Here is a 57671-nt window from a genome sequence, read left to right on the forward strand (position 1 = left end):
CAGCGGCACGGCAATTTCGCTGGCACCTTTTACCGCCGCATCGCGCAGCGAGTAGCCCTCTTCACGATAGCTGTAGATGTTTTCGCCGACCATAATCGCGTCGTCGACCACGATCCCCAGTGCAATGATGAAGGCAAACATCGACATCATGTTTAGTGAGACGCCGATCCAGGGAAGAAACAGCATGGCCCCCAAAAATGCTGTTGGAATGCCCAGGGTTACCCAAAAGGCCAGCCGCGCTTCAAGAAACAGCGCCATCAGCACCAGTACGAGCGCCAGGCCCATCCAGGCGTTTTTCAACAGCAGGCTCAGACGGTCTTCGTATATTTCAGAACTGTCGCGCGAGACATCCAGGCTAACCCTGGGCGGAAGCGCTGCCCGCAAGCGCTCCAACTCGCCGTAAACCGCTTCTGAAATGCTGGTCGGCGTTTGGTGACCAATCTGATAGATATCGACCGACAGGCCCGGCTCGCCGTTATAGAACTCTTCCCGGTCGGTTTCTGCAAAGCCGTTGCTGATGGCGGCAATATCCCCCAGCAGAATAGGTGATCCTTGAGCGGTGGTGAGAATCGGCAGGTCGGCAAATTCAGCCGCGCTATTGCGCCGCCCTTGGTAGCGAACCAGCCATTCGCCTTCGGCGGTGGTTAGCTGTCCGCTTGCCAAGTCCAGGGCTTCTTCGCCGATACGCGCGGCAAGCTGCTGGTGATCAAGCCCAAAGCGTTCAATGGCTTCTTCATCCAGATGAATCTGAATTTCCCGTTCACGGTTTCCGGAAAGCTCCGCTCGCGAAATGCCCTCTACGGCCTGAAGTTCAGCCCGGATATCTTCAGCGGCATCGTGAAGCGCAGCGAGCCCTACCGACCCATAAACCTGAAGGCTTACCACGCTGCGTGAGCGCCCGGCCAGCGTGAAGCGTGGCGGGTCGGCGGCGTTGGGCAGCGTAGTGATCGCATTAACCGACTGCTGAATATCCTGATAAACGCGCATCACATCAACGCCGTCAATCAGCGTCGCGCTGACCATACCGCTGCCTTCGCCAGCGGTTGATGTCAGCTCATCAATACCTTCTACATTCGACACCGCCGCCTCAACGGGCAGCAGCAGGCTTTGCTCTACGTCCTCTGGGGTAGCGCCGGGATAGCTGATGCTGACCTGAACGATTTCAATTTCAAACTCAGGGAAGACTTCCTTTTTAATCGCGAGCGAGGCCATAAGGCCACCCACGATAAACAGCAGCATCAGAAGGTTAGGCGCAACGCCATGGTCGATCATCCAGGCAAGCGGGCCGCGGCGCATCAGATATTCTCCCTATCGCTTGCCGGGGTATCGCCGCGCTGGCGAATGCGTACCTGCTGGCCTTCACGGGGTTGGGCAAGCCCTGAGGTGACAACCTGCTGCCCGACCTGCAGGCCGCTACGCACCAGGGCTTGCTCTTCTCCACGGTAAGCAAGCGTTACGATGCTGCTATGCAAGTGATTTTCTTCATCCACCCACCAGACTCGCTCGCCTGGGCGTAACGCAGCCGAGGGCAGTGCAATCAATTCTTCATGGGACTGGGTCTGAAACGACACGCGCATGATATCGCCCAGGCGCAGTGCCGGGCCATCGGTATCCAGCGCTAGCGGGTCATCGACGGCGATCAACAGCTGTGCCTGCAGGCCGCTTTCTTCAAGATTTGGCAAAATGGAGATCAGCGTTCCCTGACGGGTGGCATCAATGGGCCAGCCTCGGCTTGAAAGGCTGACCGCGCTGCCAGGCTCCAGCCACTCAAGCGCATCGCCGGGCAACGAGGCGCGTACCCAGAACTGTTCGACGCCGACAAGATTAAGGATCTCGGTTCCCTGGCTCAGCAGGCTGCCCGCGCCCACCAGGCGCTCCTGTACCATGGCCCGCCAAGGCGCGATAAGCGTGGCCCGCTCCAGATTGAGCGCTGCCTGGTCACGCACTACGTGCGCCTGGGTCAGCTGGGCCTGGGCCTGGCGCAGCTGAGGTTCACGCAGCACCAATGAGCGTCGCTCGGCTGACAGCTGACGGCCAAACGATTCATATTCACTGCGTGCCCGCTGCTGCTCAGCATTTTCCAGCGCAAGCTGGGCTTGGGCGTTGCTTAGCTGGGCTTCGGCATCTTCAAGTGTCAGGCGTAAATCAGCCTGATCGATATACGCAACCGGCGCGCCTTCCTCGACGACCTGACCGGGCAGCACGTTTTCAGCAAAGCGCTCCAGCTGGCCTGCCACGCGGCTTGCCAGCATAGCGGTCTGCTCGGCTTCAACGCGGCCAAAACCGCTGAGGGCAGGCGACTGGGTACTTTGGGTAAGCGTGATGACATCGACCACCGGTGGCGTTGGTTCAGGCGGTGGACGTCGCTCAATACGCGGTGGCTGGCTAATAATCCACCAGGCGCTGGCCAAGCCAACCGCAAAAACCAGCAGGGCTGCCACGGCGCCAAAACGAATACGACCCTGTTGGGATGAGGAACAAGAGCTAAGCGATTTTATCAACACGGGGTATCCGTCGTAAGAGCGAAAATTCCAGACAAACAAGCGTATCATGCTAGCATCACGCATTGGTTCGCAGCGATTGGGTAAGCATTATGAAAATAGCGTGCAACCCTTCGCAAGCCGGTAGTATCTGCGGCTTTTTAATGGCGTGATCTATCCACATTGGAATAATTGCCGACCCACGAGTCTTTTTTACGCGTATGAAAAACACCGCCACCCGCGATAAGTTAATTGATACCGGTGCCGAGTTGATTGCCCAGCAAGGGTATAACGCAACGGGCATCAATGCCGTTCTTAAAGCGTGCGACGTGCCTAAAGGGTCGTTTTACCATTACTTCTCCAGTAAAGAAGATTTTGGGTTGGCGGTCATTGAGCGCTTTGCCAATGATTACGATGAGAGTTTAGTGGCCCTGCTTGAAGATTCGATGACGCCACCGCTAGAGCGCTTGCAGCGTTACTTTGCCGCTGGCCGGACGTACATGCGCGAGTGCGACCATGCGACCGGTTGCCTGATTGGTAATTTAGGCCAGGAACTGGCCGGTCAAAGCGACCGTTTTCGTGAAGCGCTCAACAGCGCCTTCCAACGCTGGGAAGAGCGTTTTGCGCGCTGTTTACAGGATGCACAGGCCCAGGGCTTACTTCCCACAGCGCTTGACCCGCATCGGCTGGCAAGCTTTATTCTCTGCGGTTGGGAAGGGGCTATTTTACGCGCCAAAACACTTAAATCAGAAGCGCCCATGGAAGTCTTTGAGGCACTATTATTCGAACAGGTGCTCACTCCGCCTGCGGGCTGACCAGTTATCCTTGAACTGGCGTAAACTGCTTCATGTGCTTATTTATTCCGTGCAGGAGTCCGCCATGTTTACCCGCTATGAAAAACACACCCGTCAGGTCAACGGTGTCGAGATCGCCTTTCGCATGGGCGGAAACGGCCCCGCACTCCTGCTGCTTCACGGCCACCCGCAAACCCATGTGATTTGGCATAAGGTGGCTGAGTCGCTTGCCCAGCACTTCACCGTCATTGCTGCCGACCTGCGCGGCTACGGCGATAGCGGCAAACCCGACGATGACGCCGAGCATCTCAATTATTCCAAGCGCACCATGGCGGCCGATATGGCCGAACTGATGAGTGGTCTGGGGTTCGAGCGCTTCAAGGTGCTGGCTCATGATCGCGGCGCGCGGGTCGCCCACCGCTTGGGCGTTGACTATGCCCAGCGCGTTGAGCGCATGGTGTTTCTGGATATTGCGCCGACGCTTGCCATGTATCGCGGCACCAATGAGGCGTTTGCACGCAGCTACTGGCACTGGTTCTTCCTGATTCGTCCTCAGCCGCTGCCGGAAATGCTGATCAACAGCGACCCCGCCCAATATCTGAAAAGCGTGATGGGCGCGCGCAGTGCCGGGATGACACCGTTTACCCCAGAAGCCCTGGCGGAATACGAACGCTGCCTGGCACTGCCCGGCACCGCGACCGGCATCTGCGGCGACTATCGCGCCAGCGCCACGATCGATTTAGTCCACGATCAGGCGGATATCGACGCAGGTGTAAAGCTAACCTGCCCGTTAAAAGTGATGTGGGGCGCTGAAGGCGCGATTGAAGCCAACTTTGATGCACTCAGCGAATGGCGCAAGGTGGCGACCCAGGTGGAAGGCAAAGCGCTGCCCTGCGGCCACTATATTGCCGAAGAGATCCCTGAGGTACTGCTAGACGAAGCTCTTGCGTTTCTGCTCAGCGCTGAATAAGCACTTAACAAGACTTACCAAGACGAAGCGGGTCAAAAACTGGATAATGGGCGGCAATTCGCCAAGGGCCCTGTTTATAAAGACTCAGTTTTAACAGCCCAGGCACACTCATTGCTCCGGATGCCCGCTCATGGAAATCAAAGTCAACTATCTCGATAACCTCCGCCTGGAGGCTAAATTCGACGACTTCACCGTTATTTCAGACCAGCCGATTCGCTACAAGGGCGACGGCTCGGCGCCTGGTCCGTTCGACTATTTCCTGGCGTCATCCGCCATGTGTGCGGCCTATTTTGTGAAGGTGTACTGCAACGCGCGGGACATTCCCACCGAGAATATCCGCCTTTCCCAGAACAACATCGTCGACCCGGAAGACCGCTATAAGCAGATCTTCAAGATCCAGGTGGAGCTACCCGAAGATATCTCCGAGAAGGATCGCCAGGGCATCCTGCGCTCGATTGATCGCTGCACGGTCAAGAAGGTGGTGCAGACCGGCCCTGAGTTTCAGATCGAGGTCGTCGAGAATATCGATGAGGATTCTCAGGCGCTGTTGATGGGCGCGCCGGAAGGCAGCGAGCGTACCTATATTGAGGGCAAGGATTTACCCCTTGAAGATACCATTGCCAACATGAGTGCGCTGCTGGCTGATCTCGGCATGAAGATCGAGATCGCTTCCTGGCGCAATATCGTGCCTCACGTGTGGTCGCTGCATATTCGCGATGCGGCATCCCCCATGTGCTTTACCAACGGTAAAGGCGCGACCAAGGAGAGCGCGCTGTGCTCGGCGCTCGGCGAGTTTATCGAGCGCTTGAGCTGCAACTTCTTCTATAACGATCAGTTCTTCGGTGAAGAGATCGCGGGTAGCGACTTCGTGCATTACCCCAATGAGAAGTGGTTCAAGCCTGGGCCAAACGATGAACTGCCCGCCGAGATTCTCGATGAGCACTGCCTGGCGATCTACAACCCGGAAGGCGAGCTTTGTGGCTCGAACCTGATCGATACCAACTCCGGGCGGGAAGACCGCGGGATCGTCTCGCTGCCCTTCGTGCGTCAATCTGATGGCGAGACGGTTTACTTCCCCTCCAACCTGATCGAGAACCTGTTCCTGAGCAACGGCATGAGTGCCGGTAACACGCTGGTGGAAGCCCAGGTGCAGTGCCTGTCGGAAATCTTCGAGCGGGCGGTGAAGCGTGAGATTCTCGAGCAGGAGCTGACCCTGCCGGACGTGCCGCAGGATGTGCTTGCGAAATACCCCAGCATTGTAGAAGGCATCAAGGCGCTTGAGGCCCAGGGCTTCCCGGTGCTGGTGAAAGATGCCTCCATGGGCGGGCAGTTCCCGGTAATGTGCGTCACATTGATGAACCCGCGCACCGGCGGCGTGTTTGCTTCTTTTGGCGCTCACCCGAGTTTCGAGGTGGCGCTGGAGCGTAGCTTGACCGAACTTTTACAGGGCCGCAGTTTCGAAGGCTTGAACGACCTGCCGCTACCCACCTTCAACTCGCAGACGGTGTCCGAGCCCAACAACTTCGTCGAGCACTTCATCGACTCAGTCGGCGTGGTCTCCTGGCGTTTCTTCAGCGCCAAGGCCGATTTCGAGTTCAGCGAGTGGGACTTCTCCGGCACCAACGAAGAAGAGGCTGAAACGCTGTTCGGCATCTTCGAGGAGCTGGGGGCCGAGGTGTATATGTCGGTTCACGAAGACCTCGGCGCGCCGGTGTGCCGCATTCTGGTGCCGGGCTACTCCGAAGTGTACCCGATCGAGGATCTGATCTGGGACAACACCAATAAAGCACTCGATTACCGCGAGGATATCCTCAACCTGCACAGACTGGAGGATGACCAGCTGCTCAATCTGGTCGAGCGTCTCGAAGAGAGCCAGATGGACGATCATGCCGATATCATCACGTTGATCGGCATCGAGTTTGACGAGAACACCGTCTGGGGTCAGCTCACCATTCTCGAGCTGAAACTGTTGATCTACCAGGCGCTTGGCCGTCATGAAGAAGCATTGGACTGCGTACAGATGTTCTTGCAGTACAACGACAACACCGTCGAACGTGGGCTGTTCTATCAAGCGGTAAACGCAGTGCTGGAAATCGCGCTCGACGATGAGCTTGAAATCGACGACTACCTGCCCAACTTCCAGCGCATGTTTGGCGAAGAGACCATGGCGGCGGTGGTGGGCTCGGTAAGCGGTGAAGTGCGTTTCCATGGTCTAACACCCACTAACATGCAGTTAGAGGGTTTAGAACGCCATCAGCGCTTGATTGAAAGCTACAAGAAGCTTCACGCCGCGCGGGCGGCTCGAGCAAAGTAAGTTCGGCGCTTGATCGCGCCTGGTTTTCACTTATTTAATGGGAATGCCATGACTTCGATGACCTATCGCTCGCCCTTGATCGCGGCGGCGCTCACGCTTGTTTCAAGCGCAAGCCTTGCCCAGAGTTCTGAGCAGAGCCAGGCGGAGGTGCGCAAGCTCTACAGCGGACGCATGATGCCTGACGAGCAAGTGGAGCTTTCGCGCCATATTGATCGCCTCTTTCCTACCCGCACGGTCAAGGCGGCGAGTTCTCCGCATGAATTCGGCCAGCGCGATGCCTCGCTCGAGAGCTTCTCGCTCACCCATGAAGGCGTGACCTACGATATTTACGACTTCATGGCGCTCAACCGGGTGAGCGGCCTAATGGCGGTGCACGACAACGACGTGGTGTTCGAGCAGTATGCACTCGGCAACACGGCCAGTACGCCTTGGATGTCGATGTCGATTGCCAAGTCGATCTCCTCGACGCTGATCGGGGCCGCGCTGAACGACGGCCATATCGAAAGCCTGGATGATGCGGTCAGCAAGTACGTGCCCGAACTCGAGGGCAGCGTTTACGACGACGTCACCGTCGAGCAGATTCTGTTGATGGCCTCTGGCGTTGCCTGGGATGAAACCTACGCTGATCCGGACTCCCAGCGCCGCCAGATGCTCGAAGTGCAGCTTGAGCAGCGCCCCGGCGCTTTGCTTGAGTTTATGGGCGGGCTTGAGCGCGCCGGTAAGCCTGGCGAGGTGTGGAATTACAGCACCGGCGAGACCCAGCTGCTCTCGGCAATCATCAACGGTGCGGTAGGCAAGAGCGCCTCTGAGTATCTGTCCGAGAAGATCTGGTCAGGTTACGGCATGGAAACCGATGCCAAGTGGTGGCTGGATAGCGAGGACGGCCAGGAGATCGGCGGCAGTGGACTATTAATCACGCTCAAAGACTATGCTCGCTTTGGGCAGTTCGTGCTGGATGAGTATAACCAGCCCAACGTGCTGCCCGAAGGCTGGGTGGCGGAGTCGGCAAGGCCCCATGAGATCGGCGGCGAAGAGGTCGAGTACGGCTACTCCTGGTGGCCGGAAGGCGAGGGCGCCTTCTCGGCGGTAGGCATCTTTGGCCAGTGGGTGTTCATCGACCCGGACAACGACATGGTGATCGCCATGACTAGCGCCCAGCCCAAGGCTGAAGCCTTCGAAATCGTCCCGATCACCCAGTTCTTCCACGCGTTGAGCGATCATTTGGCGGGCGAAAGTCAGTAAGCGCCTAGCCGAAGAACCAGTAACACACGCCGATTGCCGTGAGGATACCCGCGGCATCGGCGATCAATGCACATCCCAAACCGTGACGAATACGGCTGATGCCCACCGCGCCAAAATAGACCGCCAGCACGTAAAAGGTGGTCTCGGTGCTGCCCTGCAGCGTGGCCGCCAATAGCCCCGGGAAGCTGTCCACGCCGAAGTTGTTCATGGTCTCGATCATCATCGCCCGCGCGCCGCCGCCGGAAAGCGGCTTGATAAACGCGGTAGGCAGTGCATCCACAAAGCGTGTGTCCCACCCAAAACCTTCTACCAGCCAGCGCACACCGGCAAGCCCTGCATCCAGAACGCCGCTGGCGCGCAGTACGCCCACGGCTACCAGCATGGCGATCAGGTAAGGCAAGAGCGTCAGGGTAAAGCTCACCCCTTCCTTGGCCCCTTCGATAAAGGCGTCGTAGACCTTGACGCCCCGCAAGGCGCCCACCACCAAAAACATGATGACAATGCTGAACAGCGTCAGGTTACCCACCAGCGTCGAGGCTGCGGCCAGCGCCTCGGCGGAAAGCCCGGCCAGGGTGGTAATTAGCAGACCCAGGCCAAGGGCCGCCACTGCAAAGTAGGCAAGCACCGTGGGGTGCCAGAGCTTTAAACGCTGAACCAGGGCCACCGCCAACAGCCCCACAAAGCTGGAGGCGCTGGTAGCTAGCAGAATAGGCAAGAACACGAGCGTTGGGTCGGCGGCTCCCTGCTGGGCGCGGTACATGAAAATGGTGACGGGCAAGAGGGTCAGCGATGAGGTATTGAGAACCAGAAACAGGATCTGGGCGTTGCTGGCCGTATCGCGGCTGGGATTAAGCGATTGCAGCGAATGCATCGCCTTGATACCAATGGGCGTCGCGGCGTTATCCAGCCCCAGAATATTGGCCGCAAAGTTCATGCTGATCAGGCCCATCGCCGGGTGGCCCCGGGGCACTTCCGGCATCAACCGGCAAAAAAGCGGGTCCAGCACCCGGCCTAGCAGGCGAATCATGCCCGCCTTTTCGGCAATGGATAAAAACCCCAGCCAAAGCGTCATGGCACCCAGCAACACCAGGATGATATCCACGCTCACCTTGGCCATATCGAAAAGCGACTGCACCAGGCGCGCGAAAACTTCGCCATCCCCACCCACCAGCCACTGCCAGAGCGCGCCGGCAAACGCGGCCATAAAAAAGCTTAACCAGATTCCATTGAGCATGGCGGGTGATGATCCTGAACAGATAAATAAAACGTGGCGGCTATCCTACCTAATTTGTGCCGGTGCCACAGTAGCGGCTTACCAACGGTTAATGCGATGCTAATGGGATTATTGAGCGTTAGGATTACGACAGGGGAACAGTGACCATGTTTATTAAAGAGCAGCAGCTGGAAGGCGAACATATAGTTCTTGAACATTTGCACTCAGGGCACATCGAGCCACTACAGCAGGCAGTTGCCGAGGGGGAAGCGTGGAAAATCTGGTACGCCAGTGTGCCTCAACCGGATGAAATAGGCGCCTATGTTGAACGCGCGATAGAAGATGCGAAAACGGGCAATATTGCCTACGCCGTGCGCCATAAAATAAGTGGTGATATTGTCGGCACCACGCGATTTTATCAGGTCGATGCCCCTAACCGACGCGCGATGCTCGGCTATACGTGGTATTCGCAGTCGGTTCGGCGTACGGCCGTGAATACCGAGTGCAAGTTTCTGATGCTGCAGAATCTATTTGAAGCCTCAGAGGCGGTGGCGGTCGAGCTGCGTACACATTTCTTTAATCAGGCATCGCGCCAGGCGATTGAACGTCTAGGGGCCAAACAGGATGGCATTCTGCGTAGCCATCAGATCATGCGTGACGGTTCGCTACGCGACACCGTGGTGTATTCGATTATTGCCTCGGAATGGCCTGCCGTGCGCATGCATCTAAACAGCAAGCTAGAAAGCTATCGCACACCCTGATTTCAGCCGTAATTTATCCGCGTCTTGAAGAAAAAAGCCCCTGACGCGATAAAGCGTCAGGGGCTTTGGGGCCTTAATTTACAAAGGCTGAGCCTAAAGCGCTCCAGCGGGGCGCAGCAACAGTACCGCCAGCGGCGGCAGGGTTAGCTCAAGGCTGGCGCTTTGGCCGTGCAGCGGGGCATCTTTTGCGGTGATGCGCCCCAGATTACCCATATTGGAGCCGCCATAGCATTCGGCATCGCTGTTCAGGCACTCTTCCCAACTGCCCGCCATCGGCACGCCCAAGCGGTAACCCTCGCGGGGAATCGGCGTCATGTTGGCAACCACCAGCAGCGGCTCGCCTGTGGTACTCCAGCGCAGCCAGGCAAATACGCTGTTGGTTTCGTCATTGCCCACCACCCAGGTAAACCCTTGAGGCTCGCTATCGCATTCGTGCAGCGCGGGTAGCTCCTTGTAGCAGCGGTTGAGATCACCCAGCAGCCGTTGAATACCGGCATGGCGAGGCTCGGCAAGCAGTGACCAGTCCAGCTCCCGGTCATGGTTCCACTCACGCCACTGACCAAACTCGCAGCCCATAAACAAAAGCTTCTTGCCAGGCTGCGACCACATGATGGAAAGGTAGGCGCGCAGGTTGGCAAACTGCTGCCACTCGTCGCCGGGCATCTTGCCGATCAAGGAACCCTTGCCGTGTACCACCTCGTCGTGGGAAATCGGCAAGACGTAATGCTCGGAAAAGGCATAGACCATGGGGAAGGTCATTTCGTGATGCGAGTAGGCGCGATAGACCGGATCTTTAGAGATGTACTCCAGCGTGTCGTGCATCCAGCCCATGTTCCACTTGTAAGCAAAACCCAACCCGCCTTTCTCGGTCGGCTGGGTGACGCCGGGCCAGGCGGTGGATTCCTCGGCGATGACCTCATTGAGATGGCGCAGAAAATCGATGGTCTCGAGATTCTCCTGGCCGCCGTGGCGGTTAGGGATCCACTCGCCTTCGTTGCGCGAGTAGTTGCGATACAGCATCGAGGCCACGGCATCCACACGCAGGGCATCGATATGGAAATGTTTCAGCCAGTGCAGTGCTGAGGCCAGCATGAAACCGTGCACTTCGCGTCGGCCCAGATTGTAGATATAGGTGTTCCAGTCCTGATGAAACCCCTCGAAAGGATGCTCGTACTCATACAGGGCGGTGCCGTCAAAGCGGGCAAGGCCATGCGGGTCGGTAGGGAAATGCGCAGGCACCCAGTCGAGTATTACGCCGAGCCCGGCGCGGTGGCATTCATCAACGAAATAAGCGAAGTCGGCAGGCGTGCCGAAACGCGCGCTGGGGGCAAACTGGCTGAGCGGCTGGTAGCCCCAGGAGCCGCCGAAAGGGTGCTCCATGATGGGTAAAAGCTCAACGTGGGTGAACCCCATATCGAGCACATAAGGGATCAGGTGCGTGGCCATATCGCGCCAGCTGTAGAGCTCGCCATTGTCGCCGCCATGCTTGCGCCACGAGGCCGCATGCACTTCGTAGATACTGATGGGGCGTGATACGGCGTGCGCCTTTCCGCGGCTGGCGATCCACTCATCGTCATGCCAGACAAAGGGCGTGGTATCGGCCACCACCGAGGCGGTGCTGGGTGGTGCTTCGGTCGCCAGGGCGATAGGGTCGGCGCGCAGGCCGAGCGTACCCTGGGGCTCGAGAATCTCGTATTTATACGATTCTCCTGGCCCAAGCCGTGGCACGAACAGCTCCCATACCCCGGCTGGGTGGCGCAGGCGCATGACATGGCGTCGCCCGTCCCAGCTGTTGAAGTTACCGACCACCGATACCCGCCGCGCATTGGGTGCCCAAACGGCGAAGCGCACACCCTGCACGCCTTCCACCGTCATGGGCTGCGCGCCCAGGCAGTGCCCCAGGTTGCGGTGATTACCTTCGCCGAGCAGGTAAAGATCCATTTCCCCCAGCAGTAAGCCAAAGCTGTAAGGGTCCTCGGTTATCTGCTCGCCCTGCGGCCAACGAATACGCAGCCGGTAAGGGGCGCTGTGAGACAACCGGGCGGCGAATAGCCCGGGAATCTGCATACTCGTCAGGCAGCTGCGTAAGGTATCGTCTTCACGGTCGAGAACATCCACCCCCACGGCGCCGGGCATAAAGACCCGCAGAAACGGGCCTTTGGCATCGCTATGCAGGCCGAGCAGCGAGAAGGGGTCACGATGAGTACCCTGTATCAATGCATTGGCGTCGTCATCGGTCAGCCACAAGGTACGATCTACCGTGAGGCTTGACGTGGGTCTGGTGTGCATCACCTCATTCATGTGGCTCTCCCGGGCTTAGTTGTTCGACAAGTGCTGCCAGACCGCGCAGCGGTACACCCAGCCAAGCGGGGCGGTTGGCGGCTTCATAGGCAATTTCGTAGGCGGTCTTTTCGAGCACGAACAGATCGACCGCCGCCGCAGCGCCGTTAGCCTGTTTCCATTCGTGAGGAAGATCCAGGGTGGCCTGCCAGTAGGCATTCAGAAATACCTGGCGCCCTCTAAGCAGGTACTGCTCTACCACATCGTGGCTAGCGCGCGTGTGGGTATCCGCGCTTTCGCTGCCACCGGACTGAGCCTCTTCAATCTTGGCATAGGCGTAGTCGAAGGAGCGCAGCATGCCGGCCACATCACGCAGCGGGCTATCCTTGGCGCGCCGCTCTTCAAGGGGGCGGGCAGGCTCGCCTTCAAAGTCGATGATATAGGCATCGTCATGGGCAACCAGTACCTGGCCAAGATGCAGATCGCCGTGGATACGTGTGATGAGGCTACCCTCGGCAAGGTCCGCCATATATTCAATGGAGGTCAGAAGGGTATCGCGCTGCGCCAGAACGCTTGCGGCAATCTGCTGTTCGGCTTCATCGGCAGCGCCAATGTGGCGTTCAAGTAGCTCAAGCGCTTCTTCAACACGCTGAGTTACACGCTGTTTCCAGTGCGCGACATGGCTGGAGTCGGCTACCTCGGTCATGAACGCCGGTTCATTGCTGGGCATTGCCAGCACCATATGCAGCTCGCCCAGCCGCTGCCCCAGCGTGGCGGCAAACGCTTCCAGCTCTTCGAATGCACCGTAATGGGATTCATCGCGAGCAAACTCGCGGCCCTGATGATCATCCGCCAGCGCTTCACGAATGGCGCGCTCAAGTGTCGCGCGGGTCCATGACCAGGCATCGCCCTGGTTATCGATAAAGCCCTGCAGAATCATCAGCGTCTGCGGTGTGCCCTGTTCATCGATCTGAGTTACTTCGCCAAGCAGCGGCGCGGTGTTGATAAAGCCCCGCTCGGTCAGGTAACGGCCGATCTCGGCTTCCGGGTGAACGCCGGACTCCAGGCGACGAAACAGCTTGAGCACCAGTTGATGATTGATCACCACTGAGCTATTGGACTGCTCGGCGCCCTGCTGGGCAATCTCCGGGTGCTCGGGCAGCGAAAGCTCGATAAGCTCCGGCGTCGGCAGGAAGTGGATAGCGCCTTTCGAGCTTGGCAGCACGATTGCCTGCCGCAGGGCGTCAAGAACGGCCAGCGTAAACGCATCCAGGGTGAACGCATCGGTAAGCAGGCCAACTTCATGGAAGCGACGTACCCGGGCCATGGCAAGCTGTTGGGCAAGAGGGCTGCTTTGCTCATCCTCACCCAGGAATGCCAGGGGTAACTGGTAACGCTCGCTGCCTTGGGCATGGGTGATTTCCAGCTCGCTGAATAGCAGGGTATGGCCGCTGTGCTCAAGGCTTGCCAGCGAGTTCAGGTGGATATCCTCGATACGTGCCTGCTTGGACGCGAACCAGCGCCGCTTGGGCAAGTAATGGGGCAGCGTTTCATGTTCAAGCAGTTGCCTTGATGAACCTGCAAAAATCTCCTCAAGGCGCTTTTTGATAATCAAGGTGACGTAATCCGGCATCGGCTCGGGTACCGGCGTATGCCACTCGGGCATGGCGGTTGCCGGGGCCAGCAGGAACCAGAAAAAACCGTAGGGTGGGAGCGTCAGCAGGTAAGGTAGGCTGCCCACCGGCGGAAAGGCACTGCCGCCGACCATTTCTACGGGCACTTGGCCTGCGAACGCCGAAAGATCCAGCTCCACCGCTTGGGCGGTGCTGGCGACGTTCGCCACGCAGAGCAGTGTTTCCGTCTCGCCATTGTCGAGGGTCATCTCGCGCAGGTAAGCCAGAATATGCCGGTTGGCTGGGTAGAGTGGCCGCATGGTGCCGCGGCTGAAGGCGCGGTGCTGACTGCGCACGACGAGCAGCCGGCGCTGGTTATTGAGCAGTGAGTGCGGATCGCGCACTTGCGCCTCGACATTGACGGTCTGATAGCCATACAGCGGGTCCATGACCGGTGGCAGAACCAAGCTCGCCGGATCGGCACGCGAGAAGCCCCCATTACGGTCGACCGACCACTGCATAGGAGTGCGTACACCGTCACGGTCGCCAAGGTAAATATTGTCGCCCATGCCGATCTCGTCGCCGTAATACAGCACCGGCGTGCCCGGCATGGAAAGCAGTAGGCTATTGAGCAGTTCAACACGCCGCCGGTCACGCTCCAATAGCGGCGCCAGGCGTCGACGAATACCCAGGTTAATGCGTGCCCGACGATCCGCCGCGTAATGGTTCCACAGATAGTCGCGTTCCTTGTCGGTGACCATTTCAAGCGTCAGCTCGTCATGGTTACGTAAAAAGATCGCCCACTGACAGGTGGCGGGAATTTCCGGCGTCTGGCGCAGAATATCGGTGATCGGGAAGCGGTCTTCCTGGGCGAGTGCCATGTACATGCGCGGCATCAGGGGGAAGTGGAATGCCATGTGGCACTCGTCGCCATCGCCGAAGTAGGGCCGGGTATCTTCAGGCCACTGGTTGGCTTCGGCAAGCAGCATGCGGTCGGGGTAGCGCTCGTCGAGCACCGCACGGATCTTCTTGAGCACCACGTGGGTTTCGGGCAGGTTTTCGTTGTTGGTGCCTTCGCGCTCGACCAGGTAGGGAATCGCATCCAGACGCAGACCATCCACGCCCATATCGAGCCAGTACTCCATGACCTTGATGATTTCATCAAGCACGACGGGGTTATCAAAGTTGAGATCCGGCTGGTGGGAGTAGAAACGGTGCCAGAAATAAGCGCCAGCCACCGGGTCCCAGGTCCAGTTGGAGGATTCGGTATCCAGGAAGATGATGCGCGTGCCGGTGTACGCCTGGTCGGTATCTGACCAAACATAAAAGTCCCTTTCTGGCGACCCTGCAGGGGCATGTCTGGCGCGTTGAAACCATTCGTGCTGGTCGGAGGTGTGGTTGATGACCAGCTCGGTAATCACGCGCAGCCCGCGCTGGTGTGCCTCCTTGATGAAGCGCTTGGCATCCTCCAGCGTGCCGTAGTCGGGGCTGACACCGGTGTATTCGGCAATATCATAGCCGTCATCGCGACGCGGTGACGGGTAGAAGGGCAATATCCAGATCGTGTTCACGCCGAGGCTTACGATATAGTCGAGCTTCTGGATCAGGCCTTCAAAATCGCCGATGCCATCGTCGTTGGCATCAAAGAACGACTTCACATGTACCTGGTAAATCACCGCGTCCTTGTACCAGAGCGGATCATCCAGAAAATTCAGGGCCTCGACAGCGTGTGTTTCACTGCTGGCATCCATCATGGGCTTGCTCTCCCTGCTTTGATCGGTGTAAACGAATCAACCGGCGCCTTCATGAACGGCTCACCGTTGAGCACACTACAAATACATTGCCTAACTTTTAATGAACTGGATGAAGGCGCCAGATGGCGAACGGCATGACGGCAGGGTCGAGCCGCACCGATTGCCATTGGCCTTGCCACGTCCAGCGTCTGCCACTCATCAGGTCCTCCACGTGCAACGCTGCCTCTTCGGGTAGGCCGAACAGTGCCAAAGGCAACTCGAACGTGCCTTCCTGAGGTTCGAAAGGGTCAAGATTAACGGCGACAAGAATGACGTTATCGAGCGACTCGGTGGCCTTGGTAAAGAGCAGCAAACGGTCGTTGTGTACCGTGTGGAAGGTCACGCCCAGGTGGGTATGCAGTGCCGGGTTTTCGCGCCGAAGCCGGTTAAGCTGGGTAATTTCGTAGACGATATTGCCGGGGGCGCTGTAATCACGCGGACGAATCTCGTATTTTTCAGAGTCGAGATACTCCTCCTTGCCCGGCACCGGCGCGCCTTCACAAAGCTCAAACCCTGAGTACATGCCCCATAAGCCTGAGCCCATCGTGGCAAGTGCTGCGCGAATCAGAAAACCGGCCCGCCCGGAAGACTGCAGAAAGTAGGGGTTGATATCCGGCGTGTTGACGAAGAAGTTCGGCCGGTAACCATCGCGCAGCGGCGCCTCGTTCAACTGGGTGAAATATTCTGTCAGCTCAGCCTTGGTATGGCGCCAGGTAAAATAGGTATAGCTCTGGGTAAACCCCAGCTTGCCCAGGCGCAGCATCATGGGTGGGCGCGTGAAGGCTTCGGCCAGAAAAATCACATCAGGATCCCGCCTGCGAATATCACCGATCAGCCACTCCCAGAAGGGTAGCGGCTTGGTATGCGGGTTATCGACACGAAAGATTTTCACGCCTTCATCGACCCAGCCCTGAACCACATCGCGCAGTTCAGTCCACAGTTCAGGCACAGCATCCTGGGCGTAGAAATCGACGTTGACGATATCCTGGTACTTCTTGGGCGGATTCTCGGCGTAGCGGATCGAACCGTCGGGCCGCCAGGAGAACCAGCCGGGGTGCTCCCTGAGCCACGGGTGATCTGGCGAGCACTGGATGGCGAAATCAAGCGCTATTTCCAGGCCATGCTCGCCTGCCACGCGCACCAGCTCGCAAAAATCCTCGCGGGTACCCAGCTCTGGGTGAATGGCCTCGTGCCCACCTTCATCGCTGCCTATCGCGTAGGGGCTGCCGGGATCTTCTGGCCCGGCATCCAGGCTATTGTTGGGCCCTTTGCGATGCTTGCGGCCAATCGGGTGAATGGGCGGGAAATAGAGTACGTCAAAACCCATGTCGCGGATGATGGGGAGCCGCCTGTGAACATCCTTGAATGTGCCGTGACGGTTGGGGTCGTCGGTTTCCGAGCGGGGGAATAGCTCATACCAGCTGGCAAAGCGTGCCTTGAGCCTTTCCACATCTAAAGGATAGCTAACATCGCTTTGCGTGAGGTGCGGGCGTGAGTCCGCTTCGTGCATCAACTGTGCCGTGTCGCTATCCAGCAGCAGCGCAACACGTTCGCTCCCCTGAGGAGCCAGCTGAAACTGTTCATGAAGAGCAGCCAGTGCCTCGTTTAGCGCTGCATTGTTGTTTTCAGAAGCGCGCTCAGCGGCGCGTTCGATCAGTTGCCGGCCCTCTTCGAGTTCGAGGCTGATGGGAACGCCTGCCTGATGCTTCTTGGAAAGCTCATAGCGGTAGGTCGCGTAAATATCCCACCAGGCTTCGATCGTAAACGTGTGGCGGCCCACGCGCGTCGGGGTGAAGCTGCCTTCCCAGACATCCAGCCCCACAGGCTTGGCTGGCTGCATGGGCACGCGCTGCTCACGCCCCTCGTCATCTTGCCAGCACACGGCTGCCGCCAGCACATCGTGGCCGTCAGCGAAAATGGTCGCCTTGACCTGCACCGGCTCGTTAACCACTGCCTTGGCCGCGAAACGTCCGTGGTCAAGGGCGGGCATGACGGATTCAATTGCAATGCGCGGCGCCTGAACCGCTGCGAGAACAGAGTTCTCTTCCTGCTCGTATGCCGGAAGGGAGCGTGAGTCTGGGGTGACAGATGAACTCATTGCATGCATCTCCTTGCAGCGCGGAAATGCCAATGGGCATCTCCGCACTACCTCGTGGCTAGGTGACGGCGTTATCGGGCTGCTGAACCAGCTCCAGCAAGGCCAGCGAACGGCCTTCCATTACATGTTGCTCTCCAAAAGAGCGTTGGCCAAAAGCACGCTGGCCATCAGCATCGTCCTCGGTGGACCAACTGGTATCTAGGCGGCATAGCCAGCCCCCGCCGCTAGGGGCTTCGGGTAAGTGAAACGCCACCGAGTCGTGGTGAGCATTAAAAATCAGCAGTAGGGTAACGTCGGCACCGGCACGGCGAATGCCGCTGGGCTGGGCACGTCCGTCCAGCATCAATCCCAGCGTTCGGGCGTCGGAATCCTCCCAACGCTCAACGCTCATTTCATTGCCGTCCGGAGCCAGCCAAGTCACTTCCTTGAGCCCCATTTCCTCGTTGTATTCACCCGAGAGGAAGCGTCCGCGCCGCAGGATGGGGTAGCGCAGCCGCAGCGCCGTCACTCGGCGCACGTACTCGATCATGGCGTGGGCGTTACCGTCGAGGTTCCAGTCCAGCCAACTGATCTCGTTGTCCTGACAGTAAGCGTTATTGTTGCCCTGCTGGGTGCGCAGCAGTTCGTCGCCCGCCAGCAGCATGGGCGTGCCCTGGGAAAACAGCGTAGTGGCGATAAAGTTACGGATCTGGCGTAACCTTATCGCCTGAATCTCGTCATTATCGCTATGGCCCTCTTCGCCGTGGTTCCACGACAGGTTGTTGCTGTGGCCATCCTGGTTATTCTCGCCGTTGGCCTCGTTATGCTTATCGTTGTAGGCCACCAGATCAAACAGGGTATAGCCGTCGTGGGCCGTAACGAAGTTGACCGAGGCAAACGGTCGCCGGCCGCGGCGCTTGAAGAAATCCGCCGAGCCCATGAGCCGTGTGGCAAGCTCTGGAAGCTTGCCCTCGTCGCCGCGCCAGAAAGAACGCACAGTATCGCGGTAGCGGTCGTTCCACTCCGCCCAGCCCGGCGGGAAGCCTCCCACCTGATAGCCGCCGGGGCCGCAGTCCCAAGGCTCGGCAATCAGTTTGACCTGACTCAGGACAGGATCCTGGCGGCAGGAGTCGAGAAAGCCACCGCCTTCGTCGAAGCCATGAGGCTCGCGCCCGAGGATGGTCGCCAGATCGAAACGGAAGCCGTCAACGCGCATTTCGGTCGCCCAGTAACGCAGAGAGTCGGTGACCATTTGCAGAACGCGCTGATGGCTCAGGTTCAGGGTGTTGCCGGTGCCTGTGTCGTCGATGTAGTAGCGCGGCTCGTCCGGCATCAGGCGGTAGTAGGAGGCGTTGTCGATCCCCTTGAGGGAGAGCGTCGGGCCGAGCTCGTTACCTTCAGCCGTGTGGTTGTAGACCACGTCAAGAATGACTTCCAGGCCTGCAGCATGATAGCGCGCGACCATCTCCTTGAATTCGTTGACGTTGTCGCCGGATAAATAGCGCGAATGAGGGGCGAAGAAACCCAGGGTGTTGTAGCCCCAGTAGTTGTGTAGCCCCTGCTCTTGCAGGTGCTGATCGTCGGCAAACGCGTGAATGGGTAAAAGCTCAACCGACGACACACCCAGCGAGCGGATGTAGTCGACCACATCGTTGACCATCAGCCCGGCGAAGGTGCCGCGTAACGCTTCAGGTACCGACGGATGGCGCATGGTATAACCGCGAACATGGGTTTCGTAGACAATCGTCTTATCCCAGGGGAGCTGTACTCCACGGGCGCGCCCCCAGGTAAAGGCCGGATCGACTACTTTGCACTTCGGCATGAACGCTGCACTGTCACGTTCATCGAAACTCAGGTCGCCATCCGGATGGCCTATGGTGTAACCGAATAGCGCCTCGTCCCACTTGATCTCGCCCACGATCTGTTTGGCGTAAGGGTCGAGCAGCAGCTTGTTGGGGTTGAAGCGGTGGCCCTCTTCGGGTGCGTAAGGTCCATATACACGGTAGCCGTAGAGCTGACCAGGTCGCACGTCAGGCAGGTAGCCGTGCCACACTTCGTCGGTATACTCGGGGAGTTCGATGCGTTCCAGCTCATGCTCGCCCGTTTCATCAAACAGGCACAGCTCGACCCGAGTAGCATGCGCCGAAAATAGCGCGAAATTCACCCCCAGGCCATCCCAGTTGGCGCCCAGAGGAAACGACCATCCTTCATGCACGCGTGAGCGCCGCATGACGCTGGAGGCTTCATCGGTCGCAACGGAGTCATCGCCGTCCCGCGTGGTTTGGCTTGTCTGCATCTCATTCATCCTTGAGCCTTTTGAGTGCTCTTATGCGTGGTCGCTTTACTTCCGATCGCTTGGTTTCTTCGCTTTGGTCGCGGTTTTCTTGGTCACTGTTTTAGTAGGCTCGGACTTTCCTGATCCGGCCGTCTTTTTGGGCTGAGCGCGTGTTGATTTTTTAGCCGGTGGAGGGGCGTCAGCCTCGTCAGTAGCGGTTAGCGCCTCGCTGCTGCGGCGCGGGCGCTGGGCGCGTTTTACGGTGGCCGACTCTTCCGGCATTGGCTCCATTGAGCCGGCTGCCTCGTCGGGTGTAGGTTCCTGGGGCGGGTGGCCACGGTCCTGGACAGGCACGTCCTGCACAGGCACGTCCTGGCCTACCGTTATATCGTCGCGAAAGGGGGCTTCATCGAATGACAGATCGCCATCGGGATCCTCAAGCGGTAGACGGTTCTCCTGAATGCCCATTTCATCCTCTTCCAGAGGCAGGTCATCCTCTAAAATGGGCGCTTCGTCGATGGGTTCGCCCACTTCGTCAAGCTCGGCTTCGTTGCCTGCCGCCTGCTCGGCAGCCACTATCTTGATCGCTCTGTCCCAGTGTTTTTGCTGCTGCCCTTCGGGGCGCCCTTCAGCTTCCCAAATGCTGTAGGCCAATTGACGTACGCGTTCTTCGTCAGTCATCTCAGCTCTCCCTATGCCTATTTCGATAATTCACTGTGTTGATGGAAGGGCGGGGCTTCAGTGCTGCTGTCCGTGTGGTCAGCGTGCAGGAAAACTCCCACGGGTAGCTCAGCAAGCAGGCTGGCAACAGAAATGCCGGCGCTGCCTGCTTCCAGGGTTGCCTCGGTTAAAACGCTTTGCCAGCAACCTGGGGCCGGTTGCAGGCACGTATCCTCCCAGTGCTCTTGTGGAATATGCGGTCTGTCGGTGTTATCCAGCAGGTTGGCGGTGAGTCGAGGGACTACCACCAGTAATTGATAGCCGGTATAGCGGCGGGTAAAGGCCACCACGTGATTGGCACGTTCGCCGTCTGCCATAAGCGGGTGGTAGTCGCCGTGGGCGAACAGCCGCGGATGGCGGTGGCGAAGCTCGAGCAACCGGGCAATCAGTGCTTGTTTTACTCGCCCATCACGCCAGGTGCGCAGGGCGGCTGTAGGTGGCAGCGCCTGATCAAGCCCTGCTTGTCGTAAGCCATAGTCGACTGGGCGGCGGTTATCCGGATCTACCAGGCTGTAGTCCCAGAACTCACTTCCCTGATAAAGATCCGGCACGCCGGGTACGGTTAGGCGCAGTGCCGTTTGTACCAGGCTGTTAATGGCGCCCGGAAGGTCAAGTGTGCGTGCGGTAGCAACAATCGAATCGCGCAGGGGCGCTGTGCTCAGCAACCCTTCTAAAAATGTGCGGCAGGCCGATTCGTAAGCCTCGTCGGGCCACAGCCAGTGGCTGCGCAGTTTGGCTTCGCGCAGGGCTTTTAATTGCCATTCGGCGAGTCGCTGGTTGAAGTGCTCAAGCGCCTCATCGTCCTGCGGATCGAGCGTCGGCGACCAGGCGCCTAGCAAAATCTGATAGAGGATCAGCTCATCGCCCGGTGAAGGCGCAAGCCCCTCGGGTAGCGACTGGCGTAGCGGTGCGGCTATTTTCCGCCAACGCTCTACCTGGCTTGTAAACATCACCACGTGCTCGCTCAGCGCGGCCAGCCGGGAGCGCACATCTTCGCCTCGCTTGTGGTCGTGGGTAGCGGTGGTCACCATTGAGCCTGGGAAGTCGCGGGCACGCCGGGCGTTGGCCTGATGGAAGTGCTCGGCGGAGTGACTAAAGTGCTCACCGTCAAAGCCCACATCGTTACGCGAAATCAGTACCGCGCTGCGATATCCGGCGGTATCTTCCACCGCCTTGGCGGCCACCGGCGAGGTCAGCTGTTGAAAACGGGTAATCGCGCGCTGACGCAGCTGGCGCTCGTTATCCTTGGCGCAATCACTCGGTGCCTCACCGCCTAGCCAGCGCTCAAGCGCTTCAAGAACGCCAATGTCCGGCGGGTTAAGCGCTTGGCGTGCACCCTGCATTGCCTGGGTAAAGAAGGGTTGATCAGCATCGGGGCGGCCGGTGTCATCGGCATAAGTGCGGTAGATAGGGAAGTGGACAATCAACGCTTCCAAGGCGCGGCGAATCGCGGCCAGCGTAATATCACGGCTGCTTAATTGAGCACGCGCGACAGCATGCAGGGCACGGGCGCAGGCCGAAAATTCGCTGGCCAGCAAGGAAGCAAGTATCTCGCGTCTGGCCAGGCGCACTTCGGCAGAAAAATCAGGATTACGACCACTGACTTCATGCCATAGTTGGCGTAGGGGAGCGGCGCTTGCGGGGTCGTGCTGTATTCCCGAGACCTCGTTCATGAATTCATAGCCGCTGGTGCCATCTACGCCCCAGTCAGTATGCAGCGTCTCTCCATCGCCCAGAATCTTTTCTACATACAAGGTGACATTGCGCGGCGCATCTGCCGGGCGTTTTTCCTCTAGCGCATCCAGGTGCTGGCGCAGGCGCAGGCAGTAACCCCGCGGGTCGGCCAGCCCATCAACGTGGTCTATTCGCAGGCCGTCGACCCAGCCTTCCTCGACCAGACGTAATGGCAGGGCGTGTACGGCCTCAAAGACTTTTGGGTCTTCAATGCGTAGCCCGCCCAGTTCGGTCACGTCGAAAAAACGCCGCCAGTTAATCTCATCAGATGCGGTGCGCCACCATGCCAAGCGGTAGTGCTGACGTTCCAGCAAGGCATGAAGCCTAGTAGCAGCATTATTACTTGCACCATTGAACAGTTTCATGACGGCGCTGAGCGACGCCTGGGCCGCGGGTGATTCCAGCACCTTGTTTAACTGGCGACGCGCATCCTGGGTAGACGTGTAAGCGTCTTCGTCTTGCTGTAGGGCTTCAAAAAAAGCCGCTTGCTCATACAGCGCGTTGTGCTCGGAAAAACGCAGTATGTCGCCGTAGTGGCGCGGGTCGATGGGAAAACGGTGCTCGTGATAATCGACGTGAAAGCTTGCCGCCTCGGCGTCGTAGTCCAGCGTCAATTCGCCTGAGTTGAGTACTTCGGCATAGGCGGCGCCAAGAAACGGCACGAGCAGTTTGCCGTTAAGCGTGGGGTCAGCGTTGTTGATATCAGGATGCCAGTCGATATCGAAGAACCCGGCGTAGGGGCTATCGCCACCCCAGGCCAGCACGTCTTGCCACCACAGGTTTTCCGAGCCGCCCACCGCCAGGTGGTTGGGCACAATATCCAGAACCAATCCCATATTGTGGGCGCGCAGCCGGGAAACCAGGCTTTTCAGAGCGGCCTCACCGCCCAGTTCAGAATCGATGCGGGTAGGGTCAACGCCGTCGTAGCCATGTGGGGAGCCCGCGCGCGACGCCTGCAGCGGTGAGGCATAGATATGGCTGATGCCTAAAGCAGCGTAGTAGTCTACCCAGCGTTCGGCGTCTGCCAACGTAAAATCGCGATGAAACTGGAGCCGAAGCGTTGCACGAATCTCATTCATGAGTCGGCCTCCCAAGCAGGGCAGTTTGTGAGGTCGGCTCTTTTAGCTCGCCGCTGCGCGAAAGCGCCAGTGCGCCAAGCCGTTGATGAACTTCATCGGATGCCAGCAGGTCACTGGCATCCGTTGCCCAACGGCGACGCCAGTTGGGGTGTTCCGCCGTGCTGTTGGGCAGGTTGGCCTGCTCTTCAAGCCCCAGAACATCCTCTACCGGCAGTAATACCAAGGGGGCAGAAGTGCCGCCCAGATGGCGGGCACAGGCATCCAGCACCTGCGAGGCGGGAATGTCGGCAGCTTCCAGGGTCTGGGTGGTCGGTTTGCTGCCTAGCAACCCCAGCGTAGTGGCAAGCTTGGCGCGCTCGTGGCGCCGGGCCTGTTGCTCGCTTTCCAGGCTCTGGTCGGCTTTAAACAGACCCAGTCGGTCGCGCCATTCAATATCGCGGCCCGCCCACCAACCCGCCACGGTGGGCAGATCATGGGTCGAGGTGGTGGCCAGCGCATCCGCAGACCACCGGCTAGCGGCAAGATAGTTGCTGTCTTCGTCCTGTTCGAACCACAGCACCTGCATGCCCAATATGCCGCGCGCCGCCAGCTTTTGGCGAAAGCCCGGTGCCACGGTACCAAGGTCCTCGCCAATCACGATGGCGCGATGACGCCAGGACTCCAAAGCCACTAAACGAAGCATGTCGTCGAATGGGTAACGCAGGTAGCCGCCTTCAGTGGCGGGAGCGCCCTGAGGCACCAGCCATAAACGCATCAGGCCGAGTACATGGTCGATACGCAGCCCACCAGCATGCGCAAAGGCACTACGCAGCATATCGATAAAACTACGGAAACCCGAGCGCTTCAGTCCGAATGGCGAGAAGGCGGCCAGCCCCCAGTTTTGCCCCTGGCCGTTAAACAGGTCGGGGGGCGCGCCGATGGAAACGCCTTCCAGCATATCTTCCTGGCGGCTCCACGTTTGGCTACCCGCGGCGTCGGCGCCCACGGCTAAGTCAGCAATTAAGCCTATTGCCATGCCGTTTTCGCGAGTAGCGTACTGGGCGCACGATAGCCCTTCAGCGACTAGCCACTGCAGAAAGACGTGAAAACCTATTTCGTGGGCGCGGGTCTCGGCAAAGCGGGCCACTTCCGGGCTGGCAGGATCGCGAAGGGCTGCCGGCCAGTCACGCCAGTTGCTGGGCCCGAACTCGCGTTGCAGGGCCTCAAAACGGCAGTGATCTTCCAGTAAATCACCCCCCGTCTGACGAAATTTGTGCATTTTCTGGCGCAGGGCTTGAGTAGCTTCATCCTCGCAAGCCATGAAATCATCGTATAGAAAGCGCAGCCAGGAGAGCTTGGCTCGCGCTGCATCCAACCAGTCGAGTAAAGCGTCGGCTTCCAGGCGACGAAGTTCTGCCTGTAGCCCGTTGCGTGCCTGGGCATCGCGAACACGGTCTTCGCCCAATAGCGCCTCCGGCGCGCTATACAGCACATTGTTAAGAAGCCGCGTGGAAGGTGAGTACGGGCTGTAATTATCAGGGTTAGCGCTGAACATGGCGTGTGTGGGGCTAATGGCCAGCGCATCTGCGCCAAGCGTTGCCGCCGGGGCGATAAAGTTCTCCAGCGCCAGGATATCTCCGATACCCCCATCGCCCGTGCGGCGTAGGGCATAAAGCTGGGCGGCCAGACCCCATAATCGGGGCGTGGATTCACCGCTGGCCCCATTAGGGAAGAAACACCGCTGCGGCGCGACGGCCAGGGTCAATTGGGTATCGGCAATGTGCAGCTGGTGATAGCCGATTTCTTCAATGCCGGGCAGCGTGCCGTCGCGGTCGAGCGTGCCCTCTACGCGGCTGCCTTGCTCAAGCATCAATACAAATGCCGTGCCGGGAGCCAGTGGCGATGGCAACGTGATCGGCGTCTCAAGATCAGCGGTGATCAGCGGTGGCCACTCGGCCGGGCTTTCCGGTGCGTTCAGGCGTTTCAGACGCACCAAGCTTTCATCCAATGCCGCTTCACTCTCGTTTGGAAAACCGAGTATTTCCAGCAGGGTGCGCTGAACCGACTCAGACAGCTGACACGGTTCGCCGTCGCTATTTTCCCATTCAAGCAATAATCCGGCCGCTTCAGCGAGCTGGGTAAGTTTATGGTTCATCGGCTTGCCTCACTGTTACCCGGCCCATCCAACAGCCACACGGCAGCAGCCCCCGAGGGCAGGCGGCCACTCTTGGTAGACGCTGCCACTCCTTCACGTGTTTCGTATAAGCACTGCTCAGCGAGCAGCGATTGAGCGTCAGAATTGGTTACGGCAACCGGCTGATGGCTCAGATTGAGCGCTATTACCAGCTGGTAGCCGTCATTCATCTGCCAGCGGGCCAGCACGGCCTTATCGCCGATGGGGTTAGCCCCTAAGGCCCACGCGCCTTGAAGGCGCGGAACGATATGCTGATGGCGGAGGGCCAAAAGCGTGCGATAGCGTTCCAGACAAGCCGTATGGGAAGCCGTTTCGCGGGCGTCAAAGTCGGGAATTGACGCCTCGAAGGTGCTCAGGGCATTAGGGTCCGGTATGCGTTCGCGGGCCTTTTCATCTTGAAATGCGTTGAAGTCGGCAAACTCAGCCCGGCGTCCTGCGCGAACCGCCTGGGCGAGTTCTTCGTTATGCTCAGTGAAAAATAAAAAGGGCTGATTGGCCTCCCACTCTTCGCCCATGAACAGCAAGGGCACCATGGGTGAAAGCAGCAGTAGCGTCGTGGCGGCTGCTAGGGCGTCGGGGTCTGCAAGATGGCTTAGCCGCTCACCAAGAGCGCGGTTACCGGTCTGGTCATGGTTTTGCAGAAACGCCACAAAGGCTGTTGGAGGCAAATGAGCGCTAGACTCGCCGCGGGTATGGCCATGGCGTGTCTGCGCGCCCTGATAGATAAACCCTTCGCTTAAACAGCGTGCCAGCCGGGCCGTGGCATCGTCGACAAAATCGCTGTAGTAGCCCTCGGTTTCACCGGTTAGGAGGACATGAATCACGTTGTGCCAGTCGTCATTCCACTGGGCATTGAACTGCTCAGTATTGAGCAGGCTGGCGGTGTTGCCTTCGTTTTCAAGCACTAGATGAACATGCCGCTCAGGGGCTATCCGGGTGCGTGCGGTTTGTGCCAGCTCGACCAGAAAGTCCTGTTCGCTGATGGCATGCACGGCATCGAAACGCAGGCCATCCAGACGGTACTCCTCAAGCCACATCAAGGCGTTGTCGATAAAGTAGCGGCGCACCTGAGGCTTTCGAAAGTCGATGGCGGGGCCCCAAGGCGTGGCGATATCGTCACGAAAAAACGTGCTGGCATAGCTTGCCAGGTAGTTACCATCAGGGCCGAAGTGGTTATACACCACGTCAAGAAATACCATCAGGCCCAGCCCATGGGCTTCATCGATCAGGGCTTTCAGTTCATCCGGGCTGCCGTAGGAGGCTTCCACTGCGTAGGGCAGCACGCCGTCATAGCCCCAGTTACGCGCGCCGGGGAACTCCGAGACCGGCATTAGCTCGATGGCGGTAATACCCAGCTCAGCAAGGTAGGGAAGGCGTTGATGAACGCCCTCGAAGCCACCCAGCGTGCCAACATGCAGCTCGTAAAGCACCGTTTCATGCCAGGGGCGCCCTTGCCAGCCTTGATTGCGCCACTGGTAATGGTTTGGGTCAATCACTTCGCTAGGCCCGTCGATATCACCAGCCTGAGCGCGGGCAGCAGGGTCAGGTATCAGGCTGCCCTGATCGTCGCCATCACCGAAAACACGGTATCGGTAACGAGCGCCGTGGCCGCAGGCAAGCTCGGCAGAGAGATACCCGTCATCGACCTTTACCATGGTGGCGCTTGGCAGGTCTTCGACTTCGACATCGACCCGGCGCGCGTCCGGCGCCCAGAGTACAAACCGGGTGACTCCTTCCTCGACCACCTGGGCGCCCCATGTGGGCTGAAAAACCGTTTCTCGAAACTGAGTCCTGTCAGACATTCCTTGCCGACTCCTTCAGTGAGATAGCGCTGTTTTATGTCCTGCTTGTAAAGTGTCCGCCTGTTCAAGTGCCTGCTGGTAAAGCTTGCTGTAGGGCACGATGGATTGCTTCCAATGGTAGCGTCCCGTCATGGCGGCGCCGCGCATGGCGTTGAACAGGTCAGTCGACTTATGGACTGCAAAAGCGCGTTGAATCGCTCGCATGTAGCTGCCGAACTGCATGTCGTCGAAAAGAAAACCGGTTACACCATCCTCAATCGTATCGGCAAGCCCGCCGGTGCGGTGGGCGATGGGAAGCGAGCCAAAGCGCTGAGCATACATCTGGCTTAATCCGCAGGGCTCAAAGCGCGACGGCATCAGCAGGAAGTCGCTTCCAGCAAACAGGCAGCGCGCCTGGTATTCGTCAAAACCAATGTAAGCAGCGATAGCGCCTTGAAAACGCATGGCCAGCTCACGCAATGCTTCCTCAACATCCCACTCGCCGCTGCCCATAAACACGATCTGACCACCAGCATCGACAATCGCCTTGGCGGCCTTGATGGTCAGGTCGAGCCCTTTCTGATGAACAAGCCGTGATATCACCACGAACAGTGGGCCTTGGCTCGGCAACAGGCCGAAATGACGGCGGACATGATCGGCATTGGCGCGTTTACCACGCCAGTCGTTGGAGGAGAAGGCCTGAATCAGGTGGCTATCCGTACGCGGGTCCCAAGAGTCATCGATACCGTTGGGGATACCGCTCAGAAGTCCCTGGTCGGCTTTGCAGCGCAGCAGGCCATCAAGACCACAGCCGAATTTAGGCGTAGTGATCTCTTGGGCGTAGGTAGCACTGACCGTCGTGACATGCGAGGCATAGACGATACCTGCCTTCATAAACGAAAGGTCGCCGTAGTACTCGACACCTTCGATATGAAACGCCTCATCGGGGATGCCGAGCGCTTTCAAGCGCGAGGCATTGAAGATGCCTTGATATGCCAGGTTGTGAATCGTGAATACGCTTGGAATGGACTGCCCTTGCCAGTGCATATAGGCCGGCGCCAAACCGCACGCCCAATCATTGAGGTGCAATAGCTGGGGCTGCCAATCGAGATTTGCCTCGCCAAGGGCGATATCGGCCGCTGCCCGGGAGAGTCTGGCAAAGCGGATATCGTTATCCTGCCAGCCTTTATCCTGACCATCGCCATAGCCGCTGGAGCCCATTCCGTAGGGCGTGCCTTCGCGGTCATAAAGCTCGGGGCAGAGCAATACATACAGAATCAGCCCATCCTGGCAGGTGATCTTGCCTATATCACACGCAGGCAAATCGGCGAAGGCGGGCAGGTGGCCTACAGGAATAATGTCATACTCGGATTCAAGTATCTCCCGATAGGCAGGAATCAGCACACGCACATCGTGATGCACCGATAGCGCCCTGGGTAAAGCCGATGAAACATCACCCAATCCACCGACTTTAACGAAATCGGTAATCTCGGTGGTTACAAACAAAATGCGTTGTGGAGAGTCTGGTTTAACTTTATCGTTTTTAGCGATTTTAGTATTATTAAGATCCTTAGTAATACTGTGATCAGGACAATAGTCAGAAATTACTTGATGAGAGATATAAGAAGTTTTGACGGCGGTTAACTTCAAGTGCCTATCAACTTCTTTTTGACTCTCGTCCGGTTCGCTTGTATCGGTAGTAACCTCGCCCAAAGCCACTCCGCCCATGTTCAACCTCCCTGGATTATCATGGTTAATAACGCTTAACTAGGGAAGCTCTGAAAAAGTCACTGCCATCAGCGATAATACGGCTATCGTCAACTGCATAGGATTCAGTGCTGCCATGGATCAAATCACCTTCTCAGAAGCCGAGTACCAGAACAAGAAGCGAAAGACCCGCCGCGAACTCTTTCTGGAGCGGATGGACAAGCTGATCCCCTGGACGCAGTTGGAGAAGAAGGTAGCCCGTTATTACCCCAAGGGCGAGAGCGGGCGGCCTCCGTATCAACTGTCTGCCATGCTCCGCGTCCATTGCATGCAATTGTTTTACAACCTGAGCGATCCGGCCATGGAAGACGCCCTCTACGAGATCGAGTCCATGCGCCAATTCGCCGGTTTGAAACTGGACCGATTGCCGGACGAAACCACGATTCTCAAGTTTCGCCATTTTCTGGAACGCCACGGCCTTGGCAAGGTGCTGTTCCAAGAAGTGAACAACCACCTGGAGAAAAATGGCCTGATGCTGCGCGAAGGGAGCATTGTCGATGCCACTATCATTTCTGCGCCTAGTTCCACCAAAAACAAAAAAGGCGAGCGCGATCCGCAAATGCACCAAACTAAAAAAGGTAGCTCTTGGCACTTTGGCATGAAAATGCACATAGGTGTCGACGATAAGCTTGGGTTGATTCACAGCATTGAGACCACGGCTGCCAATGTCCATGACATTGTGCCTGCCGATAAGCTCCTTCACGGTGAAGAGCAACGCGTCTTCGGTGATGCCGGTTACCTTGGTATTCAAAAACGAGACGAGCACAAGCACCGCAACGATGTCTCTTGGTATATTGCCAAACGGCCTGGCACCCGCAAGCAGCTAGATGCCAGGCGACAGAAAGTCGAAAAAATCAAAGCCAGTATCCGTGCCAAGGTGGAGCACCCCTTTCGGTACATCAAACAAGTTTTTGGTTATGGCAAGGCTCGCTATCGTGGACTGGCCAAAAACACTCAGCGCCTGCACTTGCTGGCGGCGTTCAGCAACCTGCTGATCAGTGAGAAATACCTATGGGAATAGGGCGATTGCGCCCGTTTTCCGCTCAATGAGCGGGAAACGGGCAAAAATACACAAAGAACGGGAGAAGAATGTCTGAATTTTCGATTTTTTCTCGGCTCAAGTGAGCGGTGATGAATATCGGCAGTTATTCAGACCTTCCCTAGATCACTCAGCTTTTCGATGACTTCCCTGTCTATCCTTCGAAACCCCTGACAACAGGCCTCGCAGTGGAAATCTTTATCAAACTACTTTAGTCGAAAAAGCATACGTTGGAGGCATGGCGCTCAACCATAACCTATATCAACTGATGTTTTAGATAATGGTTAAATGGCCTGGATAACGTTTTTAAACGGCCGATTGAATCTAATAAGCTATTATAATGTATGGCGTTTAATATCGATGTTAATGATAGTTAAAATTTTTGATCGGAGTCTGGGTTATCTATTTCTATATTTGTTAAGGAGTTTTAGGGCTTTGTTTTTAATTTATCTTAAAAAGTTTGTTAATTGTTAAGTTTGATCGATAAAGCGTTATATCGTTAAAAACCGAAAGAAGAACAACCCGCTCTGAGGGATTAACAAACCAGAGAGAGAGCTTGCATCACCGTCTTTTGTTAGGCGTTGAGCGCAGTCTTTCATTTTGGCCAATGGAGCCTGTGGCCTTATGCCGACAGGGAGAGAAAGAACAGAATCAGTGGAGGCGAGAGCAGCGAAAGAATAAACCCGCTAACTACCGCAATGGGCACGCAGGCGACGCCGCCGTGCTGTTGAATCACAGGCAGCGTAAAGTCCATTGACGTCGCGCCGCCATAGCCGATGGCAAGGGCGGTGTGTCGATGAATCACCAGCGGAATCAAAATAAACGCCAAGAGCTCACGAGTAAGGTCGTTAAAAAACGCCACGCCGCCCATTAGCGGCCCTAGCTGGTCACCAATTAAAATGGCCGACAGCGAATACCAGCCAAAGCCCGAGGCCATGGCGAGTCCTTCGTTCCAGCTAAGCGAGAGCAAAGGCGCTGCAGCCAACCCCGCCAAAAGAGAGCTAACGGCCAGTGTGACCGCGATAGCAAGCCCTAGCCGATTGAGCAGAATTTGCTTCAGCGGCATGCCGGAATTACGTAGCTGACAGCCAATTAGCACCAATAACGCATACAACACCCACTCGGCCATAAGGTCAGCGGTGGTAAACAGCGCTTCACCTAGAAAGGGGCCCAGCAGAAGGCCTGTTATAACGCCGCCCGCTACTACGGCTAGCAAAAGTAGCGAACCCTGCATGGCGGCAAGCTTGCTAGTTGGAGCATTTTTAACCACCGGTGAATTGCCCGCTTTTAATGCGACCCGACGAGACAGCCACCACAGAGCTCCCAGGTTAAACACCGTAGTAATGCTAAACAGCAGTAATGCATTGCCTCCTAAGCGTGAAAGCTGGCTTGCCAGATTCTCAAGCCCGGCCAGGCTAATCCCCATAAAGAGCAAAATGAGATAAACCGAGCCGCTAACGGCCCGGTTGATAAGTTGCTGCAAATGGTGAGAGCGAACGCGTATTAAATAACCCACTACGAGGGGGAGCAGAACAATCAGTAATCCGGACAGCATCTAGGGTGTGGTGCCCCCTTCGGGAGTAAAGCGGGTAAGCCTAATACGAGTTTGGCGACGTCCTTCTTTTTGATACTCCGCGGAGAGAATCAAACCAGGCCAGTCTGGGTGAAAGTTAATCTCCAAGTGGCGATCAGGCTCCTCTTTATCTATTAAAACCACCTGCTGGGCATCGAATTCACCAGCCGGTACGCTTAACGTGTGGGTTTGGGGGGCGGCATAGTACTGAAAATTCTCATCACGGCCACGGTGGTCCACAAAGTCGAGATCGCAAGGCGCGCTTTGCGTGCAATTCTCATGGCCGGCGCGACGCGATAGATCTACCAGCGCGGCTTGACGGTCTATGGAGAGAATATCCCCTTCATTCAATTGATAGCTATCGCCGACGCCTAGTAGTGAATAACTGCTGCTGTACAGCAGCGAGCGTATTGAGTCATTACTTTCCGAAAAGCGGCTGTACTCCTGTCCGCGCGCAATAGTCACCGAAAAGCTCATGTCGCTTAACCAATGCAGGCCTTCCTGGCTTAGTTTATGGTTAATGGTGGCTCCCGGCCAGCCACGCGTTTCCAGCCGGTATTGGGCTTCGAAAGGCATGAGTTCAGTCAACTCATCGGTTGCTTCTTCGCCCGCGTTTACCTGCAGCGAAAATAGCGACAGGCAGGCGGTGCCTAACAGCGTACTGGCCGATAAAGGAACCATTGAGCCCAAAAAGTGCTTTGAACGGGCTGGTCGCATAGTGACTCTCCTTGTTAGCAAGCGATTGCCCAATAAACCGGGCAGTAGGGTGGTGCGAAAGAGTATTTAATCAATGACCAAGCGGCAGGTTCAGCGCCAGCGCTTAGTCGCTTTGCTCTTTTTCCATGTCTCAATATGTTGGCAAATACGTCTGTCTCGCTTTTCCATAGCCTGACATAACCATATCCGAACGCTATACGCGTCTATCTTAACATCGGTTACGTACTGATTCCTGGCGACAGCCTATTATCTGCCTAAGAAAACGCCGTGCGCCCTCACCAGACGCGTTCGCTACCCAAGGTTTTAAGCGTTTTAGTAGCCTTGGCTGGAGTTAACGATCGTCAGCGTTTCACCTGCCTCAAAGGCGTGCAGATAGGAAATAACCTGGTCAATGGCGTCATTCAGAGGGGTTGGGGCCGCCATATGAGGTGTAACTATCACCCGTGGATGCTGCCAAAGAGGATTTCCAGCAGGCAGCGGCTCTTCGCAAAACACATCTAACAATGCGCCGCGCAGGTGGCCGGGTTGATCGTTATCGCCCAGCGCCTCAAGAAGCGCCTGTTCATCAATCAGGCTACCCCGCCCGGGGTTTATCACGCTGGCGCCCTGGGGCAGTTTGGCCAGCCGTTCAGCGTTAAGAATGCCTTGGGTTGCGGGGGTATCAGGCAAAATAGCGACTACGCTCTGCACCTGGCTAAGCAGCTCATCCAGCCCTTCATCGCCATGCAAACACTGTACGCCTTTAATTGTCTTGGGCGAGCGGCTCCAGCCCAGCACCGGAAAGCCTGCCTGCTGCAGGGCGCTTGCCACATACGCGCCGATAGCACCTAGACCGAGTACACCCACCGGCCAATCGGCTTTATCTACCACGCGTTGTGGCTGCCATTCGGCGCTGGTTTGCTGATCGGCGTAGCAGTCCATGCTGCGGTAAAAGTGCAAAACGCCGTAGAGGACATAGTCGGCCATAAGCTCGCCCATACCCGCATCGCGCAGTTTTACGATGGGAACATCGACGGGCAGCCCTGGTGTGCTGAGCAAATAATCCACCCCGGCGCCCAGGTTGATGATGCCTTTAAGCTGTGTCTGCTCTTTCAAGAGATGCGCAGGTGCCTTCCACACGGCGAGGTAATCAGCATTTTGTCGTGCTTCTTCAGGCGCATCGCTGGTGACGACCGTTGCGTTAGGTAGCGCTTTAGAAAGGGCAGCGCGCCATTGTTCGGCGTCATCGGTATGCACAACAATTTTCATCTTGCCTCCTGGCGTGGTGGGTTTATCTGTTAACTATCATGGGTGAGGTCGACTATAGGCTGCAAGTCGTAACACCACGATAAACCAGTGCGTTTGGCCTACGCTTAAACGAACATCACGGTAAAGGGAAATTACCATGTCCGAGGCTTCGCTTCGTAAGGTGACTCGCCACCGCAGTGGCAAAGGATTTACCTATAGAACAGCGACAGGAAAAACATTACGCGATACGCGCTGGCGCGAGTGGATCGATTCCTTGGCGATCCCGCCCGCCTGGCAGAACGTCGAGATTACTCTCAATCGCCGCCACCATATTTATGCGGTAGGGCGTGATGACGCTGGGCGCAAACAGTACATCTATAACCCCAAATGGCGTGAAGCCCGCGAGGCAAAAAAGTTTGATCGCATCGTCGACTTCGCCCAGCGGCTGACCACTATGCGACGTATAACGGGGCAGCATTTAACGCTTGAAGGCCTGCCCCGGGAAAAGGTATTGGCCTGCATGGTGCGTTTGATCGACAGCGCCTACTTTCGGCCCGGCAGTGAGCGCTATCGACGGGAAAACGAATCCTACGGGTTAACCACCATGCGCTCCAAGCACCTCACCATTGAGGGCGATGAGCTGATTTTTGATTACCAGGGTAAAAGTGGCCAGCATCAGCACCGGGTCGTCGAGGATGCGAAACTCGCCCAGGTGGTCGCCGAGCTTGACGATATTCCGGGTTACGAAATCTTTAAGTACTTTGACGAAGATGGCAGCAAGGTACGCGTTGATAGTGCCGATCTGAACGACTATATCCACGAAGTGATGGGCGAAACTTTCAGCGCAAAAGATTTCCGCACCTGGGCGGGTACGTCACTTGCCGCGCTGGCGCTTGAGGAGCTGGGTATTGGCGAAGATGATAAGGCCAGCCAGAAAAATGTCCGTCAGGCGGTGGAGCATGTGGCGCAATCGCTAGGCAATACGCCAAGTATCGCTAAAGCCAGCTACATTGACCCGCGAGTGGTCGAGAGTTACCTGGATGGCCGCACTCTAGAGCACTTTCGCCAGCTGGTGAAGAACGAACTTGAAAACGAGCGGCTCATTGGCCCGGATGAGCGTGCTGTACTGGAGCTTTTACGCAGCCGTTTAAAGGAACAATTAAGTTGATGGGCATAAAGGCTTTGACCCGTAACCAAGGGGTGGTGCTAGTATCGGGCTAAGACGACATTGGCAAGCCCATGAGCGGCGGGGCCAGGTCGACCCTCTGGCCCGTTGCTTGGCGTGAAACAAACGCGCACCGGTTCTTGATGATCTTTGATGGTGAGTTGCCCGATGACTCAGGTTTCCCTGCCTTTTACGCGTGAAGAGTATGCTCAGCGCCTATGGAAGGTGCGTGCTGAAATGGCCAGCCGCGGTATTGATGTATTGATCGTCAGTGACCCATCTAACATGGCATGGCTGACCGGCTATGACGGCTGGTCGTTTTATGTGCACCAGTGCGTACTGGTGAGCCTTGAGGGCGAGCCGGTATGGTTTGGTCGGCGTATGGATGCCAACGGCGCGCTGCGAACCTGCTGGATCGACCCTGCCAATATTACCTATTACCCGGATTACTATGTTCAGAATCCGGAGATGCACCCGATGGATTATCTGGCCCAGTCGATCATGCCAGATCGCGGTTGGCACACCGGCGTGGTGGGCATGGAGATGGATAATTACTATTTCTCCGCCAAGGCCTACCAGAGCCTGCTGCGTGAGCTGCCCCACGCGCGCTTTATTGATGCCAATGCGCTGGTGAACTGGTGCCGGGCGATCAAGTCGCCCCAGGAAATCGCGTATATGCGCATTGCCGGCAAAATTGTTGAAGGCATGCACTCGCGCATTCTGGAAGTGATCGAACCGGGGCTGCCCAAGAGCAAGCTGGTATCGGAAATCTATCGGGTCGGCATTGAAGGCTTTGTAGACGAAAACGGCAAAGTGTATGGCGGTGACTACCCTGCGATTGTACCGATGCTGCCGACGGGTAAAGATGCCGCTGCACCGCATTTGACCTGGGACGATACGCCGTTTCGTGAAGGCGAGGGCACGTTCTTCGAAATTGCCGGGGTGTTCAAGCGCTATCATGCGCCCATGTCGCGTACCGTGTTTCTGGGCCGGCCACCGACCGACTTTATTCGCGCTGAATCGGCCCTGCTGGAAGGGATCGAAAACGGCTTGGCGGTTGCCAAGCCCGGCAATCGCACCGCCGATATCGCGATGGCCTTGGGCGCTGCCATGGATAAATACGGCTTTGACCGGGGTGGCGCGCGCTGTGGCTATCCCATCGGTATCTCCTACCCACCGGATTGGGGCGAGCGCACCATGAGCTTGCGCCCCTCTGATGAGTCCATCCTGAAGCCCGGCATGACCTTTCACTTCATGCCTGGATTATGGGTGGAAGACTGGGGGCTGGAAATTACCGAAAGCATCTTGATTACTGAAACAGGCTGCGAAACGCTGGCCAATTTTCCACGGCAGCTATTCGTTAAATGATGATAAGTCGTTAAATGACGATAAGCCGTTGAGTAACTGATTAAGGATTCGTTATGACCCTGCGACCGAGCCCGATTTCCGCGACTGTCGACTTTGATGCTGACGGCGTGCAGCACGGTTTTTTAAAGCTGCCTATCTCCACCGATATTTCGGCCTGGGGGGCGGTAATGATCCCGATCACGGTGGTCAAGAATGGCGAAGGCCCGACGGCGCTATTAACCGGCGGTAACCACGGGGATGAGTATGAAGGTATTACTTCACTGCTTAAGCTTGCCAATGCGCTTACCGCAGAGGACGTCAGCGGGCGGGTGATCATCGTGCCGTGCATGAATACGCCGGCGGTGATGGCAGGCGCGCGCACCTCACCCATGGACAAAGGCAACCTTAACCGCAGCTTTCCGGGCGACCCAAACGGCAGCGTGACGTTTCAGATAGCTGATTACTTCACCCGCGTGCTGGTGACCATGAGTGACGTGGTGCTGGATCTGCACTCCGGTGGCCGCACGCTGGATATTCTACCGTTCGGCGCTTCTCATGTGCTGGATGACAAGGCCCAGCAGCAGGCCGCTCTGGAGGGTGCCAAGGCCTTCGGCGCGCCCTACGCCATGGTGATGTTCGAACTCGACGCCGAAAAGCTCTTCGACACCGCCTGTGAACGACAGGGCAAGGTATTTGTAGCCACCGAACTGGGTGGCGGCGGGACTTCGACGCCGCAAAGTATGGCGATTACCGAGCGCGGCGTACGCAACTTCCTGATCCATTACGGCTTAGTAGAGGGCGAGGTGGAAATGCCGGAAGGTGGGCAGGTCTATCTGGATATGCCGGATGCCAGCTGCTACGTGCAGAGCCAGCACACCGGCGTACTTGAGCTTTGCGTGGCGCTGGGCGATGCCGTGACGAAAGGGCAGGTGTTGGCCTACGTGTACGATATGACCCGCACCGGCAGCGAGCCGGTTGCCTACCGCGCTGAACGCGATGGTATTCTGATGGCGCGCCGCGCCCCGGCGCTGGTCAATATGGGGGATACCATTGCGGTGATTGCCGATGTTGTCGAACGCCTGGAGGCATAGCCCAAGGCATGATGAAACTCGACCGTTATGATCTGAAAATTCTCGATATCCTTTCCCGCGATGGGCGAATCACCAAGTCCAAGCTGGCCGAGGCGATTAACCTCTCGGTCAGCCCCTGCTGGGAGCGGGTCAAACGCCTGGAAAAAGCCGGGGTGATTGAGGGCTACACCGCGCGTATCAATGCCGACGTACTGGTGCCGCGTAATCCGGTGTGGGTGCAGATTGAGCTTAAAGCCCACAACGCTGAAAGCTTTGCGCGTTTTGAAGCCTTGGTAATGGAAACCCCGGATGTTACTGAATGTGTTGCTGTAGGTGGTGGCGTCGATTACCTGGTGAAGTTTGAAGCGCGCACGATTGATAGCTATCAGCGATTGATGGACAAGTGGCTGGTATCCGAGGCGGGCATCGAGCGTTATTTCACCTATATCGTGACCAAAACCGTTAAGCGTCAGCCGCTGCCTGTCGATGTTGATGCATTTCTATGATCTTAAATATCCCCGGGGGTTTTAGACATCACCGGGGGGCTTAAACATCATGTAGGGAAGGGCGTTTAACGGGCGGGATACGCTTAAATGAGCGCAAGCAGGCTTATAATGGGTTCATGGTCTCGCCAGGTGCTAATGGGGGACATGTAGCGCTATGAATATTGTGGCATACCCGGTTACGGCCCTCGCGCTTCGCTTGATAAAGCGCTTCATCGGCCGATTTGATCAAGGTTTGAAGGCTGGTACTGCCGTCTAGTGAGCCGCAACACACACCGACACTGACGCTTACTATTCCATTAGTGGGCTGATGAGGTATGGCAATATCAATAACGTACTGGCGGATGCTCTCTGCTAAGAGAAGCGAGCTTTTAAATGATGATGTCTCATTAGGATGTAACACCAGAAATTCTTCCCCGCCATATCGGCACACAACGTCGTTAGTATCACAGGCGCTGCGTAGCGCGTTTGCTACTGCACATAGACAGCTATCACCTTCGTTATGACCATAGTAATCGTTATAAGCTTTGAAATTATCCACATCGATAAGGATGATGGCCACTCGCCTGGAGGCGCTGACGTTTCGCTTAAGCGCTTTGGCGCGAAGAGCCAGAGCTCGGCGATTGGCAAGATCGGTAAGAGGGTCAATACAAGAAATTCGCTCTAACTCTGCGTTACGGGCAGCCAGCTCTTCGCGTAGCTGCTCTACGCTCACTTTTTCCAGATAAAGCCTTAAAGATTCGGCTGAGAAACGATAATTAGCCATTAACGAAAGCACCAGTACGGGCATCCCTACAGATAAGTGATGGAGAACGTACCTGGCGTTGGCGCCTTCCAAAAACCAGATAGTGGTATAAAGGCAAGCAAATACAAATAGAGAACCATAAAGACTGTACTCAAACGGGGGGGTGATAACGATGGTGAGCACTAAAAAAAAGACTAGCCCCGCGTAAAAGTAATTTAATACGTTTGGATCATTGGAGCCGAGAAGAACGGCGCACCATACGAGGGTACCCAGACAAGCTTGGCAAACGCCGGCTAACTCCTTACGCCGAATAGAAACCGACCGCTGATAGTAAGCAAATAGCATAATGGTCGGTGGCCCAACGATTAATCCACGCAGCAACACTGAGCGTAAAGTAATATCAGGCAGCAAATTGATATCGACAAGCGTATAAGAGAAATAGAACGTGGCCAGCCAGACGGTAATACGTTTGAGCGAGCGCAGACGCTCGTCATGCCGGTCACTATCATATAGATCACGCACCGTCACGTTACCGAGACGCTGTGAAAGTTGCTGATAATAGACAGAAAATCGGTACACAGTAACGGTCTCTCAGCTTGCTAAGCCTTAACGTGACTATATTTGCGGAGCAGGTTTGCTCACAATCGTAAGAACTAGGGTCATCTTAGCCGAGTATTATGGTAAAAAACGTTTAAATTTAAAGTATCGCGGCTATTTACACTCTTTATAATTTTAGTTTGATACTGCGCAACAATACGCTTGCGCCAACCAAAAAAAACCACTCCCAAACGCCCGTTGACAAAAAAAGCCGCATAATAAGTGGCAGTTTTCAAAAACACTTCGTGCGCTATCTCCCTTACGCTAGGCACATCGAAAAACTAGGCCAAAAGCTAATTTTTCAATCGTCAACGTGCAACGGTTTGTCGCCTGTCAATGGCTTCAACCAGGGGAGGTTTCCATGACCACACTATCGACCACGCTGGTTAAACGCTTGGAAGACCCACGCCTGTTCCGCCAGTATGCCTATGTGAATGGCAAATGGACGCATGGGGAAGGTGGCCGTGAAGAAGCGGTGTATGATCCGGCAACCAACGAAGCTATAGGTCATATCCCGCTGCTTGAAGCCAAACAGATTACCGCAGCTGTTGATGCGGCAGAGGCCGCCTTTGTCCGCTGGCGTGCCCTGCGTGCCGATGAGCGCTGCGAACGTCTGCTCGCCTGGTACGATTTGATTCAGGCCAATCGTGAAGATCTGGCGACCATCATGACGCTGGAGCAGGGCAAACCACTGCCCGATGCGCGTGGTGAAGTAGAGTACGGGGCAAGTTTTGTGCGCTGGTTTGCCGAAGAGGGTAAACGCACTTACGGGGAAACCATCCCCAGCCATATTCCCAACGCCTCGCTGGGCACTATTAAAGAGCCTGTCGGCATCGCGGCGATGATTACGCCGTGGAATTTTCCACTGGCAATGATTACCCGTAAAGCGGCGGCCGCGCTGGCTGCTGGCTGTCCGGTGATTGTTAAACCTGCCAATGAGACGCCTTTTTCAGCGCTGGCGCTGGCGGAATTAGCCGAGCGTGCAGGCATCCCAGACGGTATTTTTAACGTAGTATTGGGTGAGCCTGCCGAGGTCTCAAAAATTCTATGTGGCGAGCCGCGCATTCGAGCGCTGTCATTTACCGGCTCCACCCGCGTTGGCCGCCTGTTAATGGAACAAAGCGCCGGTACCGTGAAACGTCTTTCCCTGGAATTGGGTGGCAATGCGCCGTTTATCGTTGGGCCGGATATGGATCCTAAGGAAGCGGCCTATGCGGCGGTTGCGGCCAAGTTCCAAACGGCCGGGCAGGACTGTCTGGCAGCCAATCGTATTCTGGTGCACGAATCCATTCACGATGAGTTTGTTAAGCAATTTACCGAGCGCATGGAGGCGTTAACCGTAGGTAACGGATTGCAGGGTGAAGTAGACCTTGGCCCGTTGATTCATCGCCAAGCCGTAGAGAAGGCCGCTGCAATTGTCGACGATGCGATTTCCCAGGGTGCAACGCTAGTAATGGGTGACCAGAGCCAAGCCCCGGGCGAAAACTTCTTTATGCCGGTGCTATTAACGGACGTAACGCCACAAATGAAAGTCTGGCGGGAAGAGAACTTCGCCCCTGTGGCCGGGATTACTGCTTATTCGAGCGATGAAGAAGTCATCGAGCTTGCCAATGATACCGAGTATGGCCTGGCGGCCTATGTCTATACCCATGATATCCGCCGGATCTGGAAACTGATGCGTGCGCTGGAGTACGGCATGGTCAGCGTCAATTCGGTGAAGATGACCGGCCCGCCGGTGCCGTTCGGCGGCGTGAAACAGTCTGGCCTTGGCCGGGAGGGTGGCGCCACCGGTATCGACGAGTATCTCGAAACCAAGTATTACTGCCTGGGCGCGCTGGGTTCGGTCTCGGGGAGCTAGCTGCGCTTCGGCCTGGCGTTGTTGAACCGTCGCCGAGAAATGCTCATGGACAAATGTCCACTCCGCTTTCTCGGCGACGGTTCGCCTAGCCAGACCTCTGCTCGCAGAGCTTCGCTTATTGCATGTAAATTTAAGTCTTATTAATTTTTAAAAACCTTCCTAAATGTAGGAAGGTTGATCGTACAGAGAGAACGCTATGAGCTTGCATCAGGATCTGATCGAACGCGACCGCAAAGTCACTTTTCACGCCTCTACTCACCTGCGTGATTTTGCCCATGGCGATGCGCCGGGCCGTGTAATTACCGGCGGTAAGGGTATCAATATCGTGGATAAGGACGGCCGCGAATTTATCGACGGCTTTGCTGGGCTTTACTGCGTTAATATCGGCTATGGCCGCACGGAAATTGCCGAGGCGATTTATAAGCAGGCAATGGAAATCTCCTACTACCACACTTACGTGGGCCACTCGAACGAGCCGCAGATTGCGCTTTCCGAGCGTATTCTGAAAATCGCCGGCATGAATATGTCCAAAGTCTACTACGGCATGTCAGGCTCAGACGCTAACGAAACCCAGCTGAAAATCGTGCGTTATTACAACAACGTGCTGGGCCGTCCGCAGAAGAAAAAGGTCATCTCGCGGATGCGCGGCTACCACGGCTCGGGCATTGCTTCCGGCTCACTGACCGGCCTCAAGGCGTTCCATGACCATTTCGATCTGCCTATCGATACCATCCGCCATACCGAAGCGCCGCACTACTACCTGCGCGCAGCCGAACAGCACGGCATGACTGAGCTCGAGTTCTCGTCTTACTGCGCCGACAAGCTGGAAGAGATGATTCTTGAAGAAGGCCCAGATACCGTGGCGGCGTTTATCGGCGAGCCGGTATTGGGTACGGGCGGTATCGTACCGCCGCCGGAAGGCTACTGGGATGCGATTCAAGCCGTGCTTGCCAAGTACGATGTGCTGCTGATCGCTGATGAAGTGGTGTGTGGCTTCGGGCGTACCGGCTCTGACTTCGGTAGCCACCACTACAACATGAAGCCTGATCTGGTCACGATTGCTAAAGGCCTGACCAGTGCTTACCAGCCGCTTTCCGGCGTGATTGTGGGTGAAAAAGTATGGCAAGTGCTTGAGCAGGGCACCGGCGAGTTTGGTCCCATCGGTCACGGTTGGACCTACTCTGGTCATGCGCTGGGCTGTGCGGCGGGCATTGCCAACCTGGATATCATTGAGCGTGAAAACCTGGTGGGTAACGCCGCGGAAACGGGTGCCTACTTCCAGGCGCAGCTTAAGGCTACCTTTGAAGGCCATCCGCTGTTAGGAGATGTGCGCGGCGTTGGCCTGATGGCCGCGCTTGAGTTTTCGCCCGAGGCGAAACAGCGCCTGCACTTTGACCCGGCATTAAAAGTTGGCCCACGCGTGGCGGCAGCGGCAATGGAAGAGAACTTGATTGCTCGCGCCATGCCCCAAGGGGATATCCTGGGCTTTGCGCCTCCGCTTACTATCAATCGCTCAGAAGTTGATGACATGATTGGTCGCGCCAAACGCGCTATCGACCGTGTAGCGGATGAGCTTACGCGCTCAGGCGATCTGAAAAAAGGCCATCAGGAAGCTGCCTTTACGGTTTAATGGATAGGCGCTGACCTTATAAACGCCGCTGCTTATGCAGCGGCGTTTTTGTTTTTGAACAAGGCGGCTATGCTGAACAGAGTGCATGATCGACTGAGAGGCAGGAGTGACTATGCAACCGGTATTGGCTTTTGATGTTTACGGCACGCTGATTGATACACAAGGGGTTACCACCGAGCTTGAACGGCGCCTGACGGATGCCTCCAAGGCGGGTGAGTTTGCCAAGCGATGGCGGGAGAAGCAGCTGGAGTACAGCTTTCGGCACGCATTGATGGGGGCTTACGTGCCTTTTTCAGAATGCACACGAGAAGCCCTGGTGTTCACCAACCGTGCGCTACAGGCGGGCCTTTCGGATAACGACCACGATCACCTGATGGCTATATATGCAGAGCTTCCTGCCTTCCCTGACGTGGTGCCTGCTCTTGATCAGCTACGTGACGCGGGTATCCGTTGCGTGGCGTTTTCCAACGGCACGGCTGAAGCGGTTACACAGTTGCTGGCACGTGCGGGGGTAGAAAGCCATATGGACGCGGTGGTGAGCGTGGATGATATCAAGCGCTTTAAACCAGACCCGGCAGTCTATGCGTATCTTCGCGCGCAGCTGGAGACGCGCCCTGAGCATACCTGGTTAATTTCCAGCAATCCCTTTGACGTGATTGGTGCAACCCATGCAGGGCTACGCAGTGCCTGGGTGCGGCGGCATTCCGATGCGCCATTTGATCCGTGGGGGATCGAGCCGGATATGACGGTGCCTGATTTGGAAACGCTGGCGGGGCGACTGATCGGTTAGGTTGGTATCCCGTCCCTGAAGCCGCATAATAGGCTACACGTAACGACTTAGGACGCGATCATGTCAGAGAAAATTTACTGTGTTGCCAGCTTTAAACCCAAACCGGGCAAAGAAGAGGCGGTGTTCAAGGCGCTTCAGTCGCTTGAACCAAATACTCACCGGGAAGACGCCTGCATTCACTACACGGTGACGCGCCAGATCGATAATCCCTTCGCTCAGGGCACCGGTTACCCGATCGTATTCCATGAAATCTGGGCCAGTCGTGAAGAGTTTGAAGCGCATTGCCAGCGTAAAGAGATTCAGGACTTCTTCGCTGAGCATGTTGAATCACCCGATGGCGATATCGAAGACGCCAATGTGTGCGTGTATACCGATGAACCGTGGAACTTTGACGCCCCCAAGGTATAAACCCCGCGTGTAGAATGGGCTCACGACACCGATAAACACGGAGCAAACATGACCGACAAGAAAATGAACGTTGAAAGCTTTAACCTGGACCATACCAAGGTAAAAGCGCCTTATGTGCGTCTGGCGGATATCAAGCAAGGCCAGAACGGCGACCAGATCCATAAATACGATCTGCGTATCTGCCAGCCCAATAAAGAACACATGGAGATGCCTGCGCTGCATTCTCTTGAGCACTTAATGGCCGAGCTATCGCGCAATCATACCGATAAAGTCGTCGATATCAGCCCCATGGGCTGCCAAACCGGCTTCTATATCGCGATGATTAACCACGATAACTACGACGACGTGCTAACCATCATCGAGCAAACGCTGAACGATGTACTAATCGCCACCGAAGTACCTGCCTGCAACGAAATGCAGTGTGGCTGGGCCGCCAGCCACAGCCTGGAAGGTGCTCAGGAACTCGCTCGTAACCTGCTCGCCAAACGCGGTGAGTGGACGGAAGTATTTGCTTGATTACGTAGTGATTTAGTAAACCTAAAACGCCTCTGTATAGAGGCGTTCTGCTGATAAGCTTGGTTATTTTTGCATTTGTTTTGCTATATAACACAGCTTATTTATGGCGTTGAAAAATTCTCAGCGGCCGCTTCTAATACAGCTAAAGCGGATTCGGCATCTTCAAACCCAAGCCCTTCCATACCGCCATCGGGCCCTTTGTAGTTTGCAAACCAAATATCGATGATTTGGCTAACACCAGGGAATTCACTATCGAGCTGCGTCATGCTTTCAACATGGGCAAATGGTGAACCTTGAGTCAGCACCGCTATGAGTTTGTCGTCTTGCTCACCGACATCCAGCATTTTCAGAACCCCAATAACGCGGACATCAACGATTTCGCCGCGTGGAATTGCCTGACCCAGCACAATCACGTCGAGCGGGTCGCCATCACCGCCCATTTCTTTAGGTAGGTCTGTGCCAGGAATCGCACCGTAATTTCCAGGGTAACCCAGATAATTTACAACGCGGGGCGCATCATTTTTATATTCCCAGTAAACCGCTTTCGTATCTTCTTTACTAACTTCCCATTTAGCTGATGTGCCTGTCGGGATTTCAATAATGGCGCTGACAACGCCATTGGAATTTATAGCATCCATCGCCATTAAATCTTGATCACCAACAAGGGTGAAATCATCCTTCATGGTCATGCTTGAGCTGTGAGGCGTCGTCTCAGAAAATGCTAAGCCACCCAGCGGCTCCGCATGAACGGTAGTCGTTAGCATTGAGGCGTACATCAAACTCGCAAGCAATATTTTGTTACGCATAACAATCCCCACACCTGATTAGATTTTACAAAAACGTTTACAAAAACTTATCAGATAGGGATGACGCATTAATGACAGTTTCAACATGTCAGGCAGGATCAATTGTAAGTAGCAGTCGCTTTTGCCCTTCATTAAGTGAGGGGCTGCGGTGCACTAGCGCGCTATGCTCGCATCCTTCCCAACCACTGCCTTTAATAAGCGCGATATCGCCTGCTTTGAGCGTTTGGACGGCATCAGGTTTAAGTACTATTTCAGGCCTGTCAGGAGTCGGGGCTCCCAAGCCATCGCGGTTAACGGCTTCTTCGGGCAGCCATTCACTGCCGGGGCCTAGGTAGGTTGTCACTAAGCGCACAGGAAGATTGTCGCAATGAAAACGCGGGCACATCGCCTCGGTCAATATTCTAAGCCGTATACCTACGGTCTGTGACTCAAACAGATAAGCAACCGCCTGGGCAAGGGACACAATATCGTCAATCAGAGCATTTGCCGCCTCCGGCTGCGGCGCGCGGCGCCTAAGTTCTTCTATGAGGTTGTCATCGGGGGTACCTAACCATGAAAACTGCCAGGGGCGCTCTGTTTGGCATTGCGCCGTAGCACTTAATGCAACGTCGGCAGGTAAGCGGCGTTGCATCACGGCAATATTAATGGAATCTTCAAATATACGCGGCAGCACGCTGATATCTTTACCCATCGCGGCATGAATGGGAGACAGTGTGGTCGAGGAGGCGGTGGCGGTCATAAGTTAACCTCGTCAAAGAAGAACGTAGTTAGTTATCAAAATCATAATTGATATGTTATAACATTAAATGCAGTTTGAGGTAACCTAACATTATTTTTCGGCATGCCGTTATCGCTTAATACCTTTCCATCCAAGCGCTTAGACATTCTGCGGGCGGCCACCATTGCCCATGTCAGAAAAGGCCTGCAGAGGTCTATTGACAGGCGTCCATAGTTGCTCCTATAAACACGCTATAACCCCTCACCTCAGGCGCTCATGTTCCTGCTCATCACGATTGCCACGCTTTCTATCGCACTGTCTTTCTTATGTTCCATCCTTGAAGCGGCCTTGCTCTCCCTTACGCCAAGCTATATCGCCAGGCTGAAAGAAGACAAACCCAAGCTGCATGCCTCGCTTAGCCAGCTTAAAACCAGCATTGACCGGCCACTGGCGGCGATACTGACGCTTAATACAATTGCGCATACCGTTGGTGCAACAGCGGTGGGGGCACAAGCGGCAGTGGTATTCGGAGAAGCCTCAATTGCCATTGTATCTGCCGTCATGACGATGCTGATTCTGATACTTTCTGAAATTATTCCCAAGACGATTGGCGCCACCTACTGGCGCGGTCTGGCACCGCTTTTGCCGCGTTTATTAAAGCCGATGATAGTGGGGTTACTGCCCTTTATCTGGATGTCGGAGCAGATTACGCGTCGGCTGGGCACGTCAGAGCACGACGTTGATCTACGCGACGAAATCAAGGTGTTGGCACGTGTTGGGCTTGAGGAGAAGGTGCTGGATGCTGATGAGTCGCGCACCATCATCAATATGCTTAACCTGCATGAAATTGCTGTAAGCCAAGCCATGACGCCAAGAACGGTGTGCGTGACAGTGCCACCGAACATGGACGTCAAGACATTTGATCAGCAGTACAGTAAGACGCCGTTTACGCGTTTTCCAGTGATGGATAACGGTGAAATGGCCTTTGGCTATGTGCATAAAGCCGATATGTATCATGCCGATGATGCTAAAACCATGCGTGAGCTTATGCATCCCATTGCGAGTGTCGATATCGCGCACAATGTAGAGCATGTGTTTGCTTCAATGCTCAAGGATCATCTGCACATGCGCGTTGTATATGACGAGCATGGCACCTTTGTGGGCCTTATTACGCTTGAAGATATTATTGAAACTATCCTGGGCCAGGACATTATTGATGAAACCGATAGCGTGGCCAATTTAAGGCATCACGCCAAGCAGCGCTGGCTGACCCGTATAAAGCATAAAGATTCCAGTTCCACTATTTAGATAGCAGGGCGTCTGGTTGGCTCATAAGATTCAGGCGCATGGTCCTGAAAAGAAAAACACATGAACGTTGGGATAACATTCGTAGTCTTAGCACTAAATGTTCTATGGTGAATTATCTATAGGTGGTTTAAGGTATTAAAAAAACATTAATCACCCGCGAAGGAGGCACTATGTCATTACGTATCAATGCGGTCGTTCCCGATTTTGAAGCCCAAACTAGCCAGGGGCCTATTCAATTTCATGAGTGGATCGGCGACAGCTGGGCTATTTTGTTTTCACACCCCAAAGATTTTACGCCGGTCTGTACCACTGAGTTTGGTGCGGTAGCCACACTAAGTGCCGAGTGGAAAAAACGCAGCACTAAAGTGATTGGCGTGTCGGTAGATGGTGTTGAAGATCACAAGCGCTGGGCGGGCGATATTACCCAGTACAGCGGCAGCGATGTTGACTTTCCGATCATTGCTGACGAAGGCCTCAAGGTTTCAAAGCTTTTTGATATGCTGCCTGAAGATGCTTACCTGCCGGATGGCCGCACGCCTGCCGATAGCGCCACGGTACGCTCGGTGTTTATCATTGGGCCGGATAAGCAGCTCAAGCTTTCCATGACCTATCCCATGACGGTAGGGCGTAATTTTGCAGAAATCCTGCGCGCCCTCGACGCCCTCCAGGCAACCGTTAAACACGGTGTTGCGACGCCTGCTGATTGGACCGTTGGCCAGGATGTGATTATTCCGCCCAGCGTCTCAGATGCTGACGCCAAGCAGAAATTTGGTGAGTTTGAAGCCGTGCTGCCTTACTTACGTAAAACGTCACTTAAGTAAGCGCTAAGTACTGCGTATAGTAAAGCCCTGAGGTTCTAAAACCTCGGGGCTTTTTTAGTGGGATTTGATCAAGCTTGCGAAGCTTCTAAGGCAAGTTGTTCAACCGTGTTCGATACGTTACGCGCGCCCAATAAGATTTCATTAACAATGTTTTCAATTTCACCAACGCTTGCCTGGCTTGATTTACCCTGTTCAACGACCAGCTGCATGGCCTCGGTGGTTTTCATTACTAGCGCCGTATTCTCTTTCAGCAACTGAGTAATTTCAGTTACCGCATTACTTGAGCCTGTCGCTAGCTGCCGAACTTCGTTAGCAACCACGGCAAAACCGCGTCCCTGTTCACCCGCCCGGGCAGCTTCTACAGCAGCGTTCAGCGATAGCAAATTGGTTTGGTTGGCAATGCGGGCAATGGAGGCTGTGATGCTATTGATGCTCTTGGCCTGTTCGTTCAGCGCTTCGATCAGCCGCTGAGCTTCCGCTATGGTCTGGGCGGCCTGGTCGGTATCACGCATGACTCGCTGCAGATGGTTTAGGCCGTTTTGAGCTATTTGTTCTGTCTGCGTTGACGTACTTTGTGCCGAAGAAACCGCTTGCTTAGTCGCTTCCGCTTCTTCAACGGCACGAGTGATATCGGTGGCAAACTTGACCACTTTAAATACCTTGCCGTTGGAATCAAAAATAGGGTTATAGGTGGCTTCTAGCCAAACGCTTTTGCCTTGTGCATTAATGCGCTCAAATTTACCCTGCATCAGCTCGCCCTGGGATAAAGACTGCCAGAAATGTGGATGCGTTTTATAAAAGTCCTCAGAGCAAAACAGCTGATGATGTACCCCAATAATTTGTTCATTGCGGTAACCCATTGTGCGTTCAAAATTCTCGTTGGCATTGAGTACGTTGCCTTCAGGGGTAAATTCAATTACCGCCATGGAACCGTTTAGCGCCTGAAGAACGGCATTTTTACGCTCAGCCTGGAGGTGAGCATCGGTGATATCGTTGGCTAACTTAACCACTTCACGGACGCGGCCCCGCCGGTCACAAATCGGAAGGTAAGTAGCTTCCAGCCATACTTCGTTGCCTTGGGCGTTAAAACGCCGGAACGTACCTCGACGGCTTTCACCGGCCGCTAACGCTTGCCAAAACGCCTGATATTCCGGCGTCTGGGCTTCAGCCTGACTGCAGAACATGCGGTGGTGCTGGTCGCGCAGATCGTTAAGGGTATAGCCCATGACCTCTAAAAACAGCGGGCTTGCGGTTTTGATATCGCCAGTCGGTGTAAAGGTAATGAACGCGGTGTGCTGTTGGACAGCGGTGCGTAAATGTGAGCTGGATCGTAAAGGTAGCATTAGTCGTGTGCTCATCGTATAGGGTTGGTATAATTTTTCTAAAAGATTAGTATGAGCTTACACTAAAAATACAGTTTTTTTCGTTTAGTGACAGTTGAATAAAATCGTAATATTTAGTTACCGCTAATTGATGCTATTTAATGGAGGGGTTCGCTCAGTACTTCAATAATGTGGCATTGCTTAACACTGCCCCCCGCGCATTGGTCAATGGTCTGGGTTAACTCATCACGTAGTGCGGTAAGGCGAGCGATACGCGACTCCACCTCCGCCAAGTGATGCCTTGCCAGTGCATCTACCTGTTGGCAGGGCATGGAGGGGTGATCAACCATTACCAAAAGCTCACGTATCGCATCCACAGAAAAACCGAAATCTCGTGCATGACGTATAAACGTCAGACGGCGGATAGCGGCAGGGGTATAACGCCGCTGATTACCTTGATTACGTGGTGCTGAAGGCAATAACCCTATGCGCTCGTAATAGCGCACCGTTTCAGGCTTACAGCCGGACAGACGTGCCAATTCACCAATGCCTACTTGCTGCTCAGAAATAGATTGTTGTGATATTTGCTCTTTCATGGCTTGAACCTCTAGTCGCTACAGGTATTACGCTGTCATTACGATAGGAGATTAAGGAAGCGAGTGCCATGTCTACTAGTCAACACAGCAGGTCGGATATCTTAACGCTCCATGTGCAAGGCATGGATTGCGGCGGGTGTGAGCGAAAAGTTGAAGCAGCATTGAGTCGCTTGGACAACATTCATCACGTCGCTGCCAGCAGTATCAGCGGTACGGTAAATATTGTCAGCGATGATAAAACGCGCCCTAACCGGCAAGCAGTGGAAGAAGCGCTGATACGTTTGGGGTACATCCCCGTAACGGCCGACTCATCCCAGTCCAGCTCGCCCGCCTGGTGGCAAACACCTAAAGGAAAGCTGGTGCTTTTGAGCGGAAGTTTGCTTTTGCTGGCATGGCTTTGCACGCTGGTTTGGCCAGCAGCTGGCCACTGGCCATTTTTGGCGACAACGCTGGTGGGGCTGATACCCATCGTACAGTCGGCATGGCGTGCCTTACGCATGCGCAATCCGTTTACCATTGAAATGCTGATGAGCATTGCCGCCGTGGGGGCGCTTGCTATTGGGGCCTTGGCAGAGGCCGCCGTAGTGGTATTTCTATTCGCGGTAGGAGAGCTGCTTGAAGGCGTTGCCGCGACTCAGGCGCGGCGGCGTATTTCGGCGCTCACGAATTTAACTCCCTCAACGGCACGGCTGTTAGTTGACGGCTTAACACGTGAAGTCGCTGCATCAACCTTAATGCCGGGTCAGCATGTTGTGGTGCGCCCCGGCGACAGAGTACCTTGCGATGGCTATATCCTTTCAGGCGAATCATCAATTGATGAATCACCGGTCACTGGAGAATCAGTGCCTCGCGCTCGCTTGGTCGATGACGACGTCTTTGCTGGTACGATTAACCTGGATGCCTTGATAACAATAGAGGTAACTCGCCGCGCTGAAGACAACACAATCGCGCGGATAGTGAGGCTTGTTGAAGAAGCGCAGGCCAATAAAGCACCAGTGGCACGTTTCATTGATCGTTTTGCCCAGATATATATGCCTGCTGTGGTAGTGGCCGCGTTGTTAGTTGCGTTGGTGCTTCCGCTGGCATTTGATATGACGTGGTCGGAGTCCACCTATCGAGCGCTCACGCTGTTATTGATTGCCTGCCCTTGTGCTCTGGTGATCTCAACGCCTGCAGCTATTGCCGCTGGGCTCTCCAGTGCAGCACGGCATGGGTTGCTGATTAAAGGCGGGGCTGTGCTGGAACAGCTAAGCCATCTTAAGCGGGTGGCCCTTGATAAAACGGGCACATTAACCGCGGGCGCTCCACAAGTAACCGATATTGAGGTTGCAACGCCGGGTGCTGAAACCCGATTACTGCGCCTGGCAGCGACTCTTGAACAGGGCGCTAATCATCCCATCGCAACCGCTATTACTAATCATGCGCAGGCGCAGGGCATTATCCCGTTAAACGAGGCGGTCTCTGTGCGCTCGCTGCCTGGGAGCGGGGTGATAGGCCACGTAGACGACAGTGAGGTAATGCTCGTTAGCCCCCGCTATCTGGCGCATATCGGACTGCCTTTAGATTCATGGGCAGAGCGTATCCAGACGCTTGAGCGGCAGGGGGAAAGCGTTGCCCTGTTAATTGAAAATCAAGTGCTGTACGGGCTAATTGCTTTACGTGATGAGCCGCGTGAGGACGCACTCGAAGGCATACAGGCACTTAAAAAACTGGGTGTGGAAGTGATTATGCTCAGCGGCGACAATAACCAAACGGCGCAAGCCATTGGAGAAAAGCTGGGGCTTCAAGCGTACGGTGAATTGATGCCTGATGATAAGGCGCAGCGGGTACGTGAATGGCAAGCAAAAGGATTAGGCCCGGTGGGTAAGGTCGGTGATGGGATTAACGATGCCCCGGCTTTGGCCGCGGCAGAGATAGGCATCGCCATGGGCAATGGGACCGATATAGCCTTGGAAACGGCGGATGCGGCCCTGCTGAAAAATCGCGTTAGCGGGGTCGCGGAGTTGATTAAACTATCCCGGGCAACGCTTTTTAACGTGAAAACCAATGTAGCGCTGGCGTTGGGCTTCAAAGCGGTTTTTCTGGTCTCTACGTTGCTGGGCGTAACCGGTATGTGGGTGGCCGTAATGGCAGATACAGGGGCAACGGTTTTGGTAACGCTAAATGCCATGCGTCTGCTACGTTATCGTTTTTAGCATGGCTGACTGAGAAACCAGCGTTTGTTGATCAAGGAACCTGCTCCAGGCCCTGAGTATAGAAGGGCCTGGATTCTCTAACGCTATGCTTCGACGTACTCAACCAACGCTTGGGCGAACGAGTCAGTGGTGCCTGTACCGCCCATGTCGGGGGTTACCATCTCGCGGCGCGTCTCAAGTACTTCACGGATACCTTGACGAATTGCCTCCGCTTTAGCATTCATGCCCAGGTGGTCAAGCATCTGCGCGGCGGCCAGCAGCAGGGCGCAGGGGTTGGCAAGCTTTTTACCCGCAATATCCGGCGCTGAGCCGTGCACCGCTTCAAAAATCGCGGCTTTTTCGCCAATGTTCGCTCCAGGAGCCAGGCCCAAACCACCCACTAACCCAGCACAAAGGTCTGAGAGAATATCGCCAAACAGGTTTGTGGTGACCACGACATCAAACTGATGCGGGTTCATCACCAGCTGCATACAGGCATTATCAACAATCATTTCCTGAAACTCGAGTTCGGGATACTCTTTGGCGATTTCGCGCGCCACTTCAAGAAACAGGCCTGAACTGGTTTTAATGATATTGGCTTTATGAACAGCGGTGACCTTTTTGCGCCCCTGGTTTTTAGCCAGCTCAAACGCATAACGTACAATGCGCTCAGACCCTTTACGGGTCACCTTGATAACGGAAATACCGGTGTTGCCTTCGTCGATCATCTCCTGCCCGTCAGACAGATAAGCGCCTTCGGTATTTTCGCGCACGGTAATCATATCGATATCTTCAAAGCGCGATTTAGTACCTGGGAAGCTAATGGCCGGGCGCACGTTAGCGTAAAGGTCAAAGTGGCGGCGAAGCTGAACGTTGATGGAAGAAAAGCCTTTGCCGATGGGGGTCGTAAGAGGGCCTTTAAGCGCAATGCCGTGTTTCTCAATGGCATCCAGTGATGCTTGAGGAATGAGCGTGCCATGTTTTTCAAGCGCTACCAAGCCTGCATCAACAAACTCATAGTTCAAGCCACACTCAAGGGCATTCAATACCTTTAAGGTGGCGTCCATAATTTCTGGACCGATGCCATCGCCTTCAATAACCGCAATCGTTTGGCTCATGTGTTGTTCCTCTGATGTCAATGACCGCTGGCCGCTATCGTTGACCAAGCGTATAGCGTGCGCTTTACGCGCTTGACCCCTATGGTAAGCGATGGCTATGCAGCAGGTCATCTCGCGCTGGGTATTCAAGTGTTTAATTAAACGTTTCTTGCGCTGGGGTGCAGAAAGGATGGCGTGCTGGTAAACTCTTCGCCTGCTCTGCCGTTTAACCCGCAATGGCAAGGCAGCTTCGTAAAATATCACGGCAAGGCATACGCGCAATGAAACACTCATTGGCAACATCTGTATTACTTACCGCTGGGTTGATGACTCCACCCTAGGTAATTCCCTTCTTTACCAACGTCACTGCGCGTAAGCGCTTCCACGGCGTTACGGCATTCTATTGCCGTTATTTGGCTACTGACGCTCTTGGCGTCTTCATTTTATAGCCTGACTCATACAATCTGATCCTAATGACGTGACATCTAGCCCTACATGGCGGTGTTGGCACGTCGTGTTTAATCCGTAACTATGGACTCCCTGAATGGCACTTTTCAGCAAGCATGAGTGGTTTTCCAATATTAAAGGCGACACGCTTTCAGGTCTGGTGGTGGCGCTGGCGCTGATCCCCGAGGCGATCGCGTTTTCGATCCTTGCCGAAGTTGATCCTAAAGTAGGTCTTTACGCCTCATTCTGTATTGCAGTGATTATCGCCTTTACCGGCGGCCGACCCGGGATGATCTCTGCCGCGACCGGCGCCATGGCGCTATTGATGGTCACGTTGGTACGCGAGCATGGCCTTGAGTACCTGCTGGCCGCCACGCTATTGACCGGCGTGTTCCAGATTATTGCCGGGTATTTAAAACTCGCGGAGCTGATGCGTTTTGTCTCGCGCTCGGTGGTGACCGGCTTCGTGAATGCGCTGGCTATTCTTATTTTCATTGCCCAACTGCCTGAACTGACCGACGTTACTTGGCATGTGTACGCCATGACCGCGGCCGGCCTGGCGATTATCTATTTGTTCCCCTATCTGCCTGTTATTGGCAAGTCGATTCCTTCTCCACTGGTATGCATCGTGGTATTGACCATTGTGTACATGGCAAGCGGCGTGGATATCCGTACCGTAAGCGATATGGGTGACCTTCCGGATACGCTGCCGATATTCTTATGGCCCGATGTGCCGCTTACGCTTGAAACGCTCGCAATCATTCTGCCCTATGCGCTGATGCTGTGCGTGGTGGGCCTGCTGGAGTCCATGATGACCGCGACCATCGTGGACGATTTGACCGATACTCCCAGTGACAAGAATCGCGAATGCAAGGGGCAGGGCGTGGCCAACATTGGCGCCGGTCTGATGGGCGGTATGGCGGGCTGTGCGATGATCGGTCAGTCGGTGATCAACATAAAATCCGGTGGCCGCACGCGACTTTCAACACTGATTGCCGGCGTGGTGCTGCTCTTGTTGGTGGTTTTCTTATCTGATTGGGTCTCTCAGATTCCCATGGCGGCGCTGGTAGCGGTTATGATTATGGTGTCGATCGGTACCTTTAGCTGGGCGTCGATTCGCGATCTCAAAAAGCACCCTTTAAGCACCAATATTGTCATGCTGGCGACCGTTGCTGTCACGGTAGGTACGCACAACCTGGCCATTGGGGTATTCGTGGGTGTGCTGCTCGCAGCCCTGTTCTTTGCTAATAAAGTGGGCAACATTCTTTACATCGGCTCAACTGAGATAGAGGCAGGTAATAGACGTGAATATCAGGTGGTAGGGCAGGTGTTTTTTGCCTCCTCCGAGCGTTTTATGGCGGCCTTTGATTTTAAAGAGAGCCTTGAGAGAGTAATAATCGATCTATCCAAGGCACACTTTTGGGATGTTACTGCTGTGCAAGCCCTTGACCGCGTGGTAATCAAATTCCGCCGCGAAGGCACCGAGGTAGAGCTTGTTGGCTTAAGCGAAGCCAGTGCCACGGTGGTGGATCGTTATGCAGTGCACAATAATCCTGAGGCTGTTGAAAAACTCATGGGCGGCCACTAATTAACACAAGGAGAGCAACATGAGTGAGCAAGTAATCGCCGCGATTGATGGCTCAGAGTTTTCAGAAGGTGTGTGCGATTACGCTGCCTGGGCAAGCTTGGCGCTAAATGCACCCCTGTGCTTTGTGCATGTGTTGGACAACCACTCAGCAGCGCCCAGTGAACAGGATCTTTCAGGTAATCTACATTTTGGCGCCCGCGAGCATTTGATGGAGGAGCTTTCAGCGCTTGATGAGCAGCGCGCCAAAGTGAACCGCGAGCAGGGGAAGCTAATGCTGGAAGCCGCTCAGAAGCGGACGAAAGCGAAAGACATTAGTGACTCGACTACCCGCCAGCTAAATGGGACGCTGGTGGAAACCTTGGTAGCGCTTGAAAAAGACATACGGCTACTGGTGGTAGGTAAACGTGGCGAGACGGCCCACCAGGCCAGCGGTCATCTGGGCGCCAATCTTGAGCGCGTCGTGCGTGAAATGCATCGACCGATTCTCATGGTCCCGGCTACCTTCAAGCGGCCTGAAAAGGTGCTGATCGCCTTCGATGGCAGCAAAACGGCTCGCAAGGGAGTAGAAATGCTGGCCCGCTCGCCGCTGTTTGCGGGCAGCGAGTGCCATGTATTGATTGTGGGTGCCGAAACGGCAGAAAATCACTCCCAGCTTGACTGGGCGCTGGATAATCTTCGCGAAGCGGGCCACCAGGCAGAAGGTGCTATTCGTGCAGGTGATGTAGACGAGGCATTACAGGCCTATGTGCAGGAGCACGGCATTGATCTGCTGGTGATGGGCGCCTACGGGCACTCGCGCATTCGCCATTTGCTGGTGGGCAGCACGACGACCGCGATGCTCCGCGGTAGCCATATCCCGGTGCTGATTCTGCGCTGATCGACAGCCCGTGATGTTTGAAACCTGTGCGGTTCAAGGCCGCCTCGCTACTGGTTGGCGGGGCGGCTTTCTTGTCCATGGCCTTTAGGCAGCAGCCGGTTGGGCACCCAGCGCAGGAAAACGATCATGCCGAAAAGCTCGACCAGCGACTGAAAGACAATCACCACCACGGCGACCTGCAAGGCTTCCGGCAGGGCCAGGGCAATGGGCAGCATGACAAACGAATTGCGCGTGCCAAAGCTGAAAGCCAGCGTTCTGGCGCTGGCTACAGGAAGCCTGAACAGCGTGCCCAATAGCTTCCCCAGCCATCCCGCAAACATCAGAAAACCTATAAAGATAAGCACTACCTGGGCCATCACATAATAAAGCCCGTCTAGGCTATTCACCTGCGACGCCGCTATGGTAAAGACCACCAGCGCAAGCAATGGCACGGGAAGTATGCCCAAACAGTAAGTGATCTTCTTAATGCGGGGTTGCCGAGCGCCAGCGTACTCGGTCAGCCAGGCCAGCGCTAACGGCAGTAAAATAAAGCCTGCAAAAGCGCCCAGTAGCGCCGTCGAAAAGGTAAGCAGAAACCACTCGCTGCCTAAGAACAGCCACAGGTAGAGCGGCAACGCGATTATCTGCACCAGCAATAGCAGCGGGGTGGCAGCAATGGCTCGCGCAGTATCGCCTTTACCTAAGTGGGTGAAGCTGATAAACCAATCGGTGCAGGGCACTAAAAGTACCAGTAACAAACCGGCCAGCACGGCGGGGGAAAGCGGGAGCCACAGCAGCATCATGGCTAAAAATGCCGGAATAGCCACAAAGTTGCCGACCAGCAGGGCGATCATAAAGCGGGTATCGGTGGCACCTTGTGCTATGCGTAGCAAAGGGATCTGGGTAAACGTTACGTAGAGCAGTACGCCTAATAGTGGCCACAATAAACGGTCAAAAGACGCCGTTAGCTCTGGCGCATAGGCGCCTAGCGCTAAGCCCGCACAAATAAAGCCAAGATATATCCAGGACTGATGTTTTTCCATCTGGTCACGCATTAAGGGGGAGTGCTCCTGGCCGCTTAGGGTTAACGGTGGCTGGTGTAGGTTTTTATGAGCGCGCCATGCGATCGCCTACTGCAGCGGCGCCCAGCCACAGCGGTAGGCTAACCACTAGATACACAAGCGCAAGGCCCGGCTTGCCTATATCAATAAAATGCAGTGTCTCTACGCTGAACAGTGAGAACGTCGTAAAGCCGCCACAAAATCCTGCGATGCCAAAAGGCTGCCACCAACGGGTAGGCGCAAGCGTTGCCACAGCGGCTAACCAGCCAATCAGCCACGAGCCTGCCACGTTGGCCAGCAGCGTGCCCCAGGGGAAATAGCTGCCCAGCGTTGCTTGAGCACCAAGCGATACTGCATAGCGCATTGCGCTACCCAGACCGCTGCCAATGCCTACGGCTAAATAATGCTGCCAAGCCTTCATGAGCGGCTCCCGGATAACAGCCAGCCCACATAAGCCATACAAAGGCCAAGCAACAGCGTCGCGATAATATTGGTAATAGCCCTTATAGAATGGCCACTTCGCCAAAGCCCAAGCGTTTGTAAGCTGAATGACGAGACGGTGGTGTAACCCCCGAGTAGCCCGGTGACGCTTATAAGCCAAAGCGATGAAGTAGCGTGCTCAGGAA

General features: G+C 55.6%; 44 protein-coding genes (2 of these 44 cut by a window edge). 20 read left to right on the forward strand and 24 right to left on the reverse strand.

All coding sequences use genetic code 11. The features are described 5' to 3' along the window. On the reverse strand, positions 1-1296 hold the beginning of the coding sequence (locus tag ACT3XD_RS01550) for an efflux RND transporter permease subunit (protein WP_192537771.1). Its footprint begins 1800 nt before the window's first position; the window shows 1296 of its 3096 coding nt (coding positions 1-1296); the start codon lies at positions 1294-1296; its stop codon lies beyond the left edge, outside the window. Then, positions 1296-2552 carry an efflux RND transporter periplasmic adaptor subunit gene (locus tag ACT3XD_RS01555; RefSeq protein WP_192537770.1) on the reverse strand — a complete coding sequence of 419 codons (1257 nt, stop codon included), beginning with the start codon at positions 2550-2552 and terminating at the stop codon, positions 1296-1298. The genes ACT3XD_RS01550 and ACT3XD_RS01555 overlap by 1 nt, the downstream gene beginning before the upstream one ends. A 149-nt stretch (positions 2553-2701) precedes the next feature. On the opposite strand from ACT3XD_RS01555, the gene ACT3XD_RS01560 reads away from it, so the two are divergent. The 4 genes from ACT3XD_RS01560 to ACT3XD_RS01575 all read left to right on the forward strand — a co-directional run bounded on the left by ACT3XD_RS01560 (position 2702) and on the right by ACT3XD_RS01575 (position 7800). Beyond that, the gene (locus ACT3XD_RS01560) at positions 2702-3295 is read left to right on the forward strand and encodes a TetR/AcrR family transcriptional regulator (protein WP_018916373.1); all 594 of its coding nucleotides are present in this window, start codon (positions 2702-2704) and stop codon (positions 3293-3295) included. A 64-nt stretch (positions 3296-3359) separates the two neighbouring features. Then, positions 3360-4244, forward strand: coding sequence for an alpha/beta fold hydrolase (locus ACT3XD_RS01565; protein ID WP_192537769.1), 885 nt, complete (start codon positions 3360-3362; stop codon positions 4242-4244). A gap of 130 nt (positions 4245-4374) precedes the next feature. Continuing rightward, positions 4375-6558 (forward strand): OsmC domain/YcaO domain-containing protein, encoded by a 2184-nt coding sequence (locus ACT3XD_RS01570; RefSeq protein WP_192537768.1) that lies wholly within the window; start codon positions 4375-4377, stop codon positions 6556-6558. A gap of 48 nt (positions 6559-6606) precedes the next feature. Beyond that, the gene (locus ACT3XD_RS01575) at positions 6607-7800 is read left to right on the forward strand and encodes a serine hydrolase domain-containing protein (RefSeq protein WP_192537767.1); all 1194 of its coding nucleotides are present in this window, start codon (positions 6607-6609) and stop codon (positions 7798-7800) included. 4 nt (positions 7801-7804) lie between these two features. On the opposite strand, the gene ACT3XD_RS01580 is transcribed toward ACT3XD_RS01575, so the two are convergent. Continuing rightward, on the reverse strand, positions 7805-9034 hold the full coding sequence (locus ACT3XD_RS01580; protein WP_126951126.1) for a nucleoside recognition domain-containing protein: 1230 nt from the start codon (positions 9032-9034) through the stop codon (positions 7805-7807). A 146-nt stretch (positions 9035-9180) separates the two neighbouring features. On the opposite strand from ACT3XD_RS01580, the gene ACT3XD_RS01585 reads away from it, so the two are divergent. Then, entirely contained in the window at positions 9181-9774 is a 594-nt protein-coding gene (locus ACT3XD_RS01585; protein WP_192537766.1) for a GNAT family N-acetyltransferase, read from the forward strand. Positions 9775-9867: 93 nt separating this feature from the next. On the opposite strand, the gene glgB is transcribed toward ACT3XD_RS01585, so the two are convergent. From glgB to glgA, 9 genes are all read right to left on the reverse strand, one after another. Beyond that, positions 9868-12075, reverse strand: a complete 2208-nt coding sequence (gene glgB, locus ACT3XD_RS01590; protein ID WP_192537765.1) for a 1,4-alpha-glucan branching protein GlgB — start codon at positions 12073-12075, stop codon at positions 9868-9870. Next, entirely contained in the window at positions 12068-15421 is a 3354-nt protein-coding gene (gene treS, locus ACT3XD_RS01595; protein WP_192537764.1) for a maltose alpha-D-glucosyltransferase, read from the reverse strand. The genes glgB and treS overlap by 8 nt, the downstream gene beginning before the upstream one ends. A gap of 97 nt (positions 15422-15518) precedes the next feature. Next, a complete protein-coding gene (locus tag ACT3XD_RS01600) occupies positions 15519-17558 on the reverse strand; it encodes an alpha-1,4-glucan--maltose-1-phosphate maltosyltransferase (RefSeq protein ID WP_192537763.1) in 2040 nt (679 codons plus the stop codon). Positions 17559-17616: 58 nt separating this feature from the next. After that, on the reverse strand, positions 17617-19833 hold the full coding sequence (glgX, locus tag ACT3XD_RS01605; RefSeq protein WP_225736123.1) for a glycogen debranching protein GlgX: 2217 nt from the start codon (positions 19831-19833) through the stop codon (positions 17617-17619). 45 nt (positions 19834-19878) lie between these two features. Next, the gene (locus ACT3XD_RS01610; protein WP_192537762.1) at positions 19879-20493 is read right to left on the reverse strand and encodes a DUF2934 domain-containing protein; all 615 of its coding nucleotides are present in this window, start codon (positions 20491-20493) and stop codon (positions 19879-19881) included. A 17-nt stretch (positions 20494-20510) separates the two neighbouring features. Beyond that, positions 20511-23345, reverse strand: coding sequence for a malto-oligosyltrehalose synthase (gene treY / locus ACT3XD_RS01615; protein WP_192537761.1), 2835 nt, complete (start codon positions 23343-23345; stop codon positions 20511-20513). Next, entirely contained in the window at positions 23338-25479 is a 2142-nt protein-coding gene (gene malQ, locus ACT3XD_RS01620) for a 4-alpha-glucanotransferase (RefSeq protein WP_192537760.1), read from the reverse strand. The genes treY and malQ overlap by 8 nt, the downstream gene beginning before the upstream one ends. After that, complete coding sequence (treZ, locus tag ACT3XD_RS01625) at positions 25476-27320, reverse strand: malto-oligosyltrehalose trehalohydrolase (RefSeq protein ID WP_192537759.1); 1845 nt, start codon at positions 27318-27320, stop codon at positions 25476-25478. The genes malQ and treZ overlap by 4 nt, the downstream gene beginning before the upstream one ends. A 15-nt stretch (positions 27321-27335) precedes the next feature. Continuing rightward, positions 27336-29027: a glycogen synthase GlgA gene (gene glgA / locus ACT3XD_RS01630; RefSeq protein ID WP_192537758.1), complete on the reverse strand. Its 1692-nt coding sequence runs from the start codon at positions 29025-29027 to the stop codon at positions 27336-27338. A 115-nt stretch (positions 29028-29142) separates the two neighbouring features. On the opposite strand from glgA, the gene ACT3XD_RS01635 reads away from it, so the two are divergent. Further along, positions 29143-30087 carry an IS5 family transposase gene (locus ACT3XD_RS01635; protein ID WP_101147219.1) on the forward strand — a complete coding sequence of 315 codons (945 nt, stop codon included), beginning with the start codon at positions 29143-29145 and terminating at the stop codon, positions 30085-30087. A 640-nt stretch (positions 30088-30727) separates the two neighbouring features. Here the strand turns inward: ACT3XD_RS01635 and ACT3XD_RS01640 are convergent. From ACT3XD_RS01640 to ACT3XD_RS01650, 3 genes are all read right to left on the reverse strand, one after another. Next, positions 30728-31660, reverse strand: a complete 933-nt coding sequence (locus tag ACT3XD_RS01640) for a lysine exporter LysO family protein (RefSeq protein WP_192536929.1) — start codon at positions 31658-31660, stop codon at positions 30728-30730. Beyond that, the gene (locus tag ACT3XD_RS01645; RefSeq protein ID WP_192536930.1) at positions 31661-32395 is read right to left on the reverse strand and encodes a hypothetical protein; all 735 of its coding nucleotides are present in this window, start codon (positions 32393-32395) and stop codon (positions 31661-31663) included. It abuts the gene before it with no gap. Positions 32396-32707: 312 nt separating this feature from the next. Beyond that, the gene (locus ACT3XD_RS01650) at positions 32708-33643 is read right to left on the reverse strand and encodes a 2-hydroxyacid dehydrogenase (RefSeq protein WP_192536931.1); all 936 of its coding nucleotides are present in this window, start codon (positions 33641-33643) and stop codon (positions 32708-32710) included. A gap of 136 nt (positions 33644-33779) precedes the next feature. Between ACT3XD_RS01650 and ACT3XD_RS01655 the strand changes: the two genes are divergently transcribed. The 4 genes from ACT3XD_RS01655 (at position 33780) to ACT3XD_RS01670 (ending at position 37710) form a co-directional block, all read left to right on the forward strand. Next, positions 33780-34790: a DNA topoisomerase IB gene (locus ACT3XD_RS01655; protein ID WP_192536932.1), complete on the forward strand. Its 1011-nt coding sequence runs from the start codon at positions 33780-33782 to the stop codon at positions 34788-34790. Between the two features lie 165 nt (positions 34791-34955). Further along, a complete protein-coding gene (gene doeA, locus ACT3XD_RS01660; protein WP_192536933.1) occupies positions 34956-36155 on the forward strand; it encodes an ectoine hydrolase DoeA in 1200 nt (399 codons plus the stop codon). Between the two features lie 53 nt (positions 36156-36208). Beyond that, entirely contained in the window at positions 36209-37225 is a 1017-nt protein-coding gene (gene doeB, locus ACT3XD_RS01665; RefSeq protein ID WP_192536934.1) for a N(2)-acetyl-L-2,4-diaminobutanoate deacetylase DoeB, read from the forward strand. 8 nt (positions 37226-37233) lie between these two features. Next, positions 37234-37710 carry an Lrp/AsnC family transcriptional regulator gene (locus tag ACT3XD_RS01670; protein ID WP_192536935.1) on the forward strand — a complete coding sequence of 159 codons (477 nt, stop codon included), beginning with the start codon at positions 37234-37236 and terminating at the stop codon, positions 37708-37710. Between the two features lie 103 nt (positions 37711-37813). Here ACT3XD_RS01670 and ACT3XD_RS01675 read toward each other — a convergent pair whose 3' ends face one another. Then, complete coding sequence (locus tag ACT3XD_RS01675) at positions 37814-39031, reverse strand: GGDEF domain-containing protein (protein WP_192536936.1); 1218 nt, start codon at positions 39029-39031, stop codon at positions 37814-37816. A 379-nt stretch (positions 39032-39410) separates the two neighbouring features. Between ACT3XD_RS01675 and ACT3XD_RS01680 the strand changes: the two genes are divergently transcribed. From ACT3XD_RS01680 to ACT3XD_RS01700, 5 genes are all read left to right on the forward strand, one after another. Further along, complete coding sequence (locus ACT3XD_RS01680; protein WP_192536937.1) at positions 39411-40907, forward strand: NAD-dependent succinate-semialdehyde dehydrogenase; 1497 nt, start codon at positions 39411-39413, stop codon at positions 40905-40907. A 196-nt stretch (positions 40908-41103) separates the two neighbouring features. Next, entirely contained in the window at positions 41104-42537 is a 1434-nt protein-coding gene (locus ACT3XD_RS01685) for an aminotransferase (RefSeq protein WP_192536938.1), read from the forward strand. 112 nt (positions 42538-42649) lie between these two features. Then, positions 42650-43327 (forward strand): haloacid dehalogenase type II, encoded by a 678-nt coding sequence (locus ACT3XD_RS01690; RefSeq protein ID WP_192536939.1) that lies wholly within the window; start codon positions 42650-42652, stop codon positions 43325-43327. A 60-nt stretch (positions 43328-43387) separates the two neighbouring features. Next, positions 43388-43735 carry a putative quinol monooxygenase gene (locus ACT3XD_RS01695; protein ID WP_192536940.1) on the forward strand — a complete coding sequence of 116 codons (348 nt, stop codon included), beginning with the start codon at positions 43388-43390 and terminating at the stop codon, positions 43733-43735. Positions 43736-43783: 48 nt separating this feature from the next. Next, positions 43784-44251: an S-ribosylhomocysteine lyase gene (locus ACT3XD_RS01700; RefSeq protein WP_192536941.1), complete on the forward strand. Its 468-nt coding sequence runs from the start codon at positions 43784-43786 to the stop codon at positions 44249-44251. A 101-nt stretch (positions 44252-44352) separates the two neighbouring features. On the opposite strand, the gene ACT3XD_RS01705 is transcribed toward ACT3XD_RS01700, so the two are convergent. Beyond that, a complete protein-coding gene (locus ACT3XD_RS01705; RefSeq protein ID WP_192536942.1) occupies positions 44353-45057 on the reverse strand; it encodes an inorganic diphosphatase in 705 nt (234 codons plus the stop codon). A gap of 88 nt (positions 45058-45145) precedes the next feature. Further along, complete coding sequence (locus ACT3XD_RS01710) at positions 45146-45796, reverse strand: DUF1826 domain-containing protein (protein WP_192536943.1); 651 nt, start codon at positions 45794-45796, stop codon at positions 45146-45148. Positions 45797-46051: 255 nt separating this feature from the next. Here ACT3XD_RS01710 and ACT3XD_RS01715 point away from each other — a divergent pair, with 255 nt between their 5' ends. Continuing rightward, complete coding sequence (locus ACT3XD_RS01715) at positions 46052-47083, forward strand: CNNM domain-containing protein (RefSeq protein WP_192536944.1); 1032 nt, start codon at positions 46052-46054, stop codon at positions 47081-47083. 170 nt (positions 47084-47253) lie between these two features. Continuing rightward, positions 47254-47904 carry a peroxiredoxin gene (locus ACT3XD_RS01720; RefSeq protein ID WP_192536945.1) on the forward strand — a complete coding sequence of 217 codons (651 nt, stop codon included), beginning with the start codon at positions 47254-47256 and terminating at the stop codon, positions 47902-47904. A 68-nt stretch (positions 47905-47972) separates the two neighbouring features. On the opposite strand, the gene ACT3XD_RS01725 is transcribed toward ACT3XD_RS01720, so the two are convergent. Together ACT3XD_RS01725 and ACT3XD_RS01730 are read right to left on the reverse strand one after the other, a co-directional pair. After that, positions 47973-49247, reverse strand: coding sequence for a methyl-accepting chemotaxis protein (locus ACT3XD_RS01725; protein ID WP_192536946.1), 1275 nt, complete (start codon positions 49245-49247; stop codon positions 47973-47975). A gap of 137 nt (positions 49248-49384) precedes the next feature. After that, entirely contained in the window at positions 49385-49822 is a 438-nt protein-coding gene (locus ACT3XD_RS01730) for a MerR family transcriptional regulator (protein WP_192536947.1), read from the reverse strand. A gap of 68 nt (positions 49823-49890) precedes the next feature. Here ACT3XD_RS01730 and ACT3XD_RS01735 point away from each other — a divergent pair, with 68 nt between their 5' ends. Further along, positions 49891-52017, forward strand: coding sequence for a heavy metal translocating P-type ATPase (locus tag ACT3XD_RS01735; protein WP_192536948.1), 2127 nt, complete (start codon positions 49891-49893; stop codon positions 52015-52017). Positions 52018-52100: 83 nt separating this feature from the next. Here the strand turns inward: ACT3XD_RS01735 and ACT3XD_RS01740 are convergent, their stop codons facing one another. Then, positions 52101-53114 carry an isocitrate dehydrogenase gene (locus ACT3XD_RS01740; RefSeq protein WP_192536949.1) on the reverse strand — a complete coding sequence of 338 codons (1014 nt, stop codon included), beginning with the start codon at positions 53112-53114 and terminating at the stop codon, positions 52101-52103. A 523-nt stretch (positions 53115-53637) separates the two neighbouring features. On the opposite strand from ACT3XD_RS01740, the gene ACT3XD_RS01745 reads away from it, so the two are divergent. Together ACT3XD_RS01745 and ACT3XD_RS01750 are read left to right on the forward strand one after the other, a co-directional pair. Continuing rightward, positions 53638-55128: a SulP family inorganic anion transporter gene (locus ACT3XD_RS01745; RefSeq protein ID WP_192536950.1), complete on the forward strand. Its 1491-nt coding sequence runs from the start codon at positions 53638-53640 to the stop codon at positions 55126-55128. Between the two features lie 19 nt (positions 55129-55147). Further along, positions 55148-56005 carry a universal stress protein gene (locus ACT3XD_RS01750; protein ID WP_192536951.1) on the forward strand — a complete coding sequence of 286 codons (858 nt, stop codon included), beginning with the start codon at positions 55148-55150 and terminating at the stop codon, positions 56003-56005. 47 nt (positions 56006-56052) lie between these two features. Here ACT3XD_RS01750 and ACT3XD_RS01755 read toward each other — a convergent pair whose 3' ends face one another. The 3 genes in view from ACT3XD_RS01755 to crcB are tightly spaced (at most 52 nt apart) and all read right to left on the reverse strand, a layout consistent with a single transcriptional unit that may run on beyond the window. Then, on the reverse strand, positions 56053-57039 hold the full coding sequence (locus ACT3XD_RS01755; protein WP_192536952.1) for an arsenic resistance protein: 987 nt from the start codon (positions 57037-57039) through the stop codon (positions 56053-56055). 52 nt (positions 57040-57091) lie between these two features. Continuing rightward, positions 57092-57466: a fluoride efflux transporter FluC gene (locus ACT3XD_RS01760; RefSeq protein ID WP_192536953.1), complete on the reverse strand. Its 375-nt coding sequence runs from the start codon at positions 57464-57466 to the stop codon at positions 57092-57094. Then, positions 57463-57671 carry the 3' portion of a fluoride efflux transporter CrcB gene (gene crcB / locus ACT3XD_RS01765; RefSeq protein WP_192536954.1) on the reverse strand. The gene runs 169 nt beyond the window's last position, so 209 of the gene's 378 nt are visible here — the last part of the coding sequence; its start codon lies off the right edge, out of view; it ends in the stop codon at positions 57463-57465. Before crcB ends, ACT3XD_RS01760 begins: the two co-directional genes overlap by 4 nt.

The sequence above is a fragment of the Halomonas sp. AOP7-B1-5 genome (assembly GCF_052353045.1).
Classification (GTDB): domain Bacteria; phylum Pseudomonadota; class Gammaproteobacteria; order Pseudomonadales; family Halomonadaceae; genus Vreelandella; species Vreelandella colorata.

Bases quoted from the DNA above. Each gene is read 5' to 3' on its own strand.
- ACT3XD_RS01655 (WP_192536932.1), top strand. From the start codon at position 33,780: ATGTCCGAGGCTTCGCTTCGTAAGGTGACTCGCCACCGCAGTGGCAAA.
- ACT3XD_RS01760 (WP_192536953.1), bottom strand. From the start codon at position 57,466: ATGAAGGCTTGGCAGCATTATTTAGCCGTAGGCATTGGCAGCGGTCTG.
- ACT3XD_RS01715 (WP_192536944.1), top strand. From the start codon at position 46,052: ATGTTCCTGCTCATCACGATTGCCACGCTTTCTATCGCACTGTCTTTC.
- ACT3XD_RS01705 (WP_192536942.1), bottom strand. From the start codon at position 45,057: ATGCGTAACAAAATATTGCTTGCGAGTTTGATGTACGCCTCAATGCTA.
- ACT3XD_RS01650 (WP_192536931.1), bottom strand. From the start codon at position 33,643: ATGAAAATTGTTGTGCATACCGATGACGCCGAACAATGGCGCGCTGCC.
- ACT3XD_RS01690 (WP_192536939.1), top strand. From the start codon at position 42,650: ATGCAACCGGTATTGGCTTTTGATGTTTACGGCACGCTGATTGATACA.
- ACT3XD_RS01680 (WP_192536937.1), top strand. From the start codon at position 39,411: ATGACCACACTATCGACCACGCTGGTTAAACGCTTGGAAGACCCACGC.
- ACT3XD_RS01720 (WP_192536945.1), top strand. From the start codon at position 47,254: ATGTCATTACGTATCAATGCGGTCGTTCCCGATTTTGAAGCCCAAACT.
- ACT3XD_RS01670 (WP_192536935.1), top strand. From the start codon at position 37,234: ATGATGAAACTCGACCGTTATGATCTGAAAATTCTCGATATCCTTTCC.
- ACT3XD_RS01735 (WP_192536948.1), top strand. From the start codon at position 49,891: ATGTCTACTAGTCAACACAGCAGGTCGGATATCTTAACGCTCCATGTG.
- doeB (WP_192536934.1), top strand. From the start codon at position 36,209: ATGACCCTGCGACCGAGCCCGATTTCCGCGACTGTCGACTTTGATGCT.
- glgX (WP_225736123.1), bottom strand. From the start codon at position 19,833: ATGCAGACAAGCCAAACCACGCGGGACGGCGATGACTCCGTTGCGACC.
- glgA (WP_192537758.1), bottom strand. From the start codon at position 29,027: ATGGGCGGAGTGGCTTTGGGCGAGGTTACTACCGATACAAGCGAACCG.
- malQ (WP_192537760.1), bottom strand. From the start codon at position 25,479: ATGAACCATAAACTTACCCAGCTCGCTGAAGCGGCCGGATTATTGCTT.
- ACT3XD_RS01610 (WP_192537762.1), bottom strand. From the start codon at position 20,493: ATGACTGACGAAGAACGCGTACGTCAATTGGCCTACAGCATTTGGGAA.
- ACT3XD_RS01565 (WP_192537769.1), top strand. From the start codon at position 3,360: ATGTTTACCCGCTATGAAAAACACACCCGTCAGGTCAACGGTGTCGAG.
- ACT3XD_RS01750 (WP_192536951.1), top strand. From the start codon at position 55,148: ATGAGTGAGCAAGTAATCGCCGCGATTGATGGCTCAGAGTTTTCAGAA.
- ACT3XD_RS01645 (WP_192536930.1), bottom strand. From the start codon at position 32,395: ATGCGACCAGCCCGTTCAAAGCACTTTTTGGGCTCAATGGTTCCTTTA.
- ACT3XD_RS01570 (WP_192537768.1), top strand. From the start codon at position 4,375: ATGGAAATCAAAGTCAACTATCTCGATAACCTCCGCCTGGAGGCTAAA.
- ACT3XD_RS01555 (WP_192537770.1), bottom strand. From the start codon at position 2,552: ATGATACGCTTGTTTGTCTGGAATTTTCGCTCTTACGACGGATACCCC.
- ACT3XD_RS01730 (WP_192536947.1), bottom strand. From the start codon at position 49,822: ATGAAAGAGCAAATATCACAACAATCTATTTCTGAGCAGCAAGTAGGC.
- ACT3XD_RS01635 (WP_101147219.1), top strand. From the start codon at position 29,143: ATGGATCAAATCACCTTCTCAGAAGCCGAGTACCAGAACAAGAAGCGA.
- ACT3XD_RS01585 (WP_192537766.1), top strand. From the start codon at position 9,181: ATGTTTATTAAAGAGCAGCAGCTGGAAGGCGAACATATAGTTCTTGAA.
- ACT3XD_RS01710 (WP_192536943.1), bottom strand. From the start codon at position 45,796: ATGACCGCCACCGCCTCCTCGACCACACTGTCTCCCATTCATGCCGCG.
- doeA (WP_192536933.1), top strand. From the start codon at position 34,956: ATGACTCAGGTTTCCCTGCCTTTTACGCGTGAAGAGTATGCTCAGCGC.
- treZ (WP_192537759.1), bottom strand. From the start codon at position 27,320: ATGTCTGACAGGACTCAGTTTCGAGAAACGGTTTTTCAGCCCACATGG.
- ACT3XD_RS01740 (WP_192536949.1), bottom strand. From the start codon at position 53,114: ATGAGCCAAACGATTGCGGTTATTGAAGGCGATGGCATCGGTCCAGAA.
- ACT3XD_RS01755 (WP_192536952.1), bottom strand. From the start codon at position 57,039: ATGCGTGACCAGATGGAAAAACATCAGTCCTGGATATATCTTGGCTTT.
- ACT3XD_RS01695 (WP_192536940.1), top strand. From the start codon at position 43,388: ATGTCAGAGAAAATTTACTGTGTTGCCAGCTTTAAACCCAAACCGGGC.
- ACT3XD_RS01580 (WP_126951126.1), bottom strand. From the start codon at position 9,034: ATGCTCAATGGAATCTGGTTAAGCTTTTTTATGGCCGCGTTTGCCGGC.
- ACT3XD_RS01700 (WP_192536941.1), top strand. From the start codon at position 43,784: ATGACCGACAAGAAAATGAACGTTGAAAGCTTTAACCTGGACCATACC.
- treS (WP_192537764.1), bottom strand. From the start codon at position 15,421: ATGATGGATGCCAGCAGTGAAACACACGCTGTCGAGGCCCTGAATTTT.
- ACT3XD_RS01560 (WP_018916373.1), top strand. From the start codon at position 2,702: ATGAAAAACACCGCCACCCGCGATAAGTTAATTGATACCGGTGCCGAG.
- ACT3XD_RS01725 (WP_192536946.1), bottom strand. From the start codon at position 49,247: ATGCTACCTTTACGATCCAGCTCACATTTACGCACCGCTGTCCAACAG.
- ACT3XD_RS01685 (WP_192536938.1), top strand. From the start codon at position 41,104: ATGAGCTTGCATCAGGATCTGATCGAACGCGACCGCAAAGTCACTTTT.
- ACT3XD_RS01745 (WP_192536950.1), top strand. From the start codon at position 53,638: ATGGCACTTTTCAGCAAGCATGAGTGGTTTTCCAATATTAAAGGCGAC.
- ACT3XD_RS01640 (WP_192536929.1), bottom strand. From the start codon at position 31,660: ATGCTGTCCGGATTACTGATTGTTCTGCTCCCCCTCGTAGTGGGTTAT.
- treY (WP_192537761.1), bottom strand. From the start codon at position 23,345: ATGAATGAGATTCGTGCAACGCTTCGGCTCCAGTTTCATCGCGATTTT.
- ACT3XD_RS01575 (WP_192537767.1), top strand. From the start codon at position 6,607: ATGACTTCGATGACCTATCGCTCGCCCTTGATCGCGGCGGCGCTCACG.
- ACT3XD_RS01600 (WP_192537763.1), bottom strand. From the start codon at position 17,558: ATGAGTTCATCTGTCACCCCAGACTCACGCTCCCTTCCGGCATACGAG.
- glgB (WP_192537765.1), bottom strand. From the start codon at position 12,075: ATGAATGAGGTGATGCACACCAGACCCACGTCAAGCCTCACGGTAGAT.